We start from the raw sequence: 57,671 nt of genomic DNA, 5'->3' as shown, positions 1-57,671 counted from the left end.
TGTCACCTGACAAAAATCTTATAGTAATTGGCCTACCGGGAGCTTTTTAATTACCGGACTATTATAATTCACTTTCATTACAAAATCGGATGGTATTTCTTTTGTGCAATACTTAATATCCTCCTGTAAAAATTCCGATTTCTCATCATCGTAAAATTTTTTGGCGGCTTCAGACTTTTGAATCCGTTCAATGGTCTCATCCACCGATAAACGCTCAGAGTTTTGGAGAATCCCCGATATATATTGTGCGCATGCCAGATCATCATCTCCTGACGGATGCGAAGCAATTAAATTAATAATTAAATCGTCATCCTTTAACAATTCCCTCTTAATATACTCTGCTGTAGTTCTTGCGTTTGTGAATCCTGTAACAAAAACGTGATCGGCTTTTAATGAGTTTAAAGTTGCTGTAACTCCATTCGTTGTCTTCTGGATCAGATATTTCCCTCGAAGATCTAATTGGTGTAAACGTACAGGTGAATTATCCAATGCAAACCCCGGAATCGGAAGACCTTGTATTTCTCCTGCTAAAATAAATTCAGGATAGATTTTTTTTAAACTAAAGGCCTCCTCCAGGGAGCCTGCCAGAAATATACCCTGGACCCCATTAATAAAAGCGTAGTGCGCGACAGTAAAGGCCCGTATTACATCTATAACAACATTTATATGTGAAGCTTCCAGTGTATGGTGATGTCCTTGAATAATCTGTATCGTCATTCATTATCCCCCTTCATCCATCAATATGGAGCATTTTAGAATACAGTATATTTGCCCAGACTAAAGAAGTGCTCTTTTTTCAAATACAATTGCGGAATTAAATAGTCTCTGTGAGGCAATAATTAGTCTGGCATGGGTTCATCAAGCACATCGCCAACTTTAGTTAAGTTTTAGTCCAAGGAGCTAAATCATGGAAAAGACAAAAAATCAAAAACTGAATATCAGTTTCACTAGCGATATCGACTTTGCAGACTCCACGGACACAAGAGACAAAGAATCTGGGTCAAAGTCAAAACCCGATAACGGATCGAAGGGTCAGGTATGGGAATTTATTGCACTGGCGACGATTCCGATCGTACTCGTATTTGGCAACTCCATGCTGGTCCCCGTGCTTCCTGAAATGCAAAGGGAACTTGGCATAAGCAAATTTCAAAGTAGTTTGATCATCTCCATCTTCTCCTTAGCAGCAGGTTTATTTATTCCGCTCATCGGATATTTGTCGGATCAATTTGGCCGTAAGATCATTATCGTACCGGCTTTGATTATATATGGAGGAGCCGGAATTCTAGCCGGATTTGGTGCTATATGGGACTCTTATGCCGTGATTATCTCCGCCAGGGCGATTCAGGGGGTTGCGGCCGCGGGAACCGCACCGATTGCCATGGCACTGGTAGGCGATTTATATGATGGCGGGACGGAGAGCAAGGCGCTGGGTCTAATTGAAGCTTCCAATGGATCAGGGAAGGTGCTCAGCCCGATCATCGGTTCCCTGCTAATGCTGATTGTATGGTATGCCTCCTTTTTCGCGTTTCCTGTCTTCTGTGCACTTTCGCTGCTCGCCGTTATTTTTCTGATCAAAGAACCGGGGCACAATCAGAAACAAAAACTAAAGAAATATCTCGGGAAAATCAAAGAGATCTTTAAAGAAAAAGGTCGTTGGCTCATTACTGCTTTTTTTGCAGGTTCACTAGGGCTGTTTATTCTGTTTGGTGTACTTTTTTATTTATCCAACATCCTGGAGGACAAGCCTTACGAAATTGACGGGGTTATGAAAGGGTTAATTTTGGCTATTCCTTTACTGGGGATGGTTATTGCTTCCTACACAATCGGTAGCCTGATTAAGAAAAATGGCCTGCTGATACGTTGGCTAATGAATATTGGTTTAATTGTCATGACGGTTTCACTGGCGGCCGCCCTCTTCTTTATTGATAACATTTACGTATTTATTGGATTGCTGGCAGTTAGCAGTATAGGCACCGGCATGCTTCTTCCCTGCCTGAATACGATCATCACTGGCGCAGTTGAAAAAAGTGAACGCGGGATGATTACGTCTCTTTATAATAGCTTGCGATTTTTGGGGGTTGCTATAGGTCCCCCCCTATTCGGATGGATGATGGATAAATCGGATTATGTTGTGTTTATCACGGTTGCTTCTCTCTCTTTGATTACTTTAGGCTTGGTGTTCTTTTTGATTAAACCTCCCCACCAGATTGGGTAACTGGCATCTTATCATGGTTGAAAAATTGGGCACATGCCCTCAGGTGTGCGCATATGATACCGTGTTAGATTAAACAGATAAATCAAAAAGAATTGAGGAGATCGTGATGAACAGTTCCCTGCGTGCAGTTTGGCCTATGGAGTTATTTGATCCAAGCGGGCTGCGCCAAAATCCCGGATATGAAAAAAAAGAGCGCGATACTTATGAGGTCATGAGCCGAGGGGTTACAATGGTTATTGATAAGGGCCTTGGCAGAAACGCCTTTACGGATATGATGGAAACCGCCTCAGATTACATCGATTATGTAAAATTCGGCTTTGGAACGGCTCCGTTATACAAAACGGATATGCTACTTCATAAGATTAATCTGGCCAAACAACATGGAATCATGGTTATGCCCGGCGGGACCCTGCTGGAGATGGCTGTGCAGCAAGATGTCATTCCAGCATTTTTTAATACCGTATCCAATCTTGGATTTAACGCCATAGAAGTATCCGATGGGACGATCGAACTGTCTCGCAAAAAACGAACGGAATTAATTCAGGAAGGTAAACAACGCGGATTTAAGGTTTTTACGGAGTATGGAAAAAAGCTGTGCGGTTCCCTCATCGACGCCGTAACACTTGCGGAAACGATGGAAATGGATTTGGCCGCAGGTGCGGAGCTTATAACGGTTGAAGCTCGCGAGTTAGGAATGGATGTAGGTATTTACGACAAATATGGTGAATGCCGGGAAGAAGTGATTAACGATATTATTAAATTTGTGCCGGATTCAAGAAAGCTAATTTGGGAGGCGCCTCTTAAACACCAGCAAGCTTCGCTTCTGCGAAAATTTGGCTCAAACGTGCATTTGGGGAATATCGGTCCTGCCGACATTCTTGCACTTGAAACACTGCGCCGTGGTCTTCGTCAGGAAACGTTTGAATTTGGGTTGAGAGAGAAAAAAACTGATGAATTTTGTTACATGATTTAACGATTAACATATTCCAACAAAAAATGTAATCAAGATATGGCCTGTTTAGGATTTCACCCGAATCAGCCCATATATATGTTATAGCTGGATAGCCCTGCTCTTTGAATACAGTATCTCGGCATCACCTTCTGGTGACAAGCATACACTAATGAAACAGGATATGCTTGTATCTCAATCCATGAAGGATGGTTCCGAATGAATGTGCAGATCACAACCGGCCGAAGGAATGGATTTTTCTATCGGCGTTTTATAAAGAAACTTTCCCTTATTACTGTCGGCTCTATCATACAGGGCTTCGCTATGGCAGTGTTTTTGTTCCCCCACTCAATTCCATCCGGAGGTGGTGCGGGGATCGCGGTCCTTTTGAACCATGCATTCGATATACCGATAAGCTTGGGGCTTTGGATAGCGAATTTTATTTTTCTAATCTTAACGGTCCAATATCTTAGTGGTATCACTGCGTTCGGGACGGTCCTTGTTATTACGATAACTTCTGTATCCGTTAATTTCTTCGAGGTATTCGTTGAGTCCCCGTTCGTTAACGTATGGATGGATCTTCTACTAGGATCGGTATTTCTCGGGACAGGCGTCGCCATACTGATGAAGCAACGGGTATCCAACGGAGGGATCGGATATGTTGCCCTCGCGATCTACAAATACAAGAGAATTAAACCTGGCACATCACTGTTCTGGATGAACGGATTCATTTTTGCTCTTACCGCATACGTCATTGATTGGAAAATCATCATCATGGCGGTAGTGTCACAATGGTTGTCTACTCGAATTATCAACTGGATCCTCCATTTCCCTAGGACTGTTACGCTAACTTAATCAAGTCAGCTCGAATCGCTTCGTCGATCGCTCTCTCAAAATGTAAGTTCTTGTCTTCACCTCAGGACAAGAACTTACATTAAATAAAAAAACAAAAAAACGATTTACGACACTTCAAAAGGCTAAGGCAAAAAGCTTATACTCCTCTGCGTCCCCAGCCAAACACTTTGACGTGTACGATGGCTTTGGTTACCCAATGCGAGAGCACATACAACACGATAAACAGAATCAACAACGGCCTAAACAATATCATAGCCACAACCCAGGTGAGCAGCACTTGCCAAGGCTTCATTTTCCGCAAAAATTTGAGCGGCCATAAAAATATTTTAAATAGAACTTCGTTATGCTGAAGCGCCTCTAAAAATTCATCCTGGTACTGTTTGTCATCCGGATCTAAGCGAACGGCATTCCGCATATAAGTCTCCTTTAGTTTGTACTCTCCACGCTCGCCAGCCGCCCAGCCGAGATACATAAACACTTGAGATGATTCTGTATTGTATTTGAGGGCGAGTTTTTCCAACCTGGCAGAATCCTCAAAGTTTTTGAGCACGGCTTCTGTAAAGCTTAACACAGCCAAATAAAGGGATGATTCCGGACGCAATTCAAGTGCATGCGAAAGTGCCGTCTTCGCTTTCTTTGGCATGTTCATCTTGTTAAACAAATTGGCTTGAAGATAATAATAATGAGGCTCATAGGGATCTATTCGTAAGGCTTCCTGCAGAGCTTCTTTGCAAGCCCGATGCTTATTCGTATCGTAGTAAACGCAGACCCGCACGAACCAAGCCAGCTCCTGATGCGGCTCCCGGCTAAGCGCCTGGTTCGACCAATGTAGTGCTTTATCATATTCGTTCATTAAAAGATGAATTCGCGAGATCAGCGCAAAGACATCCGGATCTTCTGGTTCTTGGCTCATTAGCTGCTCAGCTTCCTGCAAAGCTTCTTTATACCGCCTCCATTCGATAAGCTGCTGTGCCTTAGCATAAGCGGCGTAATCATGTACGTTCTCCACCTACTCTTTCCCCCCTGATTCTACTATGACTTTACGCCATGCTTCTTAATGTAATCCAACACGATTTGATAATCGCGATTTACATCACTGAATGTCGCGTAATTCTTTGCTGTAGCAAACCAATCCAGTGTCGTTGCCTTCCGGCCTTTTGCCGATCTCTTTAAATCGTCCTGAGTAATAGGCTGGATCTCACCCTTCTCAAAGGTTCGCTCCATCGCTGATTCTACGGCATCCTTGACTAGCTGCTCCAAATCGGCTCCAGAATAAAATTTCGTCTCTGCGGCAATTTTGGACAGGTTCAGCGAACCCAAAGGCTTGCCGGAAAGCTTTAGATCCAGAATGGTTTGCCGCTCAGCCTCTTCTGGCGGCGGTACAAAAACAAGATGGTTAAATCGCCCGGGACGTCTCAAAGCGGAATCAAGGTACCAGGGCGTATTGGTTGCTCCGATGACAAACACGTTATCGTTCTCCGCCTGCAGACCGTCAAGCTCCAACAATAATTGGTTAACAAGCATGCGGTCATGATGCTGGCGCATTTGATGACGGCTTCCTCCAAGCGCGTCGATTTCATCTATGAAAAGAACGCATGGCTTGCTTTCCCGCGCTTTTTTGAATATATCGTGTAAGTTATGCTCGCTCTGGCCAGCATACATGGAAAGAATGGACTGAAGCTCGACATGAAAAAAATTAGCATCGATCTCGCCTGCTACTGCACGCGCCAAAAACGTCTTGCCGCATCCCGGAGGCCCGAACAAGAGCAAGCTTCCTCCCGCTTCTTTGCCGTATGCGGCAAATACCTCCGGCTGCTTCAGCGGCAATATGAAATTCATTCTGATTTTTTTCTTAACCTCTTTCAGGCCTCCGACGTCGGCAAACGTCTCCTTTGGTTTCTCCGACTCAACAAGCGTTTGATCCTCTTTGCTGAATTGAATGAGCTTTAAATTTTTGCGTCTTTGCTCTGCTAGTTCATCATGGTCCGACATCCTGCTCTCTCCTTCTGTAATGTTTTCTAATTAAGTCTATCACATTCCCATAAATTGGGGAGGTGGCTAAGCAAAAAAGACTATTCATAAGAGTAGCTTTTATAAACCTGTCACATCGGTTGTTTTTTGTATAAAAAACTACTCGGTTAACTAACGAATGTGGCCAAAATTATATATGTCTCCACCGCTGCATGGATGATTTTAGGTCGATTTATTCATAGAAGAATGGTACATTATTTTGGAATTGATAGCGCTGAATGTTCGTGTTCGATATGTATTATGCGTTTAGATATCATATTATTTATATTTTGGGGGGATCGATATGGATAAAAATTCTGTTTATAAACCAAACATTATAGGCTCTGGCGAGGTTGGTTGCGCTACCTCAGTTGATATGGACAAGAATTCCATTTATAAAACAAACAGTTTCTATTGGGATACGCAAGGAAATGACTTCTTAGGAGCAATCGTGCTTCCTTTCTATGGAGCGTTTGTCTCAGAAGAAAAATGTCAGCTTTTTGGCGATGTCTCAGGGAAAAAGATGCTGGAGATCGGTTGTGGAAACGGTCAATCCTTGCAATATCAGTGGGAACGCAAAGCATCTGAACTATGGGCTGTGGATATATCGGAAAAGCAAATTGAAAAGGCAGCGCAACATTTGAAGGCATGCGGTATTTCAGCAAAATTGATCTGTTCTCCTATGGAAGAAGAATGTGGCATACCCGTGGATTATTTTGACTTTGTTTATTCAATTTATGCCATAGGTTGGACCACTGACCTTGAGGGTACTTTTTGCCGGATCGCTTCTTACCTTAAAAAAGACGGCGTATTTATTTTCAGTTGGTCTCACCCTATACACAAATGTGTTGTTGCAGAAAATGATAGGCTTGCTTTTGAAAAATGTTATTTCGATGAATCTTGGTATTCGGTATCTCTTGATGAAGGTACGCTAACCTTATCGGATCGTAAACTATCAACCTATGTGAATGCGCTCTCAAAAGCGGGATTTGTAATCGAGCAAATGATTGAGCAATCTGATGATGAAATTTTGCGGGACGATAACAGCGATTTTGCAAAAAAAGCCAAGATGCTTCCTGTAACTTTGGTAGTCAAAGCAAGAAAGCTATAGTATCCACTATGCTTCAGTTGGTTGCGATTGTTATTCACGAAAGAAGATAACGTCTCTCTGACAGCTCGTCCCCTGCGTCAACCGCCCTTCCCTGCTCACCCGCACCAACACCGGGTGTTTCAATGGAAGGATAGAATTCACTGTACTCAGACCGCTTACCTGTGGGCAGTGAATCCGGAAGCGAGCTGATGCGGCCCCGAGTCCGTCAGCGGACGTGACACCGATGACAAAAAGATGCTCTTTTTCGAACAGCCCTTTGTGGTCGTTAACATACTTTCTATTTCACCGAATTTTGAAATTTCGAACCTGAAATATCTGTTGTATGCAAATCAACTATACCTTTCGTCCACTCTGACATATTTACTTCCTCCGCAGAGCCAATCCCTCATCTCTTTAGTAGCAATTGGCTATTTTAGTGAATCGCAAAATCTCGGGTTCTATTCCAATGGACAGGGCTATTTTACTTAAATACTAAAACGGCCAAACGATTGAAATAATACGCTTGGCCGTTTTCATCTCTATGCATTTTGCGTTAGTAGAGAAAGAAAAGCACGTTATTAATAAGATCAATACTACTTTTTTCATTATATACACCTCCCTTCTTGTTATGGAGTGTCAGTTGAGAAAAAATATGTCATGGTCAGATTAAAAAGTAATATTTTAACTACATATCGAAATAAAGATAATATGCGAATATATTAAATTTCTGAATGAAAAAAAGATGACACCATGGTATTGGCTACTTCGCCGTTTCCTCGTTTATTGGCTACCGTTTGCAAAAAGCTTGCCTAACGGTAAACTAGATATTCGTCTGTTCCTTTCTGTTATAGATTTGAATGATAAAATACCAGAAAGCAAAGCGATTACTGCTTTCATTCTACGGAGGTGTAAATGATCATGTCCAGGTATGCCGATTACAGAAATGCCTTTGAAGGGATTCCAAAGCCATTCGCTTTCCTTGATCTTGATTTGCTTGAGCAGAATATTCGGCATGTCTTAACGCTCTCAGGCTCTAAGCAAATTCGAGTTGCAAGCAAATCGATTCGCTCCCGCGAAGTTCTAAGAAGAATATTAGATTTTGATCCCAAATTTATTGGCGTTATGTGTTATACGGCAACTGAGGCGATCTATTTAACTGAAAATGGCTTTCAAGATTTATTACTCGGCTATCCCATATGGGATACTGAAGCAATTACGAATATTGCCCGTAAGGTGGGTGAAGGCAACCCAATTACTTTAATGGTTGATTCCATAGAGCACGTGGATCACATCGAACGAATTGCCAAGCAAGCAGGCTGCAAACTTCCTCTATGTATCGATCTCGATTTATCCATGGATTTTATGGGATTACATTTTGGTGTGTGGCGCTCACCTGTTCGTACAGTTACAGATGGGATACGTCTCGCAGAACGTATAGCCAGTTCGTCACATGTAACACTTGATGGCATTATGGGATATGAAGCTCAAATTGCAGGGGTTGGCGATGCAAATCCCAGTACGAAGCTGCGGAATCAGCTTGTCCGATATCTCAAACGCAAATCAATCAGGCAATTAACTGCGATCCGTGCAGAATTGATACATGCCCTACATGCAAAGGGTATTGTTCCTAGAATCGTAAATGGCGGGGGAAGCGGCAGTCTAAGCTCGACCTGTACAGAAGAAGTTGTAACTGAGGTATCTGTAGGATCGGCCTTTTACTCGCCTTCATTATTTGACTATTATGAAAATTATAGATTCCAGCCTGCAGCAGGCTATGCAATTGAAATTGTTCGTAGGCCGAAAGCAAATATCTATACATGCCTAGGCGGCGGCTATACAGCCTCTGGTTCAATCGCCCTCGATAAGCAGCCAAAACCCTACTTGCCGGAAGGTTCCAAGCTAATGCCGATGGAAGGTGCGGGCGAAGTACAAACACCTATACTCTATCACGGCTCTGAAAAGCTGCAGCACGGAGATCCAATATTCATGCGCCACAGTAAAGCTGGTGAGTTGTGCGAGAGATTTACAGTGCTGCATATCCTTTCACAAGGCAAGGTAATTCAAACGATGTCAACCTATCGTGGGGAAGGGCGATGCTTTCTATGAGACAAGTAAGCGGCAAGGTATGGAGCAATTGGTCAGGCAGTTCAGTCAGCACACCGGAACGAATCGTATATCCAGCTAATATTGATGAAATTTCGAATGTTGTAAGACAGAGCAACAAGCAAGACAGAAAGGTGCGAATCGTTGGATCTGGGCATTCCTTCACAGCGCTCATACCTACAGACAGCACCTTGATTTCACTTGATGACATGCAAGGCATCCAGCATATTGATAAGGACAATTCAATAGCTCACGTATGGGCTGGAACGAAATTAAAGCTGCTTGGAGAATCCTTGCATTCACTTGGATACGCTCAGGAAAACTTGGGTGATATCAATTTCCAATCGATTGCTGGAGCAGCAAGCACAGGTACGCATGGTACAGGCATTAACTTTGGAAGCATCGCTACACAAGTTGCAGGAATCAATGCTGTCGCTGCTGACGGTTCAATTATCGAATGTGATGCAAATCATAATCCTGAATTGTTTAAGGCCATGCAAGTATCGCTCGGTGTACTTGGTGTTATTGCGCAACTGAGACTACGTGTAGTTCCCGCTTGGAACATGCACTTTGTAAGTAAGCGAATGAATTTTGCGGACTGCTTGAACCAATTGGACACCTTATGCCAAAATAACCGCCATTTTGAATTTTATATATTCCCTTATAGCGACCATACACAAATAAAATTAATGAATCAAACAGAAGAGTTGCCTGATAAAAGCAGCTTTTGGAACCATTTTAATAAAATTGTATTAGAGAACGGCGCCTTCAAGTTAATGTCCGAGGTGAGCCGAATAATCCCTAAATTCTCTCGATCTGTCAGCCGGGTATCTGCAAGATTAGCTCCTGTAATGAAGCAAGTAGGTCACAGCCATAGCATGTTCGCAACGCCGAGGCACGTCAGATTCCATGAAATGGAATACAATATTCCCGCTCAGCATATGCAGGCAGCGCTTGAAGAAGTCCGTGCCTGCATTAACAAGAATCAATTTTCAGTTCATTTCCCGCTCGAGTGTCGTTATGTTAAAGGGGATGATATGTGGCTAAGTCCAGCTTATGGTCGTGATTCGGCATACATCGCCGCCCATATGTACAAGGGAATGCCGTATCATGAATACTTTTCCGAATTAGAGAAGATTTTTCTTAAATACGACGGCCGCCCGCACTGGGGCAAGTTACATACCCTCAAAGCAAAACAACTAGCGGAAAGATATCCTAAATGGGAAGACTTCAACAGATTCAGGAAAGAGCTTGATCCCAAAGGCACTTTTCTGAACAAATATTTGGAAGGAATATTTCAATCTTGATCGATATCAATTCGTCTTTCAAAGAGGACAGATACTTCTCCAGTCTCTTTATATGGAATCGATATACCACAGGGATATGGGCAAGCTCATATTTTTCTTTTAGTCGTTTATGCCAAGACAAAAGAGCAAATAAAAACTGTGAGCAACTAATAAAGTAACCGCTTTCCAGTTAATGACTAGATCTGTAGAGTCATATATAATAAATTGGTAGGCATTAAAAATGGAGGAGGAACATCCTTGGACTCTACTTTGCAAATGTTAAAAGCTCTAACCGACGCCAACGGCGTACCCGGTCACGAAGACGAAGTGCGTGACGTTATGCGGGAGCACATTGCTCCTTACGCTGACGAGGTAACGGTTGATCATCTCGGCAGCTTGATCGCCAAAAAAACGGGTACGGCCCCGGACGGACCTAAAATTATGGTAGCCGGACATTTAGATGAAATCGGTTTCATGGTGACGCGGATCGACGACAAAGGCTTCTTATACTTTCAACCGCTCGGCGGCTGGTGGGAGCAAGTAATGCTGGCGCAGCGTGTGACCGTCATGACGCGAAAGGGGAACATTCCCGGCGTGATTGGCTCGAAACCACCGCATATTTTATCGCCCGAAGCTCGCAAAAATCCTGTTGACAAAAAAGAGATGTTTATCGATATTGGCGCAGAAAGCAAAGAGCAAGCTACGGAGTTCGGCGTTCGCCCGGGCGATTCCATCGTACCGGTTTGCGAATTTACCGTGTTGAAAAATGAAAAAATGCTGATGGCCAAAGCATGGGACAACCGCATCGGCTGTGCCATAGCGATCGATGTGCTGAAGCAATTGAAAGACGTCGAGCATCCGAATACCGTTTACGGCGTTGGCACTGTTCAAGAGGAAGTCGGGTTGCGCGGAGCGAAAACGGCCGCAAATGTTATTCAACCGGATATTGGTTTCTCGGTTGACGTAGGAATCGCTGGCGATACGCCGGGTGTAAGCGAGAAAGAAGCCTTGGCCAAAATGGGCAAAGGCCCGCAAATTCTCATTTATGACGGATCCATGATTTCACACCGCCGTCTGCGCAACTTCGTTACTGACACAGCGGATGAGCTCGGCATTCCTTATCAATTCGACTATGTTGCAGGAGGCGGCACCGATGCAGGCGCCATTCACGTGACAGCCGGTGGCGTACCGTCGCTTGCGATCTCGATTGCAACGCGATATATTCACACGCATGCGGCGATTCTCCACCGCGAGGATTTCGAAAATGCCGTGAAGCTGATCACCGAAGTAATCAAACGATTGGATAAAAACAAAGTGAAGGAGCTTACATTCGGCCAAGGGTAAGGTGCGACTGTACGGCGTCTTCCCTGTTTGACGCTACGTGCAATCCAAGAATTGAACTATCGTACTCCTTCGTAATATGAGTTCAGTCAGTTTTTTCCTTGGGTATAAAATATAGGACGCCAGAACATAAGAAACGCATAGTCGCAGACCATGCGTTTTTTGTGTAATCCTAATGAATCTATGCATTGTTTAAAAACCCGCTTTAAAACCCTTCCCGAAGATTGCGTGTATTCCTTATCTTCTTTACCTATGCCTTATCTAACAAACGTGGATTTGATTGCAAGACGTTTAACCTTTTTATTGATTTATAACGATAGTCACGAGGTTTAGGCCCGAACGCAATACCTCCGTGACGCCAGTGCGGCATACGAATTGAACCCGCTCTAGATCTATCAATTTTATTTTGTTTATAAGGTTTTCTATCTCCACCTCTAACTTCGCCACGAGTTAAAGTCGAGTGTGTCCCACTACGCTTGTTCGCAAGATGGTTAACAACAGCTTCATGCAGCACCGATTCGTTGGGTACAATACCGAAGATGGATTCTTCAAGTTCCATTTCACCCGTGATCTTACCCTCCTGATTATCATCATAAATAATTGGATTTTATTATGAAACGTATAAAAGTGAGCAAAAATAATGATAATCAGTTGTTTTATTAGATTTAGAAAATCAACTTTTTCTTTCTACTCACTTATATTGCAATCGAAGTATTTACGATAACATCCATCACTTCGACCCCCTCCTGGTGCAAATTTAAATGGTTTTACCCAATGGTTCCCTTACATCTACACGATAACAGATTGAAAATTCATGATCTATATACAAAACGATGCTGTAGTATTTTATATTAGTTAAACTTAAAACTATTGCTTCATAACATATAAGTGGCTGACCTGAGTTTCGGATTTCTTTTTTGCATAATAAAAATCCCTTCAAGTAATAGTGCTCGATTTTAGCACACTTGAAGGGAAAAGTAGGTTTTTATTTCTGATATATTATTTTTCTGATAGCATAGGTTGATAAAAAGAATGATTCTGAAAGTTCCTCGACTGAAGCGCCAGATAAATATGCGTGCAGAATAGCATCATTTCTTTTGTTAATCTCTTTTCGTGCGCCAGACAGCTCACCCCAGACTTTATATTCATTTTTTTTTGCTGGAATATAGAGGTATTTCCCTTGGACAAATTCCTGCAATTTTTCAACTAGTTCCTCGGGCAAGACGTCAGAAGCATTAATATATCTCACTTCGACTTACTCCTTGAAAATTATTGTTCAAGCAGCAAACCTTATTTTGATCCATATAGTTGACCGCATGCTGCGTTGATGTCCGATCCAAATTGGGTTCTGACGGTGACATGAATTCCCTTAGACTTCAGGATTTTAAGGAACGTATTTATACGGTTCTGGTCCGACTCTACAAAACTTTGGGGTGTGGCATCAGTGGAATTGTAAGGGATAAGATTGACATGATATAGATGTTCCCATGACCCTCTTCCACGCAACAAATTAACAACGGCTTCAGCATGTTTAGTTGAATCGTTTATTCCCCTTAGAAGTATATAAGCAATGTAGACCTTTCGCTTCGTTTGTTTAATATGCTCATCCAATACGCTCAAAACTTCTTCTAATGGAAAATGATTGTTAATTGGCATTAACTCACTTCTTTGATCATTAAATGGTGAATGAAGGGAGAAAGTTAAATTGATCTGTGGAAACTCCTTCGTCAACTTTTTTACTCCAGGTAATAAACCTATTGTAGAAACTGTAATTCTTCGATGACCTAAACCGAAAAGTTTAGGATCCGTCAGCACATGAAATGCATCGAATACATATGGGTTTGCAAGTGCCTCTCCCATCCCCATAAAGGACACACTGTCCAAAGGGTAGTTATTCAAAATAAAGTAAAGAAGTTGATCTGTTATTTCATCCGTTGTGAGATTCCTTTTCAAACCGAGTGTTCCCGTAGCGCAAAATGTACAACCAAATCCGCAACCACACTGCGAAGAGATACAATATGATTCCCACCCAGTTTTATAACTTAACCTTACGGACTCAATGTATTCATCACCAGGGATGGCAAACAGAATTTTGCTAACTTGGTTGGACTTCTGCTCCATTTTTGGTGTGATGCTTAACACATTGTTACCAAGCTCTCTGATTAATTCATTTCGTAATTGCTTAGGCAAGTTGTTCATTGCTTCGAAATTTCCGATCTTGTTCTTGAAGATTGCTTCTGTTATTTGCGAATATCTATAATTAGGTTGTTTTAAAGCCGATAAGATCTTACGAATTTTCTCATACTTAGATAAATGCTTCATATCTATCTCCCTTTAAACGGAGAAAACGCAAAAAAACACCAGTTTACCGGTGCTTTTTTGCGTACATTAACCTAACTATACCTATACAAAAATAAGAAACTAACTATAAATAAGTCACGAATTGTATATATGCATAGAAGGATAAAGTTCCGGTATCTGAATTGTTTATTTTGTGAACCTTGTCAAACTTCGCTTTACATGACAGGTTCACGTTTACATCTACAATTTCAGAAGTAGTCATTACTTTATCCCTCCCATAAATTAATCATAGCTATTATATGAAAGAATCTAACACAATATATATATTACGGTCAAGGAGAGTTATACAGGTATCACATTAATATGGATGAGGAAGTAACCAAATATACAAAAGCTTCGCCTACAAATTTAATTAACACTTCCGTGCCGTCTTGCGTATGGACATCAACCAGAACCGATTATTTATTGAAAGTGACCTTCTCCGAACCGCCATCAAGAACGATGGATGTGTCCCGCGGCTTCGTTTCCGCGATTTTGCGGCCGCCTCTGAACGAATAAAGCACTCCGGCTTGTTTGCGAATGGCTTCATATTCATTCTCTGCTTCTAGAACGATGAAGTTGGCAGGCTTACCTTCTTCAATACCGTACACATCCTCGATATGTAACGTTCTTGCGCTATTGATCGTAATGAGATCGATCGAATTCACGATTTGATCGTATCCGAGCAACTGCGAAGCATGGATACCCATGTGCAGCACCTGAAGCATGTTGCCCGTGCCTAGCGGATACCATGGATCAAAGATGTCATCGTGACCCAAGCACACATTAAGACCGGCTTCCTGGAGCTCCTTGACGCGAGTCAGCCCTCTTCTTTTTGGATACGTGTCGAAACGTCCCTGCAGGTGAATGTTGACCAGCGGATTGGAGACGAAATTTAGGTCAGCCATCTTCAGCAATCTAAACAACTTGTACGTATATGCATCATTGTATGACCCCATCGCCGTCGTGTGGCTTGCTGTCGTGCGGGAGCCAAGCCCGCGTTCGTAGGCTTCTTTGGCGACGACTTCTACGAATCGGGATTGCTCGTCATCGATTTCATCGCAATGAATGTCGATGAGACGATCGTATTTTTCGGCGAAGTCAAACGCGACCTTCATCGAATCGACGCCATATTCCCTCGTGAATTCGAAGTGCGGAATGCCGCCAACCACGTCAACGCCCATCTTCAGCGACTCTTCCAGCAAATCCGCACCGTTCGGGTAAGAGTGAATGCCTTCCTGCGGAAAAGCAACAAGCTGGATATCAATGTATGGCGCCATTTCTTCTTTCACTTCAAGCATCGCTTTAACTGCGGTCAAGCTTGGATCGGTGACGTCCACATGTGTTCGTACATGCTGGATGCCCTGCGCGATCTGCCACTTCAGTGCCGTTTTGGAGCGCGTTTTGACATCTTCATGCGTCAGAAATGCCTTGCGTTCTGACCAACGCTGGATGCCTTCGAACAGCGTTCCGCTCAAATTCCATTCCGGCTCGCCTGCCGTCAACGTGGTATCCAGATGAATATGAGGCTCGATGAACGGTGGCAGTACAAGCGAGCCGCCCACGTCAATGACTTCCTCATTCGAAGCTGCTTCCAGTGACTGCGTGATTAACTCAAACTTCCCGTCTTTCACGACGATGTTCCATAGACCTTCTTTACCCCGCAATTTTGCGTTCTGTATAATCATATATTTTCCCCTTTTCATTGAATTCTTTGGAAGGAACGATCAGCATCAACACGGTGTAGGCCGCCGCGGTACCGATCAGTGCGTTTAATGGTGTTATTCCAGGAGCCAGCTGGGCGAAGGCTACGCCGATGGCCCAAGCCACCAATGCTATCCAGTTTACATTCTTGAAAGTCATTTCGGCAAACGGCTTATAGTTTCTGCGCTTCACAAAGAAGTAGTCTGCGATGATGATAGCCCCGATGGACGGTATCGCCGCGCCCAGCACATTCAGGAAACCGACAAAATTGTTGTATATCCACATGGCAAATGCGGTACCCACGATGCCGTTTACAATGACGAGAAACTTCTTCGGAATTTTTGTAATGTTGGCAAAACCCAGCCCGGAAGCATACAGGGCGTTATCGTTCGTCGTCCAGATATTCAGCCCCAGAACGATGATCGCGGGAATGATCAAACCTTGCAGGAACATGACCTCCGAGATATCGGCCAGGTTATAAGCCATGGCGCCAACTGCGCCGAACAGGAACATAAGTGAGTTCCCCAGGAAGAACGCAATGACCGTTGCGGTTACCGCTTGCCGAGACGTCTGGGAATACCGGGCAAAATCAGGTGTCAGTGTTCCGCCGCTAATAAATGATCCGATACAAATGGTCAATGCTGCTGCCACGGTGAGACTCTGCGACGGTGTGTAATCGAGAAGCCCTTGTAGACCGCCCAGCGTGTCTACTCCTTCAAACATGGAGTAACTGCCGAGAATGGCAATCGCCGGAACTGCAATATAGCCGAGAATGACGAGCGACTTCATGCCGAAGATAGCTGTTGCCGTCATGGCGAGACCAAACAAGAAGATCAACAGGTACACGTTCCAGCCCATCGCTTTGGCAACCGGGATCGCGAACATGGCCACGCCGACGCCGAACCATCCAACCTGCGTGAAGCCGAGCAGGAATGACGGCAGGTAAGATCCTTTCTCACCGAACGCATATTTAGCCAGCAAATGCGTGGAAAGACCGGTTTTGGCAGCGATATGTGCCAGTGCTCCTGTATAGATGCCGAGCACTAAGTTGCCCGCAAGCACGATTCCAATGAACTCCATGAACGTCAAGCTGACTCCGAGTGTCCCCCCTGCCAGCATGCTTGCCGAAAAGAAAGTGAACCCCATCATTACGGATAACGTCTTCCAAAAATGGTTTCTCTGCGTTTTTGGTACTTCCTGCCACGAAAACTCTTGATCTTGTTTACTCATCAGAATACCTCCAGGTTAAAGTGTCCTGATACCAAAAAAGCAGAAAAAAGAGGCTACTCGTCAAGTCTCAAACTGACAAGTAGCCTCTTTCTTGCATCATAACCCGCGCGAAGACGCAGAGCATCCCCTGACGGGATATGCCCTGATTCACGCGTGATTATAAAATCCGCTGCCCTTGCCAGCCTCTCTGGACTGAATTAAAGGTACCAGTATTTAATTACATTCTATTATTTTGAAAAAACTCGCGGTTGTCAATGTTATTATTATCCAATGGTTGATAATCTTCTTTTTCCATGTGTGGATAATCCTAAATTGCGCTCTCGAAATACATTCTTTTCCATAAACTCCACACAAAAAATAAATTTTGAACCAGCAAGCAACCTTTTCTATTGTGGAACGTCTAATTCAATGCAGGATATAACGTTGCAGGAATATGTAATTGATCTTCTTTATTACTATAGTTTATCTTGTCGATTTCAAACGTATCCTTTAAAGAGGTGATTGGTTTATGAGTCATATTACGATGGCGGAAGCTTTGGCTGTACGCGCAGCCATGAATCGTCTGATTAATCAATTGATGCAAGAACGATTAAATAACAGCAGTACCATCATTGAAAAAGGAGAAACGGCCGAGGTTCCTGTACGCAGTGTCGATGTCATTACGGAAGAAATCGATGCGATTTCAACCGATTTCAGAAAGCTAGATCTGTTAATGGCGATCTCGAATACAACCGAGACAATCTCTTGGAACGGAGCCAACATTACTGTCATGGAAGCGATTGAATTGGCCAAACAAATGCGTAATGAAATCGGGCAGCTTGCACATCTCGGCTCCCGCAAGAAGCTTGAGCGCCAGAACAGCCGTGGTCTCGAAGGATCTGTTACGCTGTTTAATGTGGCATTATATGATCCGGAAGCGTATCAGGCAGCCGCTCGCAAAAAGGAACGTGAGGTAACGAAACTGTCCTCTTTGATTGAGCATGCTAATCACCATTCGAAGATTTCTTTTGACGCAACGAAGTATATGGAATAACGACAGTCGCCGGCTTCAAGCCTACAACAAGAACCGCTTGCAGGTTTGGAGCCGGCGTTTGCCGGCCGGCGGGAAAGTGCGGGCAACCGCTTATTGTTTGTCGGATACAAACAAATGAAAAAACAAAATCGAATTCCTAGTACAAACGGATGACGGTTAACGGATTACGCCTACCACTCTATTACGATTGACGGACTTTACAAAGATCTTAAAAAATTAAATCGCCCCGTTTCCTGCCGCCAACTATAAGATGACTAAACTGCAAATAAAGGCAGCCGATCAACTTGATCGGCTGCCTCTGCTTTTTAAAAGGATGAAGCTTATTCCTTACTAAAAAAATAGCTCCGGAAATTCTTGATATGTCCGTAGTTATACCTAGCAATTCTTAGGGTTCGTTTTAGGTTTAAGTCCTCTTTATACCAAAGTGATCTGAGCACTTTTTTTTGCTTATACAGTTCATTTATTTCTTTAGATAAATTTGGATCAGTGACATACTTTTGTAATACGACTTTCGGAACATTTGTCCAAAGACCTGTCTTCTCTCCGTATACACAATCTTCGTCTTTGCCATAGACAACGTTGTCTATTAGTGCCTTTATCATGTTAAGACCTGCTGCCCTGACAAATAGACTGCTTCTACCTGGTCGCGGATTAATTTCAAACATCATATACTTACCTGTTCTGCTGTCATATTTCATGTCTATATTGGAAAAGCCAACATAACCGATATTTTCAAGAAAAGTCTTAACCTGCTGATATAGCTCCATATCGGAACGAGAAATAATCGCAGCGTAGTTTCCAAGTGTCTTCGGTGCATATTCCTCAAGAACGGGCTGTCCTAAACACATCATTTTAACTTTTCCATTCTCATCCGAATAGCTATTGATGACTCGCATCGAATTGTCTCCACCAGGTATAAACTCTTGAATGATCAATTTTCCGTTATAATCGGACTTATTCATGCTTTTAACCATCTTTAAGTATTCGTCCTTACAATTGAAGAAAAACACCTTCTTCTTACCCTCAAAATCACTATGCAAATATTCATAAGCATTGCTGTTTTCCGGCTTTACAACAATAGGAAAGTCAAAGTCCATTTCATCAAGCGCGCTTTCACGCTCATGCGGCTCGCATACAATCGTTTTCGGATAATTCAGCCCATGACTTTCACACAGTTTATAAAACTTATCCTTGGTATCAAACGTATCAAGCAATTCCTCGGAAACAAAGTGATTAGCAATCAGTCCTTTGAACTTGGAATAATGCCTCGACAACAAGCCAGCATAGTAATCCGAACAAGGTATTACGACAATTTTTTTATTCGGAGCAGCGTGTTTCTCCAATATGGATAGTAGCGCTCCGGGAAAAACTTCATCATGGTCAAATCGGTCGATTTGAATGAGATGAAACAAATTACTGTTCATGGTTGGTATTAACGGCCTTGTGCACAACAGAAGCGGCTTCATTTGATAAGTCTCATGTATGAGTCTAGCGTTACCATATGCGTTTTCATCGCTTCCAAGTATGATTGGTAGAAAATCTAATTGTCCCATATCTGCTCCTTACTAAAACATCTTCTTTTTATATCTTTCAACTATTGTTGATATCATATATTATATACCTATATTAAGGCCATAGGGTAATGAGCTCAAAAAAGAACGCAGTTACTCTCTCTTTATTGATCGTATTCTCTTGTAATCTTGAAAGAAGGGGCTCCTGCACCCAATACTCCAAAATCAATAAGCGCACACAGTATACCATTTTAACATTCCACCGAAAAAAGTCTCCCACTTTTCCTTCCCTCAGCATTTCAAGGCGTTACCTCCTCCTCTATTAGCAAAACCTCTCTTACTACTTCTATGAAAGATAACATGATGGGTGAAAGCCATTTGTCTTTATGTCATAACATCTGTGTATATACGTGCAAGTCTGGAATTTGCCATGGAAGAGTACCGAGCTCGCCTCGTTCAACTTGGACATGAATTAAAAAGCGTTTACCCTCGCTTGTGAAAACGAGCTGCTTGCCCATTTGAATTCTGTTTACTTTTATGAGAGTATCACGGATTTATACTAACAACAAGAAACAGATTCTAGATGTTTGTTTTCATTTTAAAGGGAGCGACAATACGATGGAAACAGCTTTATGAAGATGAGCCCGCACAATGTTCTGCCATGGTATGGACGGGACAAAATGGAGATATTAGTGCAAACTCCTCCTATAACGGAGATTTCGATAAGGCACTCCAAAGCATTAAAACGCTTGCCTGTAGCACCTGCCAGTATGTAGGAAACTTCTCATTAAGCCCCCGACATCCGTTCCATTTCGTTCACTGCCAACGTACTTGCCGCCCGGAAGATACCGACTTCTCTCAAAAAAATCCCGCTTCCTGGAATTCCTGATTCCAAAAAGCGGGATTCGTTATAGAGCACGCGTACCCTCAATGGACCAATTACTGCCTTTGATCACCAAAATCAGCCGCAACGAAAAGATCGAGACCTACAGTGCGTTGATGCCGGTGATCGAGCTTATGAGAGACAGGCTGATCATAGAGCGTTACGTGTGGCGATATACTCCGGCCTAGGCTTCTGTCCTGAATACGGCTGAATGACCTTGTTCTCCACACTGTTATAAACTATGAAGATATTACTGCGCGGCATCGGCGTTATGTTGCTGTTCGAGCCGTGCATAATGTTGCAATCGAATAGAATGACAGAGCCTGCTTTTCCGACAGGAGTATCAATTCCGCTTTTTTCTACCATCCTCGTCAGACTGTCATGATCCGGCACCCCGTATTCCTGCTTCCGCAGCGAATCCTTGAAGTGATTGTCCGGTGTCTTTCCAATACAGGACACGAACTCTTTATGGGAGCCCGGAACGACCATGAGCGGACCGTTGAAGTGATAGTTATCCTCCAGGGCAATGGAACAGCTGAGTGCTCTCATTCGCGGCATGCCGTCTTCGACATGCCAAGTTTCGAAATCCGAGTGCCAGTAAAACTCCTTCCCGGTAAACCCCGGTTTATAGTTAATTCGGGACTGGTGGATATAGGTCTGACCTCCCAGCAAATACTCCACGATCGCCAGCAATCGCGGATGTCGGGACAGATTCTGGAATACCGGATTGCTCTTGTGAACAGCAAAGATAGAGCGAACCTCGCTTCCGCTGGGTTCCCGAATCACCTCTTCGTCCTCGGAAGACCTCGCTGTTACTTGCAATTCCCGGGCTTCTTTCTGATAATGGCTCAGTTCCTGTCCATCGAAGAACCCTTCTATGAATAAATAGCCGTTACGCTCATAGAAATCGGACTGTTCTTTCGACAGGACGGCATCAGGCGTCCACTCCGAATGCACAACGGGGTCCTGTCTCTTTATGATTCTAGGCTCCATATGCTGCCTCGAAGGGTACAGATCCATCTCCTTATCCTGCAAGGTTGACCCTTGGCTATTACTCATCACATATCATCTCCTTAGTCTGTATTTGAGGATAAAAGCGGGTAAGTTCCTTCTTCATCATGCACTTCAGCACCGGTGAGCGGCGGGTTGAATACACACACCATTCGCATCTGGGAACGGGCTCTGAGATAATGTTTTTCATGTCCGTCCAGAGCGTACATCATCCCGGGCCTAATCGGATAGGTTTCTCCCCCGACTACTTCAATCTCTCCCTCGCCTTCAATGCAATACACAGCTTCAACATGATTTTTATACCAGATCAGCGTCTGCGTCCCGGCTTTGATCAGCGTATCATGCAGTGAGAAGCCCATCCCATCCTTAGCTAGCAAAAGCCTTCTAGAATTCCATGTCTTAGTATCGATATCGTCCTTCGTATCTATAATGTCTTCCAAATGCTTCACGATCATCATTAGCCCTCCTCTATAGCCAAGCGCTGAATACTGTTCTCTAAAATTTCCAACCCCTCGTTTAATGTGCCTATCTCGATCGTCAGCGGTGGCATCAGCTTTGCCACTTCACCATGCGGACCGGATGTCTCCATGATCAAGCCTTTCTCAAAGGCGATTTCCGACAACCTGCCTGCAAGCTCCGGTCTATCAAAGGCTATCCCTTGAATCATTCCCCGTCCGCGGATTTCACCGCCTAGCGCTGGGCATTCCTTTGTCACGCCCTCTAGCGTCTTCCGGATCAGACTTTCCCGAATGCTGATATCCTTCTCAAACTCCTTCGTTGCCCAATAATCGAGCGCCTCCGTGGCGGCAATAAAAGCAAGGTTGTTGCCCCGGAAAGTGCCGTTATGCTCGCCCGGCTGCCAGATGTCGATCTCGGGCTTCATCAGCGTGATTGCCATCGGTAAGCCGAAGCCGCCAATTGATTTGGACAGGCAGATAATGTCTGGCTCGATGCCCGCATCGTCGAAGCTGAAGAACGTTCCGGTTCTTCCGCAGCCCATCTGGATATCATCGAGGATAAGCAGTATGCCCTTGTCCTTGCACAGATTTGAAAGACGCTGCAGCCATTCTCTACTGGCGGCATTCAGCCCGCCTTCCCCCTGAACCGCCTCGACGATGACCGCAGCCGGGAGCGGCACGCCGCTTCCGGGATCATCCAACAGCTTTTCCATATATGCCATCGTATCCACGTCCTCGCCAAAGTACCCGTCATATGGCATAAATACCGAGTGGCTCAGATCCACTCCCGCCCCTTGGCGTTTGAAGGTATTTCCCGTTACGGCGAGTGAGCCCAATGACATGCCGTGGAAGGCGTTCGTGAAGCAAAGTACCGTGGAGCGTCCCGTCACTTTACGCGCGATCTTCAGCGCGGCTTCCACCGCATTGGTGCCTGTAGGCCCGGGAAACATCACTTTATGGTTCCAGCCTCTCGGCTTTAGGATAACTTCCTCAAATCGAATCAGAAAACGTTCCTTTGCCCTTGTAGCCATGTCCAGGCTGTGCGTAACTCCATCCTGCATCATGTAGTCCACCAGCTTCCGGCGTATCTTCTCGTTGTTATGGCCATAATTCAGCGCGCCGGCTCCAGCGAAGAAATCAATATATTCATTGCCCTGGGTATCCCACAGCTTAGCGTTTTTGGCCTTGTCAAAAACGGTCTGAAAACTGCGGCAATAACTTCTTACTTCCGACTCCAGCTTGTCAAACACCGTAAGTTTCGGCATCTCCATGACTTGGTTGTTCATATTTACCTCCATTTATTTAAATGTCATTGAAAAAAGGGCCAATCACAAATAACGGCTCATCTTCATGGCTTGTTCCATCCGGGAACGTATCAGCCCCGTAACCAACGGTTACCGTGCTTGGGATCGATTTCTCTTCCGCATAGCTGAGAAACAACCGGCGGGAGGCAATGTTGCTGGGCGAAACCGTCGCCTCAATAAAACGGACGCCTCGGCAAGCCGATCGGTTCAGAATGCCCTCCAACATCGTCCGGGCGATTCCCTGCCTACGATGCGAGCCTGCCACCGCCACCTGCCATACAAACAGCGTCTCCGGATTTCGCGGCGAACGAAATGCGGAGATAAAACCGACGATGTCCCCCTCATGCTCAGCGATCATGCAGGTATCTTTGAAATAATCGCCCAGCATGATATAGCAATACGGGGAGTTCAGGTCGAGCGAACCCGTGTCCCGGATAAGCCCCCAGATCCTGGTACCGTCCTGCGCCTCGGGTTTTCGGTATATGATTTCAGTTCTCGTTTCAACTGCCATAGTGTCATTCCCCCTTCTTGTTTCATGGGCGTCTAATTGCCACCGGACCGGAAGCGCTGAAGAAAGCTGCGCAGCCGCTCACTTTTGGGATGATCGAAAATCTCCTCCGGCGTTCCCTGCTCGACAATCCGACCATCGGCACTGAAGATCACCCGGTCGGCAATCTCTTTGGCGAAATCCATCTCATGCGTGATCAATAACATTGCCATCTCACCTTCCTCGGCGATTTCCCGAATCACCGCAAGCACCTCGCCCACAAGCTCAGGGTCGAGCGCGGACGTTACTTCGTCGAACACCATTACCTTCGGCCTCATAACAAGCGCTCTCGCAATGGCAACACGCTGCTTCTGCCCCCCGGACAGATTCGCCGGATACATTTTCAGCTTATCGGCAAGGCCTACCTTGCCCAACATGGAAACCGCCCGTTCCTCTGCCTCTTCCTTGGACAAGCCGAGCACTTTGCGCGGAGCTTCGGCAACGTTCCGCAGCACATTCATGTGCGGGAACAGATTGAAATGCTGGAATACCATTCCGACATTGCACCGCATCCGATGCAAATGTTTCTCGTCCGCCCGAACGAGCTTCTCCTTATTTTGCATATGCCAGAGCAGCTCGCCGTCGACCTCAATCGTCCCTTCGGTCGGCTCCTCCAGTGTCATCAACATTCGACCCATCGTTGTTTTCCCTGAACCACTCGGGCCGATAACGGCCACCTTCTCTCCGGTCTGAATCTCCAAATCGATACCTTTAAGCACCTGCAGCTCGCCGAAGGATTTGGTAATCCCCTTATACCTCACGATCGGCTGCGTCTTTGTTGACGGTTCTCCCTCTGACCTTGACGGCAAGGCTTCCTGTTGATCGATTATCACAGTATTCATCGATTTCCCTCCTCATTGTCCCCGCTGCAAATTCATACGCTTCTCCAACCTCTGAACGAGCAGCGACGCGATATAACTAATGATCAGGAACAACACTCCGACCAGCGTGTACGGCTCGAAAGCCCGAAAGGACTGGGACACAATATTTTTGGCCGTCATCATCATTTCCACCAACGTAATCGCACACAGAATCGGCGTTTCTTTAAACATTACAATCAAATAGTTACCCAGGACCGGAATGATCGGCGGCACTGCCTGAGGCAAAATAATGCTGCGCCACGTCTGGGCCTTTGTATAATTCAGAGCCGTCGCTGCTTCCCACTGCCCCTTCGGGACGGCTTCAATGCCCGAGCGATACACTTCGGACAAGTATGTGCTGTAATGCAGACCAAGTCCGATCACGCCCGCATAGAAGGCGGGGATCGAGACGCCTATCAAGAGCGGCAGGCTGTAATACAGAAAGAAGACCTGTACAAGAAGTGGCGTATTTCGAATAAACTCAATGATTCCTTTGGTAATCAGGGACAATGGCTTAAATCGGCTGCGCGCCGCAAAGGCGAGCAGCAGTCCGACGATAAGCGCCACCACGAATGCGCATAATGTCACCCATACAGTCATTTGGAGCCCACGCAGCAGCTCCGGCAAAATATCCAATGCGTAATTCCAATCCCACATACGCTACAGCCTCCCCACTGTCAATTTCCGCTCAAGCAGCCGGACCGCGACCGAAATGAGCGTCGCTATGACAAAATACATCAGGAGCAGTAGCACAAGGATTTCGGTCGTCCAAGCGATGTAGTTGTTGCGTAACACCATCGCCTGATAAGTCAGATCTGCCATCGTAATGAAATATACGAGTGATGTCGACTTAATCAGTTCGACCAGCTGGTTCCCGAACGGCGGCAGCATCCTTAGCGTCGCTTGAGGTAGAATCACGGTAAACATCCGCTGCCAAGGTTTCATATTGAGTGCAACCGAAGCCTCCCATTGCCCTTTCGGAACTGCGAGCACTGCACTCCGGACGATCTCCGAGCCATACGCACCGAAGTTGAGTCCGATCGCCGATATAGCGGCCAGCATTTTGGGAAGCTCAATGCCGACGAACGGAAGGGCGAAGTACAGCCAGAACAGCTGAACAAGCAGGGAGGTCCCTCGAAAGACCTCGACGTAAACGGCCGCTAATGTACGAATGATCCATAGCTTGGATAACCGGGCTAGACCTGCCGCAAAGGCTGCGGCAATAGCAAGAATGGCGGAAAAAATTGTGACCAACACCGTGATTTCCGCGCCCTTTAGCAGCGTGGGAAGGAAATCAATCCAGGAATTAGGCATGTTATTTCCCGCAGAGCGCAGCGGCTGTCATGTCACCCGGCAGCTCTTCCTCCGTAAATCCGAACTGCTGTAATATTTCCAGCAGCTCGCCGGATTCTTTCATTTTTTGCAGTTCCGTATTATAAGCCTGTTGAAATTCGGTGTCTGCTTTCCGGAATGCGGTCGCCCCGTAACTGCGCACACTTTCACCGTCAATGACAGGCTGCTCAAAATCGGTTACTCGCTCGATACTCTCGTCGCTTGCGGAATCCAACATTGCCTGCAGCGACGGTCCCGTCATTGTGATTGCCTGCACGCGATCCGCCTGCAGCGCACTAATCGCCGAAGCCTGATCAGGGACCTGGATAATGCGTTCAGAAGGAATACCCGACTTCTCCATATATCCGATCTCGACCGCGCCCGTCATGACCGCGACCTTGGCATTGTCATCATTGGCAACATCCGCATAGCTCCCGAGACCGAGCGGATTCCCCTTCTTTACTGCCAGCGCTTCCCCGATGCTGTACTCCGGATCGGCGAACAAGACTGCCGAGCAGCGTTCCGGATTAATGAACATGCCAGCCGTTATCATGTCGAACCGCTCTGCTTGCAACCCCGCAACAAGCGACCCGAATTCAGTAAGCTCGCCTCTCATCTCCTTGATGCCAAGTCGCTCCAGAATGACGCGGGCGATCTCAACTGCTTCGCCGGTAAGCTCGCCGCTTGCCTCTTTATAGGCATACGGCTTTTCATTTGCAAAGCCGACCGTTACATATCCACGCTCAATCGCTTGCTCCAGCGTGCTTCCTTTATCGCCGCAGGCCGCCAAAGATACTACCATGATGACACACAAAACCAGCACAATCGCTTTCTTCAAAGCCTTTCACAACCTTTCGCTAATCACCTTAAACCCCTTGTAAACTATCGATAATGACCCAAAAAATCTTCGATAAAGCAGTTTGGTCTATATCAAACCACCATAAAAATAACCAAGTATACGCATGATTTAACTAGGGAATATTGATGTTCTGTTCCCCGTACACTTTAGTCAGGTTTCAAGGGACCGAGCTCCTGCATCTCGCTACGGATCTTACTAAAGCGCTTCTCCTCGACCGATTCAGCTGAAGACACATTACAGCTTGTCGTCCTCCCTTCACATCATTAAAAAAGTCCATGCAAAAAAAGACCTCCGGACAGGGGAATTGGACACAGCTCCGCCAGCAGGGGGTCAACATTGAGAAAAAGGCCCCTATAGAGAATAAAGGGCCTTTGTTTATGAATATCGGTTATGTATAAAAGACCCATCCACTGCTGACGAGGTTAGCTGACGGACTCGGGTAAGATGGTACCCTACACTTTGAGAAATCAAGTGACTCGCCCCTGATAAAAACTGGTTCCCCCGCTTTCCGTCATTTGCATGCCGGAAACTAAGCGTGTGTTCATGATAAAAGGAATTCCAGGAAAAGTCAAACCCGTTTATCGTACATCGGCCTCATTTCGAAGGTCATTTCAGTTCCGTCAAAAAGGTGATTTCATGGTCGGATTCAGCGAAGATCCGGGGTCTCTGAGGCTGATTTCACCATGTTGTCAATTACGTATAATCCGCTTAACAGCTAGGGATATCGCGTGTTTCCTTTTAAAGTTCATCCCATTAATCATTCATGTAATGAACTATTGACAAGAAAACCGTTCAAGAAGCCTCCGATTCGCCAATGAAAAAAATTTTTCCCATAAGCTGATTACAGTCCTGATGTTTGTCTTAATTTCAGACCCGTAATGGTATAGAGCGGACTGTAAACTTTATCGAGAAACAGCTGAAATGTTGAAAACCATTACAGACTGTTTACTAAGTGAAGGATAGAGAAAACAAGTGGTCAGGTCCGACTAGAATAATATTCATAGCCTATGACAACATAAATCTCTGCATTCGTTCAAAAACTCTATTTTCGCCCATTACTTTCACCGACTCATTAATTCGCATGCCGCACTTTTCACCAGTACATATAGGCTATACTGTAATACCTGCCAAATTACATGAAAGCTTGTTCACTCCTCAGATGTTTATTCTAAATACTTTGCTCTTGCTCCATTCAGCAACTGAATCAATACTAAAATATCATCCTCTGTTGTATCGTAGTTCGTAATACAGGCCCGAAGAACTGAAACCTTATTTATTTCGTATACTGAAATCCATGCCTGTCCTGAACGCAATACCTCTTGACATATATATGATGTGAAATGCGATTGGCTCTTTGACTGGATATCGGGATCTGTAAAGCATATGACAGGCAATACGGTATCATTGACAACTTTCCAGTTTGAACGACCAAGCTCCCGACGCAATAGATTTCCCATCTCTGTTTGGTGTTGCAATATGCTATGATAACCTTCCCAACCAGCCGTTACAAGCGATAAATATACTTTTAAACCGATAAATCTTCGAGACCATTGAATCGAATGGGTAAATGGATCAATAACATCCAGATCAGCCCCTTCTTTCGGCATGTAGTCTGCCGTGATACTGAATGCTTTATGTAAGATGTCCTTATGTCGTGTGATATATATTCCCGCCCCCATTGGGACTGACATCCACTTATGCGCGTCGAAGGTTATGGAGTCAGCTCGGTCAATACCATGAAGTAGATCTCGTAGTTCTGGTACAAATACGGCTGCTCCACCATACGCGGCATCCACATGTAACCACAGTTGCTCACGTTCAGCCAGATTTGCTATTTCGTTAATAGGATCAATTACTCCGGCACCAGTCGTTCCACCCGTCGCAATGATGAGAAAAGGAGTGTATCCAGCATCACGATCCACTTGAATTTGATGATGAAGCGCACGAACATCAATATGCATTTCAGAATCCGTTCTAATAATACGAAGGGAATCTGTACCTAGTCCGCTGGAACGCGCTGCCTTTACCAGGGAGTGGTGACTTTCAGCAGAGGCGTACATGACGGGATGAACGGGGAGCGACCTTAGCCCCTCTTTAGCATAAGATGGAAAATGATGTGTTAATGCGGTCAATACGGCTGTAAGATTTGCTTCCGCTCCCCCCGTTGTAAATGTCCCATCTGCTGTCTCAGCTGAATAACCGAATTTTGAAGCTATCTCTTTCAATACATAGTTCTCCACTTCGACCGCTATAGGCGCATGGCTCCAGGCTGCAAGCTGCGGATTGAATGCTGCAGTAATCGTGTCTGCCAAAATTCCCATGAAATTGGGCCGCGGATTATACAGTCCAAAATATCGCGGGTGTGGTGTATGCACCTGGTATTGCCTTAATCCTTCCAAGATATGATCAATCGCCTTGCGCGCGTTGACGGGATGCTCAAAAGATAATTTAAGCGCGTGTGCTTTAACTGAATCCACGTTTAGTTCAGGTGAGATAGGAATTTCATGTATGTTCGTCATATAGTCATTGATTTGTTCCAAAAGATAGGTTCCAATGTCTATGCGTTCATCTGAATCAAAATTAAGAATTGAACTATGCTTCATCATGCGAAATTGTATCTCCCTTCATCTTTAAATATTTCATTGCTGATTCAGATTATACACTCGCCGAACTCGAGTATATGCATTTTTGGATTAAAACCGCAATATTCGATACAATCTCTTTTTCTCAGAAAGATGCTTTTTAGGGTCAGCATGACCTTTCCTCCATCGGTTGATATTGTTACGAATGATTCATCTACAGTAGCTATGTTAGTACAGTAAATTTTCTGACCGCTGCTTGTAAATTCATCACGGATATCTGACTCATATTTTCTTATATAAACTTTCCTCGAAGATGATATTGCCTTTACGCTTTGGCTTGAATAACAATAGGGGTATATAATTCTTTGTTGGATTGAATAGGAATACCGCCTAATATGTAGGTGTCATCTAATTACTAACCCTTTGTTAGCGAGAATATTTATGGAGATTACAGCGAGAAAATCAATAAATAATATAAAACGAAAAACGCCAACCTAAATAGTTGGTGTTTTCCTATATACAAAATATTATGGCCTTTTTGAGAATGACCATATAACTCCAAATATCAATACATACGCTAAAATGCTGATTACAATTACAACTGATATCCATCTAATAAAAGTGTTAAGTATATCATTTTTAACAAAAAATGTTGAAATAAATGTAGCTATAAATCCTATAATAAAGCTAATTAGAAGTGCTCGATTATTACTCTCTATGAAGTCAAATGAATAAATAACTAAAATAATCAAGGATATTAAAAACAAAATTCTAGATAGTAATTTCATAACTCCTCCTTAGATTAGATTTCACTCACCCAACAAGTATAACATATATGGATTTTAAGTAAGTATTTGTAATTTACTTCGGCCCATCCCCTGCTTTACGAATTCCCCGTTCTGAGGAGGCCGTAAAGTACGGGCCAAAACCCGTGATTGTTTGTTTGACCTTTCATAATGCTCATCTCCTACGACAAAATTCTGTATTTTATTAGGTCTCCATCTGGCCAAACGCCAAAAATCTGCCGGTGAATACCGACAGGTTTTTAGCCTTACAACTTTCTGCAAGGATGATAAATGATTTTGGAATGCCTTTATCAAAGACATCCGAAGATTGATTAGGCAATTCTTCAAGCAGCCTTATATACAGCCTGTTCCTTGCTATAGACGTAACGATTTCACCGAGGGTCCAATTACGTAAAAGCACTTTTTGTACATTATTATTGCGATCATTCATAAATTTTGAAAAGGAAATTTCTTTTTCCTCTAACGAAGTATTGAAGTAATCACCTGTTATTTTATGCTTTCGAATATTGGCCGTCGTCCCTCTTGATGAGATTAGTTTTGTTGTTACTGGGTGAAAATCTTGTAGGACAAGTACTCCACCTAGCTGAAGAAGAGTTGTCACCACTTGGAACAAAGCGTTTAAATTCAAAAAGTAATGAAGAATTCCGTGTTCCATAAATACAATATCGAAGTCGCCTGTCAATATTTCAACGGGTAGCTGAAGTACATCGGATACAACATACCGTATATGAATTTCAGCAGCATTGGCTAACTCTAAAGCATACTTTTCGTTTTCAGAAGAAAAATCAACGACTGTGACATTTGCACCCATTAGCGCTAAAGCGACAGCTGTATTCCCGTTTGAACCAAGTAGATTCGCGATTTTTTTATCCTTTATATTCCCTCCCATATAGTCAAGGGCTTTACCGATTCTTTTTGCAGGGTCGTGTTTTATTTTAATCGCTGCTTCGGAAGGACTTCCGAACCGATTGATCCATGCTTGGTATACCCCACGATTCCACGATTCCATATTTTGTTGAAAATTTTTCAGGCTATCCACCACCGATGTTTGTCTACATATCCTTTATTCTCCTTACGGCTCAAAATGAAGTATAACATTATATGCAAATACAGTATATTAATAGTTTTGTCAACAAAACGTGGGAATATGGTGTTTTGAACATATGCCTAGTGCAACGTTCCATGGTTCAATACCGGATCATCTGGAAAAAATATGAGATTCCCATATACTTGAGTTACTGTTTGTTGGAAATGACTCTATCCAGAAACTTATCTGCGTCACGATTAAATTTCCAGCAAACCCCAAACTTATCAACGAGTATTCCGAAGCATGAAGACCAAGGAGTATTTGATAACGGCATCAAAACATGGCCATCAACAGACAAATGATTGAAATATTCTTCTAGTTTCTGTTTATCATCAATGACTAGACAAATAAGTATATTGTTTCCTTTCACCAACTCACCTGTCACCATCTTCATTGAAGGCAAAATATCCGACATCATTATTTTCCCGCCTGCGAATTCTATTGAAGATTCCATGATCATATTTAACTCGTTTTCTGGCAGTGGGTAGTTTGGATCTTGCGGGAAATCTTTAAATTTAACTTTTTTTACTTCATTCGCATGTAAAGCCTCCGAATAAAATTCAGTCACTTGTTCTGCAACTCCATCAAAGTTTAAATATGCAATAGCTGTCATACGTAATACCTCCTTCTTCTTATAAATGTAATATAATTTATAAGAGGTGACAGCTGTATGTCATCGTTTATTAAATGAAGTAAAAAAAGAGGTGGAATATGGAAAAGGTTGAGAGACTAATATCTATAATCATGATATTGCTCAAAAAAGATGTTGTTTCAGCAAAAGAATTCGCACAATTATTTCATGTTTCCAAAAGAACAATTCTTCGTGACATGGATACACTGAGTTTATCCAACATCCCAATTTATTCTGTTCATGGAGTTAATGGTGGCTACGGTATTATCGATGAATACAAGTTTGATAAACGTCTTTTAAGCAACTCCGACTTAGAGAATATTTTAACTGCGCTCGGTGGATTGGAACAAATTCTAATTAACGAAGAAGTTGAAGTGACTATTAAAAAAATAGAAGCAATGGTTAGCCCATGGTCTCCGAAAGGTTCAATTCAACTGTCATTTTATGATTGGGAGGGTCGGTCTGAAATACTTGAAACTTTGAAGACATGTCAAGAATCAATACTCAAGAATAGGCTGATTTCATTTGATTATATTGATAAAAATAGTATTAAAACGAATAGAATTGTCGAGCCATATCAGCTCCATTTTAGCGAAACAAGTTGGTATCTGAAAGGATTCTGTTTACATCGTAAGGAATATAGAACATTTAAATTATCTAGGACCGACAATCTTAAAATGGATATAAAAACATTTAGCCCTAGAGATTACTTATTAGAACAAGAATGTGAAGCAAGTTATCAACCGCAGCTAGTCGCTATTAAGGCGTTGATTTCGCCTAGCATAAAAGATCATTTCATTGAAAGGTATGGTCGAAAGAGTATTGAAAACTATAGTTCTGAATATTTATTAGCAACCATTGATGTCCCTCAAAACAGTACGGGGTTTCAATTTTTAGCAAGTTTCGGCATAAATCTAAAAATCGTAGAACCCAAAACATATGTTGAAGACTTTCGTAATTATTTAAATCAAATGATGGAGAGATATTCTTGAAAAGGTCCCGTTTGACGAATCGTCATTCATGTTTTTAAGGGCAGCATAGGTCAGCTTATCCATCATCGCGCCTTTAAAAGAAACTTCGTTTAGCGCCGACTTCTCAAACTTGACGCGAATGGAGGCTGCCCGTCAAAATGCATTCCTCGCAGGTCGCAATATTTGAAATCCACGCCAGTAAAGATCAACGATCAAAAATTGTTATAGAACCCTGTTGGAATACAATTTATATCGGTATCTAAGCTAAAATGAAAAAAAGCCTGATGCATCAGGCCTTTGAGCTGTTTTTAATGTAGACATTTCTGTGTCGTTAGACAGGGTTACAAAATGCTTAATCTGCTTTATAGCGTCAATGTTTAAAATTTTCCAGGGAATTGCTTGACAATGCCTTCTGTCAGGATATCCGCTAAATGAATCATGTGGATCTCGTTTTTGTCGGTTGCTGCAATATCCGCCTTCCAATCTCCTTGGATACAGCTAATGACTATTTCCGTAATCAACTGGAGGTGCACATACAGCATATCTTGAATTACTTTAAACTGCCAGTTCGGATTCGCATCGCTTAAAAATTTGGCGATATCGTCAGCGTTTCTATGCCAATCCGCCTGTAGCTTTTTCACATCTGTCTGATTGCCAGCCTTGGCCGCCTCTACTATTTTCGCTGCGATCAGAATATGCTCTCTTAGCAGATCAGCCAGCTTATTGCCGGCGGCTTCTCCGTAATAAGGTTTGATCACATTGCCTATGTCCTGCTGGTTCCGCAATAGCCGGTCCAATACGTCCTTTTGATCAGGACGATTCGATACGGCACTCACAATATAGCTTCTCGTCCATATCGTATGGTCGATCCAAACCTTCTGCATTTCGGTTTTCAGCTGCACTATTTTGGGACTTATGCAATCCGGATCCTTCTTCTCACTCACCATCGCTTGTACGGGTACTACCGCCTGCGTCATGCTAAATACGAGCGCCAAGGTTAAATGCAGCGCTAGCCACCATTTGTTTTTCACATTCATTTGCTCCTCTATACGTTTGGAATAAAATCGGTTGTATTATTATGGTTAAAGTATCCGGTTTTATGCAGAGGCGGAAGAAGCAAGAGATATTTGTCGGGAACTAGATTACATGTCTCAAGGTTTTAATACAACTTTGATACAATCCTCCTCATGGTCGTTAAAAATGCGGTAAGCATGACTTGCTTGTTCCAAGGGCAATCGATGCGTAATGATCGTTGTCGGATCGAGTTTTCCCTGTACAATCATGTTGTACAACTCGGGCATGTAGTGAATGATAGGTGCTTGTCCCATCTTCAGAGTAATATTTCTTGCAAAAAATGCACCTAGCGGAAAAGCATTGTAGTTTCCACCGTATACGCCAGTAAATTGAACGGTTCCACATTTTCGGACAGCTTTCGTAGATATTTGGATAGCACCAAGTGTTCCACCTTGCAGTTTAAGTTTTTGTTCAATATATTCTAAGGGGGATTTCTTCCCATCCATGCCAACAGAGTCAATAACCACATCGGCTCCCCCATGCGTTATTTCCTTTAGGTGCTCTCCCATGTCGGGATGATCCGTGAAATTGAATGTTTCTACGTGGTTAACCTGCTTCGCCCGTTCCAGGCGATAAGTGAGATGATCGACGGCGATAACGCGTTTGGCCCCTTTCATCCAAGCAAATTGCTGAGTCATCAGACCAACCGGCCCACTGCCGAGAATAATGACCGTATCACCTGGCTTTACGCCTGCATGATCAACACTCCAATAAGCAGTAGGAAGCACATCGGACAAAAACATAACGGATTCATCATCCAACTCACATGAACGGGGTATCACAAACGGAGTGAAATTACCAAATGGAACTCGTAAATATTCTGCCTGCCCCCCAGGATAGTTGCCAAACTTCTCGGAATATCCGAAGTATCCACCTGAGTCATAATGAGGATTACTATTATCACACTGGCTTTCTAAATTACGCGCACAATAACTGCACTGGCCGCATGCAACGTTGAAAGGAATAACCACTCGATCTCCCTTCTTCACTTGTGTTACCTCTGGCCCTACCTCTTCTACAATGCCCATGGGCTCATGGCCAATGATATATCCCTCTGGCAATGGAAAATTACCCTGATAAAGATGTAAATCCGATCCACATATAGATGTACTAGTGATTCGAACAATAATATCATCTTTTTTCTCAAGCGCTGCATCTTGAACATCTTTGACCTCAATTGATTTTGCTCCTTGATAAGTTACAGCTTTCATGTCACACCTCACTTTAGATTTCTTTAAAATCGATCGGAAAAAATGCATCATCAATATTATGAATCTAACGGTGAAAGTTATGCGCTTTAGATAAACATGCTTACCATAAATGAAAAAGCCGCTTTACAGCGGCATGTTATCCATACATTCATTTAATTACTAGCTTAAGTTGAGTGTTTTGTCCCTTACTCTATTCTCCAAATGTTACGTTTGGAACAACGGTGTAGCGCTCAAGGTACTTTGTGGACTTTGGGACAATTTTTGCGGATTTAATCCGATCTGTAACAACAAACTCCCACTTTTCTTGTTTAATGTTATATTCTTCCCCATATGGGCGCATCACAATTTGAACCGTGAATTTAGCTGTACCTTTATGATCAATGACTTGATAATCAACGAATTTATGATCAATAATACTATTCATTTCTTGGGCTCCGCCTGTAGGAAACTCCTTATAGATATCTGTTTTAAAATCTTTGGTAACCCACTTTAATGCATCTTCACTATTTCTTTCATCATAGCCCATAATGAACTTGGTAATCATATTTTTTTGTACAACCCATGTTGTCTTATTGACTGTTTCATCTTTAAAATCAGGATCAGAATTTACGTAAACGGTTTTACTTTTGTTATCCCATGTTATCTCAGTACCAAAACCTTCGGATATGGAACGAATAGGTACATATACAGAACCATTAATGATTTTAGGCTGCGCACTATTTTTGATTTCATTGCTGTTTAATATTATCTTTGGAGTTTTTGAAGCAGCGTATCCTACCGCACTAAATGTCATGGCCAATAATGTAATACTAATCAGTCCAACTTTACTAAAACGTTTCACAATATCCCTCCATGATTTGATACCTTATAAACGTTTTAACTCATCAAAATGTTTCTTTATTGACAAATTATGATAAAGAACCATTACAATATCTCGATATATCCTTCGGTTCCATGCACCCGAATTCGTTGCCCATCTTTTATCAGTTTGGTAGCATTCTCCACGCCGACAACTGCTGGCAGGCCATATTCACGTGCGATAACGGCGCCGTGGGTCATTAGTCCACCAACTTCGGTGACGAGGCCTTTTATGGATACAAACAATGGTGTCCAGCTAGGGTCCGTAAAGGAGGTGACTAATACATCTCCTTCTTCTAGATCAGCTTCTTCCATCTTTAAAATGACACGTGCTCGTCCTTCTATAACTCCGGAGGAAACAGGTAAACCTGCAATAGCTTCGGGTGGGAGATGTTCTCGTTTGTATTTACCTGCAATGATTTCACCATCAGACGTAATAACACGTGGTGGTGTTAGTTTTTTAAAGAAATAATACTCATCTTTTCGCTTGCTAATGATCTGGTAATCCAGCGTATTTGTGCGTACGACTTCGTGAAGCTCTTCAAAAGTGAGATAGTATATATCTTCTTTTTTAGGAATAACGCCCGCTTGTACGAGTTGTTCGGCTTCTTTCAATAAAGCCTGCTTATAAACGAAGTAGCGATTAACCATACCGTATTTTGGATATTCCCTAAATCCGCTGAAATTCCGGATTAGGTCGATCATGCGTTTAGTTTCTTTTGCTTTTTGTTCACCATCCGGTAATTGTCTCAATCGCTCTAATAACTCTTCTTCTTTTTTCAAAGCTTCGTGGCGCCCTTGCTCAAATATCCGTTTGCTTGCATTTGGCTCAAAGTTTTTGATGTTACTAAGAATCATGGGGACAAGTGTGGTTGGTTTTTCGCTCCAACGGGTTCTAGTCATATCGATTTCTCCGGCACATCGCATACCGTATTGGTCGAGATAAGAATAGATCGCGTCTTGGGTTTCCTGTCCTCCATCCAATTTAACCAGCTCATCCCACAAGTCATCTTCTTTGACATGTTGCAAGTATTCAATGACTTTCGGATAAGGTCGAATGACATCTGCGACATTGAGTAGCGCGAGTCCCATTTCCGACGTAATATTGCCTGGTACAGATTGAGAAAGTGTATCTGCTGCGTTTTTTTCACCTAACCATTTGTTCATGTTTTCATTGATCCATGTTGAAGCATCCATTGCAGCCATAATCACGGCCGAACTTTGCGGGTCAAATAAAATTTTCTTTAATTGCTGAATATCTTCCAGTATAAAATCAAATAAAGCGGGTCCTGATTTCGCTTGGATGTTTTGTTTTAACTCTTCGATCGAGATTTGAGTACGTTTAATCAAATCAGAAACGATGGATGGATTGTTATCAATTTGAGCCAGAATATCCGTATTGCTTCTGCTAGGAATTGGTGCAGTGTTATCATCCGGTAACGTCTTTAAAAAATCTCCTCGCTCTATGACGGTCATAAGGGCGTCTTTAATAAGCGGATCGGATTCACCCAAGGTATTTAATATATTGTCTCTGCTGACAGGTGAAGCCAACATAGGTGTAACATCAACAAACAACCTTCCGCCAGCTTTACGCATGGGTGCTGGAGTCGTTAACAGGTAAAAAGATAATCCCAGTGGTTTCATAGGATCAGTCATCATTTGTTGATGACCGACGGATACATAGACGTGATTTTCTTGATCATTTGCTTCAGGGATCGGGTATAAAGTCGTGATTGGACGACTCTGGACGATATAAAATGTATCATCAACCAAACACCATTCGATATCTTGCGGCTGGCCAAAATAATCTTCAATCTGTCTTCCTATGCGTGCCAGTTGTAAAATTTGTTGTTCAGTAAGTGTTGAAGTCTTTTGCTGATCAGAATCGATCTGTTTTGATTCAGTTCCGCCTTCTTTCCGTCCATAGATAGCTAATTTTTTGGTTGCTATCCTCTTATCGACGATTTTCCCGTCCTGTACTTTATAACAATCGGCAGATACCAAGCCAGATACCAGTGCTTCTCCAAGGCCAAAACTGGCATCGATGGATAGCAGCTTTCGGTTGGAAGTCATGGGATCAGCGGTAAATAAAATCCCTGAAGCCTGTGGAAAAACCATCCTTTGGACGATAACGGATAAGTACACTTGACGGTGTTCAAATCCATTTTTCATCCGGTAGATTACCGCGCGATCCGTAAACAAAGAAGCCCAGCATTTGCTGATATGCTCCAAGATAGCATCGACGCCGATAATATTTAAATAGGTATCTTGTTGACCTGCAAAAGAGGCATGTGGTAAATCTTCAGCAGTCGCACTAGAACGCACAGCATAAGCATGTTCATCACCAAACTGGGAGAGATAATGAGTTACTGCTTCTACAACAGCAGAAGGAATTTCTGCTTCCATAATGATTTGCCGAATCTGCCTGCTGATTTCGCTAATTTGATCTTGATCGTCGACCTTTAGCATGTGAAGTCGATTCAACAAAGCGTGATACGTTTCGTTTTGTTCGATCGCTTTTTGATATCCTACAGTTGTAACACAAAATCCTTCTGGTACTTGTAATCCTTCAATTTTCGATAACTCTCCTAAATTTAACCCTTTTCCACCTACGAGCAAAAGTTGCGTGTTGTCCATTTCCTGAAAATCGAGAACCAAAGAACTCATTAATATCTCTCCTAACCATTAAACTGAGAAAAAAACATTTGACAAGAGGTTTACCGGCATGGTAAACTAAAAATGTAAGATGCGATTATTATGTTCTTTTCTATATAATATAATCGCAATCTGATTATAACATGCGTCTATTTATATGCAATACAGAAGGAGCTGGATATTATTTCCGGGTCCTTTTTTTGATTGCTATTATTTTTAGGACTTAATCAAAAAAATTATCAAATACTTTGACAGGTACCATTCTTTTTTATTATTAGTCTATTCCACTCTCTGATTATTTTAGCAACAAAAAATAGTGTTATAGTTTTTTTGCTACTTTTGCCTAAAAAATATTCCTAAATTAAATTTAACACATGTAATATTTCTTTCTATTTTACCAGAGTAGATATTAATTGAGAAATTTAAAAATCAATTTGGTAATTTGATATTGGAAGTAGAAGATCCTAACGTGGTACAAGATGAATGGGTAACACGAACTCGAAGGATACGATTGGTATGAGAGGACGGCGGGTTACCGCCCCCTCCTACTAATTCACCAAGTAGACTACAGGCCCTTAGTTCATTTCTTTGTTCTCGTCCAGCGTTTATCAGCAAATTGGATAGGCCTGATCACTCTACACGGATTTCCTGCAGCAATGACATTAGGGGGAATATCTTTGGTTACTACGCTGCCTGCGCCAATAATACTATTCTCACCGATGGTCACGCCCTGCGTAATCTTAACATCGCCACCTAGCCAGACTCGGTCCTCTAGAGTTATTGGGCCAGAATAAACTCCTTTGTCTGCGCGCTCAAAAGGATCCTCTGCATGATTCGCCGCATACAGTCCCGCCCTCGGTCCGATATATACGTCGTTACCAATTTTCACTTCGTTACAATCAAGAATAATCATGTCATGATTAATGTATACATCATTTCCAATGGAAATATTAAAACCGAATTCACACCGGAAGTTGGACTCGATATATACATTCTCCCCTACTTGTGAGAATAACTCTTTGAGGATGGACATGTCATATTCATCATTTGTATTAACCTTAAGATTATATTTACGACACATGGCTAACGCATGTGCTCTAACCTTTGCTATCTCTTCAGCGGCATCATCATACATTTTTCCACTGTTCGTAATCTGCTTAATTTTCTCGATATTCATAGAATTCTCCGTCTCCAATAAAATGATTGTAAGCTACTATTGATTCTTAATTTGTCTCTTTATTGCGATAATCGCCGCCATATGGAGTCCTTCATGGAAAATTGTTCTGACGAGCACCTGCTCTATGGTATGCATTCCCATATCAATTGGAGCAAACTCCTCTTCCATCCGTCCTCGATACCTTTCTTCTATAATACGGGGCTGCTCCCGAAGCAATGAGATCAGCTCGGAAAATGAAGGCGTTTCGTCCGTAAAATGAGATGGGTTGGTTCCGTAACCGAACCATTGGTTATAAGCCATGGGGATCGGGGGATCGTCTTTCGTAAGAACCCGTATCCACAAATATTGATCGAGGATCACGTGCCCCAAATTCCATCGAATGTTATTGTTAAAACCTTTTGGAGTGATTTCCGCCTCTTCCTCAGATATATCATCTACAAGTTCCAACAGCTCACTCCGATATGTATTTAACTGCTTAAACAACACTTCGTGCCTTTTTTCCATCAAGGTGCCTCCTCGCTTTTTGGTATAAACCAATGCATTTGAACGAAGCTTATTGGAACGACTTTCATAGAAAATGGAACTACCAAGAACCTTATGGGTGGGTTTTTGATGGAGAAGATGCCTATTCCTTGCGAAACTCGGCAAAACCATTCGTTTCCATTTCCGAAATGAAAACGAATGTTGGCTGAGCTGGCTGCTTATAACACAGCCCCTATAATCATGCATTTAAATCAGATATCGCAGGTATATTTATTTCTTTTACGCATGAAACAGGCGATAAATGAATAACACATTGAACAATGGCTACAATGTCTTGTACCGGTATACGTGTACCTTGATACAACTTAATCACCTTTTCTGCACCTTCTTCATAAGGTACTTCAGCGGCAATCTCTCCTGGATTAATACACGTTACAGTGATCTTATCTTTTCGCAAATGCTCACGCAAAGCATGTGTAATACCACGAAGGCCGAACTTTGATGTGACAAACGATACTTGTGCATTATTCGTATGATCTAATCCTGCTGTTGAACCAATCAAAATAACTTTTCCGTGTTTCGCCTGTCTTAAATTAGGTAAGAGCGCCTGAATATAAGTAATAGTGGAAGTTAAATTAATATTGATTAAGTTCGATATATCTCCAGCCTCATCTTGATCAAACGTATAGTCATCCTCAAAGCCGCGCTTTTCCCACACTCCGACATTATAAATGAGTACATCAATAGCAATGTCTTTTAAAGTTTCTTTTAAAGAAGGAATTTGCTGTTGACTCGATAAATCAATGGCCAGCCATTTACGATTTACACCATCATTGATATCTAAACTACCTGGTCGTGTGCGAGACACTACCCATACTGTATCTCCTTTTGTTATTTTTGGAAATTGTAACGCTGATGCTAGTATAAATGATAAATTCATTCCTTGTCATTAGTGTCATTAATCTGCCCACACCGTTCCATTTAAAGGCGGCCATAATTAATACAGTGCAAGGCTGGACTTTAGTCGAGGTTCCACGACCTACCGGGGTCCGTTACGAATCCTGGAGATTTTCGCTACAATAATAGCCGAGTCTAGTGAAGGAGTGATTGATCATGAATTACGAACATAAAGTACAGAGGGAAATTTCAGACTGGGAACAGAAAATGTTCAAACCGCCGGGATGGCTCGAGAAAACATCGAAATCCGTCAGCAGCCGAATCAATCATTGGATTCCTCCGAAGGTGCACACCATGATTACGACCACCATTCGATCGATCGTACGCACGGCTCTCTTTGGTGCAGAATATACGCCGAGCCGGTCCGTGCAGCATGACCTGAAGTTGGAGTCTGCCGATCAAGAGGCCAGAGAGTTGTTCGCTCTATATCAGAAAATTGCGGTTGCCGAAGGCGCTGGAACGGGAGCTGGCGGCATTATGTTTAGCATGGTGGACTTTCCGGCTTTAATCGCGATCAAGATGAAATATTTGTTTGAGCTGGCGCATGTTTACGGTTATGACACCAAACATTTCTCCGAGCGGGTATTCATACTCAAGGTTTTTCAAATGACCTTTTCCGGACCAGAAAATCGTGCCAGGTTATTGAATTCCATCAAGCATTGGCATATGGAGAAGGAGCAATGGCTCTCCGATGCCGAATACGCCAAGAATATGGACTGGGAGACCTTTCAGATCGAGTACCGCGACGCCATGGATTTCCGAAAAATGCTGCAGATGATGCCTGGGATTGGCGCTTTTGCTGGGGCTTGGGCCAATTACACCATTCTTGAGGAGCTGCGCGTATACGCCATGAATGCATATCGCCTCCGCAGATTGCATGATGATCTCGGGACTTCTGCTATAAAAAAATCTTGATTAGTAAAGTTTCCCCGATTTTAACAACTTCGCTATAATTCAAAGCATCTCTCCTTTTAGTTACATCATTTGTTTTCAGTTCCTTACTGCTGCTAATGAAAAATACATAATTTTATCTAAATAAACAAACCCTATCGGCAGCGAAAACAAATCTGATTAACAGGAGGCCTATTTGCGATGCGGTTTGGTTTGATTGTCCTATCTATTTTGGTTCTTTGTATAAGCTCCGCTTGTACACAAAATAACACGCAGAATGCCCAGAATGTCACGCAGAAGAATACCCAGAATTCACAAAAAGCCCAGCCCAAAGTCAAAACCCAACAAACAAAGACACTTTCCAACAACCAAACTCCCAATCTGGAAAGCGGAAAGGAAAAAGATGTCCGCAACCCACAGCCTCTTTCCTTGGCGGACTTGCATAAGAAGTATCCGAGCACCTTCTTGTTGAATGGGCCGTCGGATACAAACGAGGTTGCTTTGACATTCGACGACGCACCGGATGATGTTTTTACTCCCAAGATTCTGGATGTTTTGAAGCAGGAAGGAGTAAAAGCCACGTTTTTTTTGGTAGGGAATCGAATTGAAGCTCATCCCGATGTCATGAAACGCATCGTTCAGGAAGGTCATGCAGTCGGTAACCATTCTTACAGCCATGCGGATCTGATAAAACTAAATGACGCCGAGTTCCGGGATCAAATTCAAAAAACGGATAATCTGATTCGTCAGTATACGGGTTATACACCGAATATGGTTCGGCCGCCTTATGGGGATGTAAACGAAGAACAAATCAAGTGGATTGCAAGTCAAGATAAAAAAGTGATCAACTGGAATGTCGATTCCCTGGATTGGAAAGGATTAAGTGCTGAAGAAGTTCAGACAAACATTCTGTCTGATGTCCGTCCCGGTTCCATCATTTTGCAGCATTCCGGCGGCGGAGAGGGCGAAGATTTGACAGGAACGGTAGAGGCCTTGCCTAAAATCATTAATGCTTTTCGTAAAGAGGGGCTCAAGCCTGTAACGGTTTTGGAACTGCTTGATTTAACGAAGCCGACGAAATAAATACAGGCTGTCAATAATGTATACTAGGATATATGTTCTTATCTTGTGATTTGGACAAGGACATATATCCTTAAACAAAAAATGCTTTGCTTCACGATCTCTAACGATACGATTCCCCGCTATTTTCTTAATACAAGCTGAATGACATGGCTTAACCCAGAATGTGCCTTTCCTGCCACACGCTCTTGTTCGCCATAGAAGAAATGGATTACCTCATGACCTTCGCACCAAGCAAGAATATCTTTAGGTTCATACAGCATTTCAAGTTGCGCAGGCCCCCCCGTACCATACTTCAATTGGTCCTTGGAGAAAACCTCAATCATGAGAATTCCTTCTGGCTTTATCGCCTTTTTCATTTTATTAAGAACCATGGTTTGAGCGTCCTTATGGAAATGTCCAAATACCATGATGGCAGCGTCATATTCCTCGCTTGGTACATCATCCTCCAAAAGGTCGATTTGTTGGGTATGTACGTCAACGGAATGCTTACGTGCTAGTTTTTTCGTTTTTTGCAAACCACTTTCCGCATAGTCAATGGCTGTTACTTCGTGATTTCTTTTTGCTAGAAAAACAGCATTTCGGCCTTCACCCTCTGCAAACGCAATCACTTTTTTACATTGTTCTAACCGAAAAGCTTGTTGTTGAATAAACAGGTTCGCTTCTTCTCCATAATAATACTCTTCCGAACCAAAACGCTCATCCCAAATATTCTCCATGCTCACCGACCTCCTGTGATTAATGTATAGTCAAGTGCAATGATGATTCAACTTCTTTTTATTTCAGCGATGAATCCAATGCCATTGTAGAGCTTCTTTTTCTATTTTTTTGACAAAATCATTCTTACCGTCGATATAGCTATTAATGTCAGTTGGATATTCGTCAGCTAATCTACTCTTTAATTCTCCGTATTCTTTACATATTTCTGGGTTTTGACGAAGGTAATCTCTGAACGATAGGTGTCTTTCAATTTCTTGAATATGATCATACTGGAAAGCATGAATATGATGAGTACGATTGTCCCCACCCTTACGAAAGTATCGCCTTCCTTTTATTCCGAATTCCCCCATAACTTCATAGCCAAGATTTTCAAACTGTACAGAGTATGCATCTAATTCATTGATATCCTTAACGACTAACAGAATATCAATGATAGGCTTTGCTTTTAAATTTGGAATAGAAGTGCTTCCAATATGAAAACTATTTATTAGTTTATCTTGCAGAATTCCTTTAATTTTGAATTCTTCTTTTAGATACTTATTCCTCCAATTTGGATCATATTCTACAACGGTAATTTTCATTTCTTTCCCCCTAATGATCTGTGTCATGCAGAGTGACGCCCGCTTCGATCATTATAACAACTTTTTGTAAAAATTAGCGAAGTAACATCCCCAAAATAATAAAGTCGCCATTCTATTCCTATGTATTTTCAAAGCCATAAAAAACCTCGAAATCCTTCAGTATAGGAAATCGAGGTTTGAATTTACATCGCCATTAGATATTTTCGTTCTTCAATGTTTCAACAATGCTTTGTCCTTTTTGTTTTTTAGTCGCATAAAGGATGGTCATCCCCACAATGAAAAACACACCCACTACTGCTATAATGATGTCCACCCAAGGCAGCGTAAAATCAAATGAGAAATTCCGGCTAAGGATTTTATAGATTAAAAAGATTACACCTAAACTAATAGGCAGCCCGTAAAGCAGCGACTTTATTCCATAAAATAATCCTTCAAAACGTATCATTCGTTTCATGGTCTTTGGAGTCATACCCATCGAAGCTAACATCGCAAACTCACGTTTTCTTAAAGCCATGCCTGTTGAGATAGTGTTAATAATGGTTGCCGTACATATCAGCCCTAAGAGGACGACAAAGCCATATAGGAACACGGATGTGACTGTAGCCCGATTCAACTCCGATTGTCGGATCTCAATTAAATTGGTCGTATAGGCGTTTACACTTGGATAACTGTTTAGAATAGGCACGATTTCATTCTCCAATGCAACAGACTGTTCTGTTGTAAATTGAACCTCGCTGCCAATATAGCTGAATAGCTGATCGTTACCCAGTTCTTGAAACAGGCTGTCAAAATCCTTCTCTGAAACAACAAAAGTTACGATGGAAGGGTCCTCCTGGTAGCGATCCATAAAAGGTGGATGTTTATCTGTGATGGATGCGATTCGAATGCTCCCCTCTATCTTAGATCCATCAAACAAATCGATATTGAATGGTAGATCTGTTCCTTCAGTGACTGTCAACTGGGTGATCTCTGTGAAAATTCGTTTTTCTTTCAAGGTGAATCGGTTTACAAGTACCGCCGGAACTTTGTCGCCCTCGAGTTTCTTTTTATCTATACCTGCAGTTTGCAAATATTTTGTAAAAGATGCGTCATCAAGTGAAACAATGTTGGCATTCATAAGGTAAGCACCTTCATATGGTGTTAACCGATTAGCAATGTCCACAGTGACTTGGTTTTCTTTAAGATCCAGTGCTGCAGTAAGATATTGGGTCTTCACTTTGCTTGTTGCATTTTCCACAGACATTAATTCATTCGTTAATGGCTTTATTTCTTCCAGATCGTTACCATTTACGGAGACGACTACATCGTATGGGACCGGTTCTTGTGCCATGTTGTAAGATTTTTCTAAATATAATGAAAAAGAAGAGGCGGCCAAAAATAAGATTACACTGATGGCAAGAGAAAATACGGTTGTTCGATAGTGATGTTTATTTCTCTTTAGATTTTTTAACCCAAGTTCCGCTTCAAATCCAAACAACTTGCGAGTCACTTTTGATGTGCGAACATCTTTACTTTGAATTTCAATCTCCTTGTTCTGTCTGATAGCACTTATCGTAGTAATCCTGGATGCTCTCAAGGCAGGTAACCATGCTGAAATCAAAAGTGTTAAAATAGAAATCAATATGACAACAACAATGTTAAACGGTTCTATTACGAAACGAATGGGTTCACTCACTGAAAACATTTTTTGGATAAAAGGACTGAGCAGCTCAAAGGTAATACCAATACCCAGCGACCCCAAAATCAATCCAACGGGTATAGCGAATAGCCCGATGACGGCGGCTTCAAAAAATACAGAAGCCCTCTTCTGCTGTTTGGTTGCCCCTACACTGGATAGCATTCCTAAAGCTCGACTTCGATCTGCCAGGGAGATCGCGAACGCGTTATAAATGAGTGATATCGATCCGATCATAATAATGGTACCAATCGTAATAACAGCCAAATACATAGTCGTGACAAATCTGGAGTCATTCGAAATTCCGGAATAAAGCAGAAGGTTCCGATTATATCCGATTTTAGCTTCGTTTGGTTTTCCTTGATCACTTACTCGATGTACTTTGCTGGCGATCTCGTCACTAAGATCATATATGCCGGTCCCTAATTTTTTGTAATCCTTATATTCAACGCTTACGGTGTAAGGGGAACCTGTCTTCAATTTGGTCTCAGAAAGACCGCTGAACGCACGATAAGCAGCAGGTACATTATTCTCTCTTGCAGGTGCTTGAACAATTCCTGTTATAGTGTAGGTTTTACGGTTCGCAGGTGTAAAGATTTCCTCTGAATAGTAAGGAACATCGCTGCCTAATGATATTTTCATGTCTTCTTCTGTTTCGCTGCGCTCACCAAATTCCAATGTAATGACATCACCGACCTTCCATTGAACACCGGAGGTCTGCAATAATTGCGATGTAATTACCAGTTCATCTTCAGTCTCAGGCAAGCGCCCTTCGATTGCATTCACTGCTAATAGATCGTGATTACTGTGCTGCGTAACATACAAGTAGGGCTTTTTACTATTTTTAGAGTTTGTAAGCCGTGCAAAACCGAGTTCGTTTTCGATATCGTATCCTTCAATATATTCATTTTTCGTGATACTTTCCACATCTTCCCCAGTAACATCAAGAAAAGAAGCATGCCATGTACCATTGTAGGCAATAGCATCTCTTTGCATCATATCCATGAAAGAAGCCTTGATCGAAAAAACAGCTGTTAGCATGGCGACCGAAATAATAGCCCCGATGATGGTAACAATAGTGCGACTTTTATTATGTTTCATATAACGCAAGGTGAGCTTGTTGATGATATTCATCGCCGGATCACCTCATCCTTTGATATCATGCCATCTTGGATGGAAATAATCCGATCTGCTTGCAATGCTATGTTTTCGTCATGTGTAATGACAATCAGCGTTTGATTCCGGGCTTTGTGTAATTGTTTCAAAAGGTTTATAACCTCAGCACTGTTTTTGCTATCCAGATTCCCGGTTGGCTCATCAGCAAGTACGATAGCGGGACTGTTAATCAGGGCGCGACCGATGGAAACACGCTGCTGCTGTCCACCAGACAGCTGGTTTGGCAGATGATTTAATCGCTGTTGAAGACCTAAAATATCTACAATATTGGATAGGATATCTTGATTTACTTCTCTGCCGTCCAAAAGCAAGGGCAAGGTAATATTTTCCTCCACATTAAGAACAGGAATCAGATTAAAAAATTGATAGATCAGACCGATTTGCCTGCGTCTAAAAATGGCCAGGGCCGTTTCATCCATCGCGTATATATCTGTGTTATCAACAATTACCTTTCCGGATGTTGGAGTATCTACGCCGCCTAGTATATGCAAAAGTGTTGACTTGCCTGAACCAGATGGGCCAATAATCGCTACAAACTCTCCTTTTTGTACCGAAAAAGAAATATTGTTTAGTGCGGTAACTGCTGTTTCACCATCACCGTACGTTTTCGACAAATTTTCTACTCGTAAAATCTCCATCTTGAACCTCCTAGATTGATTGTTACGTTTAATTTACTCGGTTAAGATGTCTTATCGGTGACATGCTTTCTTACTATTTTGTCACTAAACAATTTGTTTGAAAAATTTGATGGTAAACGTTGTTCCTACACCAAACTCACTTTCCATAAATATATCGGCACTTTGACTTTGCAAAATCGTTTTAGACATCGCTAAGCCTATTCCAACACTATCAGGCCCGGCATTTCTCCCTTTATAAAATCGTTCGAAAATGTATGGGGAATCTTCTGGACCAATCCCCTTACCGCTATCGGTAATGATTATTTGCGTATACAAAGGTGTCTCTTCACAAGTAATCGTAATCCTTCCTCCGACCGGCGTATGCTCGATCCCATTTTTAATGACGTTTAGAATCGCTTCAACCGTCCAGTTTTCATCTACAGTCACCATTAGATTTTCATTACAGGATATAGAAAGCAGTTGATCTTTTAACTCTATTGGAATAAGGAGCGGCTCTAAAGCCTTATCTATTAACTTCTTGACAGATACAAGTTCCTTTTTGAAAGTAACACTTTGAACATCAATTTTGGATAGCTTAAGTAATGAGGTTACAAGCCACTCAATGCGCTTCAATTGATTGATGATATTACCTAGGAACTCTTCCCTTTTCTCTGGAGGTAGATTAGGATTGTTCAACAAATCTGCCATGACAAACATGGAGGTAAGAGGTGTTTTAAGTTGATGTGAAATGTTAGAGAGTGTCTCGGCCAAATAGAGTTTATCTTTTTTGAGATACATAGACTGCTCATATAAAGTTAAAGTGACTTTGTAAATATCATTTTTCAATATGCTTAATTCGCCTTCCTTGTTATCCCGTATATCCAAAGTAGGTTGACCAGAATAAACAGAAGCCAAATAGTCTGAAAGCTTTTTGATGTCTCGATAACGTTTAAGCGTAAACAGAAAAAAACATAGAAAGAGCAGGGATACTGTAGTAATGGCTACAATTCCTGCTTTCCAGTCCATCTTCCATATAATTGATGTGCCGATCATCGATATAATTATACTATAGGTAAATAATGCCCAAATACTCTTATTTTTAATCATGACTTCCACCCATACGATAGCCAAGCCCGCGCACGGTTTCTATGACTTTAGCATTCTGACTGTCATCCTCTAGCTTGTCTCGCAGTCGTTTGATGTAAACAGAAAGCGTATTATCATTTATAAAGCTGCTATCTAGATCCCAAATGCCTTCTAATAGCTGATTTCTAGATAATACTTGTCCCTTATGATTTAAAAATGTCAACAGCAAGCGATATTCTAAAGCGGTTAACGCTACTTCTTCTGTTCCTTTGTACACTTTAGCCTGTTTTGTATTTACAACGATATTTCCAACCTTCACTACATCATTTGAAACGTATGCTTTTTTATAATACCTAAGAGATGATTTCATTCGACTAATCAGCTCACGAATACGAAACGGTTTGGTGATATAATCGTCCGCTCCCATATCTAATCCTCGAACGACGTTGATCTCATCGTCACATGCCGTCAAAAAAAGTACAGGAGCTTCCTGATTTTCTTTAACATATTCGCAAACCTCATAGCCGCTGCCATCCGGCAAGGTTAAATCAAGTAAATAAATATCAAATTGCTGTTGTTTGATTGTATCCAATGCCATTTGCTTATTTTCACAAATAAATACTTCATAACCTTCACTGGAAAGCGAATAATGCAATCCATCCGCAATCGTTTTGTCATCTTCTACGACTAGTACTTTCAATTATGTTTCCTCCAAACTGCATATATAAAGAGAATATGTTATATAGTTTAAGCTAACGGCTTCCAAATGCGAGTTTTAATCGGGAGCTGACTTCAAAACTAGTATTACTGTTAATTAGTAAAAGGGTTACAATTTCGGAAATTCCGCTTGCAACCCTTTAATAAACAGCCCGCCATGGTCAAAAAGTCGGTTCTGGTTAGCTTACCTGCTCTTCCGGTAACGCACTCCTGGTTTCATGTTCATCCTATCGTAGATATCACATTTCCGTCCTGATCCTTAATGTATGTTTTCACGACTTGAATAATCAGCTCTTTATAAGCGGACAGCTTGATTATGTCTTCCTTAGGCTGCATGATTTGCGAAAGCTCGGTGATGACCGCTGCATCCAGCGTCAACCGGACTTCATTCTCTTCTACCACATAACGGGTTTCCTCTCCCGGCTCCATCACGACCCGCCAGTCTTGACTTGCAAGTGTAAGATTATTCCCTTTCAAAAGACGACCGCAAAGCAGTTTGCCAACCGTACCGGCCTGTCTGGCCCCCAAGGTGAGCACTGCCGGTTTCTTGCTAAGCAGACGGTGCTTTTCAGGCTCCCATGATAATTGATCGACGTATAAAAATCCGGTATTGGAGCCGTCACGCTCTATGCCTTTCTGGACAGCTTCAGCAATAGCTGGAATTTGCAGCACAGAGTCGCGTGATACATCGGTAATGTAACCTGGCAGTATCTCTTGACAGGCTTCCAGCATTCGTATTGTGCTCCATGTTTTTATAGCTTCCAGTTCATCCTCAGTAATGCCGACCATTTGAAGAAATTCAACCCGTCCATTCGTTGTAAATACGGCAGGAAGCTCTGGATCTTCGACAAAGGCAAGAGCAGTCAATTTCGTTTCGGACCCGAGACAGATGGGGCCGTTAGCATCTAAATAATCACCGGAAGCAAAAACATTTCCGCTATTGAATACATACCTTCCCATATTCTGAAGCAAGTTCAGCGCCCAAGCCGGCGGCTCCTCCTCGTCTTCCTCACGTGCGAGCCGAAACGTAAGTTCGAATCCGAAACCGCTATAATCCGTATTATCCGATTCTTTTTCATAAAGCTCCGAAAATCCAAAAGTGACGAAATGCCAGTGAGGTATAGGCTTTTCCGCCTTATAGGCGCTAATGCCATCCAACGGATCATTGCCCCCCAGCATATATGGGATCATCGTCCCGTAATGTTTCGGCTCCTGTGCCGCATAGATCTTACCCATTTGCTCTTCAATGGCATCCCATCCGATTGTAACCACTTCCTCATTCATCCATTACCCTCCAATGATTCATCTCTTCGATTTATTAAGTCGCTTGATTGTTTGCCTATCTTTCATGATACACTTGAAATGCTTGGAAACGACAGGTACCAATTACACAAAAATAGGAAGCTAATTCGTAGAACTATGAACCGGACCAGGCAATAAACGAAAAGAGTCAACCCCAGACTAGGAGGAGTTTGCTCAGCCAATAGCGGTCCTCTGCATTCTCATTCTTTTGCCTAAATGCGCAACTTTGTCCGCCTAAGATCGTATATCCAGTATCTTCTATTTTTATTACTCTAAACGAGGTGAAAACATGACGCTTGTAGACATTGTGCCTTACCATCCCGATTATGCGGAAAGCGTAGCTGAAATGTGGAACCGTAGCAACGATGAATGGGGCGGAGGTTCTTCCGTCCGTTCAGCCGAACAAGTCCGGCAAAGTGAAGAAAACTCGGATGCCTTTGCGGTGTTTCTTGCCATATGCAATCATGAGGTTGTCGGATACTGCAGCCTAGGTGAATATCGAGAGGATACCGGCGCGCTGTATATTCAGCTGTTGAATGTTCGGCCGGATTTTCACGGCCATAAGATTGGTAAACGGCTCGTGCTTCGGGCGGTCGAAGAAACGATCCGCCTGGGCTGGCCACGCGTTGACCTTTATACTTGGGAAGCGAATATGAAAGCGGTGCCCCTGTACAAAAGATGTGGGTTCTTCTGGGAAGACCGTGAAGATGCAGTGCATTTTATGAATTTTATCCCCCAGGTGGCCGCCTGTGAAGCGCTTGCCCCTTATTTTCAGGAATTCGACTGGTATGCTGACCTGAAACGGACGATTGAAATCAAACCGGACGGGCAGAAGGATAACGGCTTCGAGACGTACACTTACGCTTGGGCCAATGATAACGGTCGGTCGCTACGCGTCGATATTGAACGCAGAAGCCGCGGTATCTGTCTCATCGAGACGGAAGATTTTTTGCTATCCGCCACGGCTGAGCAAGCTGAGCCGGTATTTGGCAAAGATTATAAAGTCGAATACCGCATTGTCAACAAATCAAGCGCGCCGCTCCAAATTGAGCTTCAGGGCGAATCGGACCACAACATCGTTTTCGATTGGCAGGAGGAATTTTTAGTGGAAGAGGAGCGTCAGATCTCTGCAAGCTTTTTCGTTGGAGCGATCGAGGAGCCGCAGAGCGAATGGCGCACTTGCCCGGCTGTACAGACCCGGGTTCGCATTAATGGTTCTGAAGCGCTGCTGAAGGTCGGCATCGTCCCGAAGTTTCCGGCCAGCATCCAAATGAACGTTCCCGCAGTAAGACATGCAATAGGCGGCAAGTATACGTTGTATCTGGATATACAAAATCATTTTGCTCAGCCGGCCACGTTTGCCTTCACCCTGCCTGGAACCGATTGGCTTGCTCTCGAACAGCAAACGTTCGAAATAAAGCTGCGAGCGAAAGAACGGGTCTCGCTGGCCGTTCCTTATCGCTTGCTGGATTACGGCTTCTACCATGCAAGGCCGCAAATTCGGGCCGTTCCGGACCATGGGCCTGAGGTGTTGTTTACCCTAACCATCGGCAACGCTTTTGGCGGGCCCGGCGCGATGGTTGCAGGAGAAGCGGATAAAAGCTGGCTAGCCTGGAACGGCGGGTACAATCTCCATTGCGACAAGGACCATAACAGAATGTCGCTTCGGACCGTGAGCCGGAAAGACGAAGAAATTATGCTGTTGCCGCCGTCCATCGGCAAGCCATATTCGAGTGAATTTTCACGCAAGAAGCCGCTCCGAGTTGAAATTTGCGAAGAACGCGGTGCGATTGGATTCCGACATACATACCAATCGGATGCTTTTCCCGAGCTTCTACTGCATCTGTGCACCTTACTTTACGCCGACGGAACGATGAAACTGTGGCATGAGCTGGAAAACAGCTCCGGAACGCCAGTCACCCGCGAGATCTGGGTTTCCCAACGTATTCGTTCGGACTTATACCGAATGGTCTTGCCTTACGATGGCCGCATCATCGAAATGACCGATTCCCATGGGGACGATCACGAATATTGGGACGGTGCCAAGTTCAGCGAACCGTGGCTCTTTGTCCGCAGCGACCAAACCGCGTACGGCATTTGTTGGTCCCAAAGCCACCGAATGCGTTTCGGAGAATGGTTTATGGAGCTGGAAAGTGTCGTCGGATCGTTGGAACCTGGAGAAACGAAAGCTTCGGAAACGATTTTCATGTCCGTGGGCGGTTTTCATGATTGGAACGAATTCCGGACGTTTGCTTTGAAACGGGCCGATCTGGAAACGTCCCCATCGTCAGTCCGCCATATGGAGTTGATGGCCAATGAAGGAAACCCGTTCGTCTCATCGGATGTGAAGGAAGTGACAGCTCTCCTGCATGATGTCAAACAGAACGTATGGGAAGGCGAGTTGTCCGTTTCTTATGCAGGCGAAGCTCGTCCGGCAGCCCAAAGGGTACTTTCAGCGGATGAAGAAGCCGCAGAAGCCTCTTTTGTTTTGCCGTCTCCATCGTCTCCTTGCAGCCTTATCCAGCTGGATGCACAGCTTGGCTCCCAGCTAGAGACGTACTACAGCGCCTTGTTCCCGGTGTCGTCCGTTCCCGTTCGCTGCAGTACCTACACGGAGGCAGAATACTCAGTATATGAGGCTGATAACGGGATAATCCGGATCTTCACTGCGCCGGAATATTACCCCGCTCTCCAATCACTTGCAGTTCAAGGACAGGAATGGCTCGCCTCTGGTTTTCCGGAATACGGGATCAGATCCTGGTGGAATCCCTGGATCGGCGGTATAACGGATGAGTTTGACGATATGAACCCGGCGTCTGTGCGAAAGGAAGAACACGCCGCCAGCTTTGTTCGCGTTGCCGATAACAAAGGCAACGTTTGGTCTGGCATCCGAATACGACAGTCTATTCAACAGCACGACATCTACAAAGGAACGATCATAGACAGTTACTACTTACTGCTCCCTGGAGCGCCAGTACTCGCTTATATGACCGATGTCCGTCAAAACACAGGAACTTATCTGGAAAAATCCCTACTCAGCGAGATGTTCCTCCGTTCTAACGAAGTAGGATCGTCCAGCGAGAATGGTGAATCTGAAGCGCCTGGGCAGTCCGGCAATTCCGAAGCGTTCGGCGAGTCTCGCGAGACGGGCACCGGCTGGCTGCGAACGTTCGCACCTGACGGCAAAACGCTGCGTTACGCCATTGGCAAAGACGAACTAAGCGTGCGCGAAACGAAAGACTACGGTTTCGGCTTTGACGGTCGTACCGGAGTGATGCAAATGGTAACTGATGAAACTGTCAACCGCCCTTCTCTCTATACAAACACGGACATTTGCTGCCTGTCGCTCACGCGGGATGTTCACTTGCCACACGGAAATGAGTACCGCTCGGCTCCAATTTTCTTCGTCTTTTCGGAGGCACTGCTTCCGATCGAGGGACTAGAAGCTTTGCGCCGGATCTCCTTTCCTCTTACGCATAAATCTAACGATATGGAAGGAGCGCAGACCGAATGAAGGTAATTGATGCGCATATGCATTTGTCTCATATTACTTCCTTTAAGGAAACGGCGGTCACCCGTTCATTCGTCGATTATTCCGTTGACGGATTACTTTCCGAGTACGCTACGCAAGGCGTCGTGCTGGGCATCGGGATGGGACTGACGGAATCCGTCCCTCAAGGCTTCCCGGATCGGGAAGCCTCAACCCCGATGGGGCTTGATATGATAACAGAAGCATTCCCTAAGCAAGTCGTCTACTGTCCTGGAGTTAACCCCTTCAAACTGGACAACGCTGGATTGGACGAGCTGGAACGGGCTTTGCAGCGGCCAGAAGCGGTGGGGATCAAAATCTATCTCGGTTATTATCCGTTTTACGCCTATGACAGCGTCTATCAACCGGTATACGAGTTGGCGAAACAATATCAGATGCCGGTCGTATTTCATACGGGCGACACGTACTCGGAACGCGGCTTGTTGAAATATGCGCACCCGCTGGCGGTAGATGAAGTGGCCGTCGATCATCGCGAAGTCAATTTCATGATGGCCCATTTGGGCGATCCTTGGGTGCTCGACGGAGCGGAAATCGTATATAAAAATCGCAACGTCTTCGCCGACCTGTCCGGTCTGATCGTCGGCGATGCTGCCGAATGCACGCGGCTAAAGGATTCTCCGCTCGTCTTTGCTCATTTGCGCCAAGCGCTGGCATACAGCGGTCAATATGAGAAAATGCTGTTCGGCACCGACTGGCCGCTCGCCCCAGTAGAACCTTATTTGCAGTTCGTGCAGGAACTGATTCCCGAATCTTATCACGAGGATGTTTTTTATCGTACTGCCTTGCGGGTGTTTCCCAAAATCGCCCCGTTGGTCGGGTAGTAACGCCTTATATGATGAAAGACCTTTATGCCCTGTTCAATAAAGAATATTGTTACCAGAAAAAAAACTGTCGGTAAATTTACCGACAGTTTTTCCCTATTCCAATACGAACGGGCTGCGTTGACGTTTATGGTGTCGTTTATCGATTATTCGTTCTTTTGTTTAGCTATGATTACTTCATCTATTTTGGATGCAATTAAGCCTGCACCCTCATCGACATTTGCTAAAACATGAACTTCCGCTTTAGATTCTGGATAATATGAAGATTGCATCACAACCCCAGGATCACTTCCCATGACAAAATATTTGAAAATCTCATTATTCCTTATCTCAATCCATACTCCATATCCATAATGAATAAACTCGCTGTCTTTTATATGAGGATGAAGCATTTTTTCGGTTAATTGTTTCGATAATAATCGATATCCCATCAAAGCATCCCAGAATTTCACGAAATCATGCACCGTCGTATAAGCCCCTCCATCAGGTCCGCCTACAATTGGTAATGAATATATATTGGTTTTCCAATGATCATCATTGCCCACATAACCAATTGCAGTCCGTTCAGGAAGCTGATCCATTCGAAAATATCCAGAATCATTCATTCCACAAACTTGGAAGATATGTTCTTGAACATAATCGTTAAAACTCAATCCAGTTAATTTTTCCACGATTAATCCAAGCACAATGAAGCCTGCGTTATTGTAAGAAAATTGGGTGCCTGGATCAAATTTCATGGGTCTATCCTGAAACATGGGGAGAAAACACTTTGGTGAAGTTATACTGTACATGGGCACTGTTTCCCAAAGACTTTCAAAGTCTGTCATGAATTCTTCATCGAAGTAATCGGGAATGCCTGAAGTGTGAGTGAGTAAATGATGCACAGTGATTCTCGGATCAAATTTATTTATATTCATTCCTAAGTCGCTTAATAAAGTGCTGAATTCTAAAAGCCCTTTATCAACTAGCTGACATATAGCGATTGCGGTAAATATCTTGCAGCCTGATGCTATACCAAATCTTGTATTCGTTGTATTTTTGATCTTATCACTACGATTTGCAAACCCATAGCTTTGTTCGAATTTTATTTCACTCTCAGTCCCAAATAAAATAGCACCAGAAAATTGAATTCGACCATGTTCTTCTTGGTTATGTTTCTTAACGATTTCATCAATTTTCATTTTTAATCACCTCTAATATTCTAATTTCAAGTGGTTGTGCTCGATCCGATTTCTATATAAGTTCAAGATTCGGACTTGTTCCTCGCTCAGATCTCTCGAATTCCAATACATATGCATCAAATTATATTCAAACATTTCTTTTAACTTCATAAACCGGGGTAATTTCATAAGCATCTCAGAAGAAAGGTCATTCTCCTCTTTATATCCATCTATTAACGCCTATGTAATGGATCGTTCATAATCTCTTATGTTCTCTCCCCCTGAGAACGAAAACTCCAGTGCAGAATAGATGGGAACGGCTAAATCGTATACATAAAAGTGTTTTTCACAATCTTGAAAATCAATCATTGTTAGTTTAGAGTTACTGTCTACGAGGACGTTTTCGAGCCACAGATCTCCGTGTATTAATCCATAATTTGAATTGTCCTGTGGTAGTTCCTTTATATCGTTTAAAACAACTTGTGCAATTTCCCGTATGGTTTTCTCTTTTGCTGGAATGTATTTGAGAAAATCATATTCTTCGGACTCGTACCAATGTTTGATTCCAGATTTCATATATTCTTTACTCACTCGATGCATTCTGCCTATTTGTTGTCCAAGATTTCTAAATACAGTTTTGTTCCATTTGGACCGTGGCAGATGGATTCCTGATGCAGCCTGAAATAAAACGACCCTCTTCTCTTCATCTAACATTATTTTTTCAATTAATGAATCATTTTTAGAGGCTACGATCATGGGTACGTTTATGCCTTGGCTATAAAGATAATTAGTCCAATTCACTTCTTCTAATTGTTCTTGATAAGTCTTATAATTCGTTATTCGAACAAAAAAGAGACCACTTATTGATTGACAACGGTACAT

The 57,671-nt window shown here is 43.1% G+C and carries 49 protein-coding genes, 2 pseudogenes and 1 riboswitch (1 of these 52 only partly in view); of the genes and pseudogenes, 13 read left to right on the top strand and 38 right to left on the bottom strand.

Translation table 11 applies throughout. The annotated features are described in order from the left end of the window. Positions 1-18: 18 nt before the first annotated feature. Complete coding sequence (locus C8268_RS10405; RefSeq protein ID WP_106767594.1) at positions 19-717, bottom strand: 2-phosphosulfolactate phosphatase; 699 nt, start codon at positions 715-717, stop codon at positions 19-21. Between the two features lie 190 nt (positions 718-907). Between C8268_RS10405 and C8268_RS10400 the strand changes: the two genes are divergently transcribed. The 3 genes from C8268_RS10400 to C8268_RS10390 all read left to right on the top strand — a co-directional run bounded on the left by C8268_RS10400 (position 908) and on the right by C8268_RS10390 (position 4,019). After that, complete coding sequence (locus C8268_RS10400; protein WP_106767593.1) at positions 908-2,215, top strand: MFS transporter; 1,308 nt, start codon at positions 908-910, stop codon at positions 2,213-2,215. A gap of 106 nt (positions 2,216-2,321) precedes the next feature. Continuing rightward, a complete protein-coding gene (gene comA / locus C8268_RS10395) occupies positions 2,322-3,188 on the top strand; it encodes a phosphosulfolactate synthase (protein WP_106767592.1) in 867 nt (288 codons plus the stop codon). A 195-nt stretch (positions 3,189-3,383) separates the two neighbouring features. Continuing rightward, positions 3,384-4,019 (top strand): YitT family protein, encoded by a 636-nt coding sequence (locus C8268_RS10390; RefSeq protein ID WP_106767591.1) that lies wholly within the window; start codon positions 3,384-3,386, stop codon positions 4,017-4,019. A gap of 136 nt (positions 4,020-4,155) precedes the next feature. Here C8268_RS10390 and C8268_RS10385 read toward each other — a convergent pair whose 3' ends face one another. Both C8268_RS10385 and C8268_RS10380 read right to left on the bottom strand, forming a co-directional pair. After that, positions 4,156-5,028 (bottom strand): tetratricopeptide repeat protein, encoded by an 873-nt coding sequence (locus C8268_RS10385; protein WP_106767590.1) that lies wholly within the window; start codon positions 5,026-5,028, stop codon positions 4,156-4,158. Between the two features lie 23 nt (positions 5,029-5,051). Then, positions 5,052-6,011, bottom strand: coding sequence for an ATP-binding protein (locus C8268_RS10380; protein ID WP_106767589.1), 960 nt, complete (start codon positions 6,009-6,011; stop codon positions 5,052-5,054). 322 nt (positions 6,012-6,333) lie between these two features. Here C8268_RS10380 and C8268_RS10375 point away from each other — a divergent pair, with 322 nt between their 5' ends. The 4 genes from C8268_RS10375 to C8268_RS10360 all read left to right on the top strand — a co-directional run bounded on the left by C8268_RS10375 (position 6,334) and on the right by C8268_RS10360 (position 11,852). Then, positions 6,334-7,140 carry a class I SAM-dependent methyltransferase gene (locus C8268_RS10375; protein ID WP_106767588.1) on the top strand — a complete coding sequence of 269 codons (807 nt, stop codon included), beginning with the start codon at positions 6,334-6,336 and terminating at the stop codon, positions 7,138-7,140. A gap of 897 nt (positions 7,141-8,037) precedes the next feature. After that, the gene (locus tag C8268_RS10370) at positions 8,038-9,225 is read left to right on the top strand and encodes an amino acid deaminase/aldolase (protein WP_106769909.1); all 1,188 of its coding nucleotides are present in this window, start codon (positions 8,038-8,040) and stop codon (positions 9,223-9,225) included. After that, positions 9,222-10,529 carry a D-arabinono-1,4-lactone oxidase gene (locus tag C8268_RS10365; RefSeq protein ID WP_106769908.1) on the top strand — a complete coding sequence of 436 codons (1,308 nt, stop codon included), beginning with the start codon at positions 9,222-9,224 and terminating at the stop codon, positions 10,527-10,529. Before C8268_RS10370 ends, C8268_RS10365 begins: the two co-directional genes overlap by 4 nt. 255 nt (positions 10,530-10,784) lie before the next feature. Next, positions 10,785-11,852 carry a M42 family metallopeptidase gene (locus C8268_RS10360; RefSeq protein ID WP_106769907.1) on the top strand — a complete coding sequence of 356 codons (1,068 nt, stop codon included), beginning with the start codon at positions 10,785-10,787 and terminating at the stop codon, positions 11,850-11,852. A 247-nt stretch (positions 11,853-12,099) separates the two neighbouring features. On the opposite strand, the gene rplD is transcribed toward C8268_RS10360, so the two are convergent. The 6 genes from rplD to codB all read right to left on the bottom strand — a co-directional run bounded on the left by rplD (position 12,100) and on the right by codB (position 17,123). Next, positions 12,100-12,408: a 50S ribosomal protein L4 gene (rplD, locus tag C8268_RS10355; protein ID WP_420094242.1), complete on the bottom strand. Its 309-nt coding sequence runs from the start codon at positions 12,406-12,408 to the stop codon at positions 12,100-12,102. A gap of 426 nt (positions 12,409-12,834) precedes the next feature. Next, on the bottom strand, positions 12,835-13,098 hold the full coding sequence (locus C8268_RS10350) for a CD3324 family protein (protein WP_106767587.1): 264 nt from the start codon (positions 13,096-13,098) through the stop codon (positions 12,835-12,837). A 41-nt stretch (positions 13,099-13,139) separates the two neighbouring features. Next, positions 13,140-14,171 carry a Cfr family 23S rRNA (adenine(2503)-C(8))-methyltransferase gene (locus tag C8268_RS10345; protein WP_106767586.1) on the bottom strand — a complete coding sequence of 344 codons (1,032 nt, stop codon included), beginning with the start codon at positions 14,169-14,171 and terminating at the stop codon, positions 13,140-13,142. Positions 14,172-14,274: 103 nt separating this feature from the next. After that, a complete protein-coding gene (locus tag C8268_RS22685) occupies positions 14,275-14,412 on the bottom strand; it encodes a hypothetical protein (RefSeq protein WP_158702714.1) in 138 nt (45 codons plus the stop codon). Positions 14,413-14,608: 196 nt separating this feature from the next. Further along, on the bottom strand, positions 14,609-15,877 hold the full coding sequence (locus C8268_RS10340; RefSeq protein ID WP_106767585.1) for a cytosine deaminase: 1,269 nt from the start codon (positions 15,875-15,877) through the stop codon (positions 14,609-14,611). After that, the gene (gene codB / locus C8268_RS10335; RefSeq protein WP_106767584.1) at positions 15,846-17,123 is read right to left on the bottom strand and encodes a cytosine permease; all 1,278 of its coding nucleotides are present in this window, start codon (positions 17,121-17,123) and stop codon (positions 15,846-15,848) included. Before codB ends, C8268_RS10340 begins: the two co-directional genes overlap by 32 nt. A gap of 508 nt (positions 17,124-17,631) precedes the next feature. Between codB and C8268_RS10330 the strand changes: the two genes are divergently transcribed. After that, positions 17,632-18,156 (top strand): hypothetical protein, encoded by a 525-nt coding sequence (locus C8268_RS10330; protein ID WP_106767583.1) that lies wholly within the window; start codon positions 17,632-17,634, stop codon positions 18,154-18,156. A gap of 320 nt (positions 18,157-18,476) precedes the next feature. Here the strand turns inward: C8268_RS10330 and C8268_RS10325 are convergent, their stop codons facing one another. The 13 genes and pseudogenes from C8268_RS10325 to C8268_RS10255 form a co-directional block, all read right to left on the bottom strand. After that, positions 18,477-19,709, bottom strand: coding sequence for a carboxylate--amine ligase (locus C8268_RS10325; protein ID WP_106767582.1), 1,233 nt, complete (start codon positions 19,707-19,709; stop codon positions 18,477-18,479). A gap of 257 nt (positions 19,710-19,966) precedes the next feature. Then, positions 19,967-20,131 (bottom strand): annotated as a pseudogene (locus C8268_RS23145) (LysR family transcriptional regulator); the annotation flags it as partial. Positions 20,132-20,700: 569 nt separating this feature from the next. Further along, positions 20,701-21,609, bottom strand: coding sequence for an ectoine hydroxylase (gene thpD, locus C8268_RS10310; RefSeq protein WP_106767580.1), 909 nt, complete (start codon positions 21,607-21,609; stop codon positions 20,701-20,703). 14 nt (positions 21,610-21,623) lie between these two features. Next, positions 21,624-22,016 carry an ectoine synthase gene (locus tag C8268_RS10305; RefSeq protein ID WP_106767579.1) on the bottom strand — a complete coding sequence of 131 codons (393 nt, stop codon included), beginning with the start codon at positions 22,014-22,016 and terminating at the stop codon, positions 21,624-21,626. 2 nt (positions 22,017-22,018) lie between these two features. Further along, positions 22,019-23,305, bottom strand: a complete 1,287-nt coding sequence (ectB, locus tag C8268_RS10300; RefSeq protein WP_106767578.1) for a diaminobutyrate--2-oxoglutarate transaminase — start codon at positions 23,303-23,305, stop codon at positions 22,019-22,021. 16 nt (positions 23,306-23,321) lie between these two features. Then, the gene (ectA, locus tag C8268_RS10295; protein ID WP_106767577.1) at positions 23,322-23,834 is read right to left on the bottom strand and encodes a diaminobutyrate acetyltransferase; all 513 of its coding nucleotides are present in this window, start codon (positions 23,832-23,834) and stop codon (positions 23,322-23,324) included. 32 nt (positions 23,835-23,866) lie between these two features. Next, the gene (gene ehuA, locus C8268_RS10290) at positions 23,867-24,712 is read right to left on the bottom strand and encodes an ectoine/hydroxyectoine ABC transporter ATP-binding protein EhuA (protein ID WP_106767576.1); all 846 of its coding nucleotides are present in this window, start codon (positions 24,710-24,712) and stop codon (positions 23,867-23,869) included. Positions 24,713-24,724: 12 nt separating this feature from the next. Continuing rightward, on the bottom strand, positions 24,725-25,387 hold the full coding sequence (ehuD, locus tag C8268_RS10285; protein ID WP_106767575.1) for an ectoine/hydroxyectoine ABC transporter permease subunit EhuD: 663 nt from the start codon (positions 25,385-25,387) through the stop codon (positions 24,725-24,727). Between the two features lie 3 nt (positions 25,388-25,390). Beyond that, positions 25,391-26,044: an ectoine/hydroxyectoine ABC transporter permease subunit EhuC gene (gene ehuC, locus C8268_RS10280; protein ID WP_106767574.1), complete on the bottom strand. Its 654-nt coding sequence runs from the start codon at positions 26,042-26,044 to the stop codon at positions 25,391-25,393. Between the two features lies 1 nt (position 26,045). Next, positions 26,046-26,900, bottom strand: coding sequence for an ectoine/hydroxyectoine ABC transporter substrate-binding protein EhuB (ehuB, locus tag C8268_RS10275; RefSeq protein WP_106767573.1), 855 nt, complete (start codon positions 26,898-26,900; stop codon positions 26,046-26,048). A 417-nt stretch (positions 26,901-27,317) separates the two neighbouring features. Next, positions 27,318-27,467, bottom strand: a riboswitch (cyclic di-AMP (ydaO/yuaA leader). A 617-nt stretch (positions 27,468-28,084) separates the two neighbouring features. Next, positions 28,085-29,527, bottom strand: a complete 1,443-nt coding sequence (locus C8268_RS10270; RefSeq protein WP_106767572.1) for a pyridoxal phosphate-dependent decarboxylase family protein — start codon at positions 29,525-29,527, stop codon at positions 28,085-28,087. A gap of 966 nt (positions 29,528-30,493) precedes the next feature. Then, positions 30,494-31,318 carry a class I SAM-dependent methyltransferase gene (locus tag C8268_RS10260; protein ID WP_106769906.1) on the bottom strand — a complete coding sequence of 275 codons (825 nt, stop codon included), beginning with the start codon at positions 31,316-31,318 and terminating at the stop codon, positions 30,494-30,496. Positions 31,319-31,544: 226 nt separating this feature from the next. After that, positions 31,545-32,009 carry a VOC family protein gene (locus C8268_RS10255; protein ID WP_106767570.1) on the bottom strand — a complete coding sequence of 155 codons (465 nt, stop codon included), beginning with the start codon at positions 32,007-32,009 and terminating at the stop codon, positions 31,545-31,547. Positions 32,010-32,107: 98 nt separating this feature from the next. Between C8268_RS10255 and C8268_RS10250 the strand changes: the two genes are divergently transcribed. Then, entirely contained in the window at positions 32,108-33,019 is a 912-nt protein-coding gene (locus tag C8268_RS10250; RefSeq protein WP_106767569.1) for a helix-turn-helix transcriptional regulator, read from the top strand. 356 nt (positions 33,020-33,375) lie between these two features. Here C8268_RS10250 and C8268_RS10240 read toward each other — a convergent pair whose 3' ends face one another. The 7 genes from C8268_RS10240 to C8268_RS10210 all read right to left on the bottom strand — a co-directional run bounded on the left by C8268_RS10240 (position 33,376) and on the right by C8268_RS10210 (position 41,396). Continuing rightward, complete coding sequence (locus C8268_RS10240) at positions 33,376-34,029, bottom strand: glycosyltransferase (RefSeq protein ID WP_199794836.1); 654 nt, start codon at positions 34,027-34,029, stop codon at positions 33,376-33,378. Positions 34,030-34,149: 120 nt separating this feature from the next. Further along, the gene (locus C8268_RS10235) at positions 34,150-35,283 is read right to left on the bottom strand and encodes a zinc-dependent alcohol dehydrogenase (protein ID WP_106767567.1); all 1,134 of its coding nucleotides are present in this window, start codon (positions 35,281-35,283) and stop codon (positions 34,150-34,152) included. A gap of 190 nt (positions 35,284-35,473) precedes the next feature. Continuing rightward, a complete protein-coding gene (locus C8268_RS10230; RefSeq protein WP_106767566.1) occupies positions 35,474-36,124 on the bottom strand; it encodes a copper amine oxidase N-terminal domain-containing protein in 651 nt (216 codons plus the stop codon). Positions 36,125-36,207: 83 nt separating this feature from the next. After that, on the bottom strand, positions 36,208-38,808 hold the full coding sequence (ppsA, locus tag C8268_RS10225) for a phosphoenolpyruvate synthase (protein ID WP_106767565.1): 2,601 nt from the start codon (positions 38,806-38,808) through the stop codon (positions 36,208-36,210). 568 nt (positions 38,809-39,376) lie between these two features. Continuing rightward, positions 39,377-39,973 carry a sugar O-acetyltransferase gene (locus tag C8268_RS23325; RefSeq protein ID WP_272939327.1) on the bottom strand — a complete coding sequence of 199 codons (597 nt, stop codon included), beginning with the start codon at positions 39,971-39,973 and terminating at the stop codon, positions 39,377-39,379. A 36-nt stretch (positions 39,974-40,009) separates the two neighbouring features. Then, positions 40,010-40,477, bottom strand: a complete 468-nt coding sequence (locus tag C8268_RS10215; RefSeq protein ID WP_106767564.1) for a DinB family protein — start codon at positions 40,475-40,477, stop codon at positions 40,010-40,012. Positions 40,478-40,694: 217 nt separating this feature from the next. Beyond that, positions 40,695-41,396 carry an SDR family oxidoreductase gene (locus C8268_RS10210; protein WP_106767563.1) on the bottom strand — a complete coding sequence of 234 codons (702 nt, stop codon included), beginning with the start codon at positions 41,394-41,396 and terminating at the stop codon, positions 40,695-40,697. Positions 41,397-41,569: 173 nt separating this feature from the next. On the opposite strand from C8268_RS10210, the gene C8268_RS10205 reads away from it, so the two are divergent. Together C8268_RS10205 and C8268_RS10200 are read left to right on the top strand one after the other, a co-directional pair. Next, entirely contained in the window at positions 41,570-42,328 is a 759-nt protein-coding gene (locus tag C8268_RS10205) for an EcsC family protein (RefSeq protein WP_106767562.1), read from the top strand. A 177-nt stretch (positions 42,329-42,505) separates the two neighbouring features. Further along, positions 42,506-43,387, top strand: a complete 882-nt coding sequence (locus tag C8268_RS10200; RefSeq protein ID WP_106767561.1) for a polysaccharide deacetylase family protein — start codon at positions 42,506-42,508, stop codon at positions 43,385-43,387. A gap of 119 nt (positions 43,388-43,506) precedes the next feature. On the opposite strand, the gene C8268_RS10195 is transcribed toward C8268_RS10200, so the two are convergent. From C8268_RS10195 to C8268_RS10165, 7 genes are all read right to left on the bottom strand, one after another. Next, positions 43,507-44,103 carry a class I SAM-dependent methyltransferase gene (locus tag C8268_RS10195; protein ID WP_106767560.1) on the bottom strand — a complete coding sequence of 199 codons (597 nt, stop codon included), beginning with the start codon at positions 44,101-44,103 and terminating at the stop codon, positions 43,507-43,509. 63 nt (positions 44,104-44,166) lie between these two features. After that, the gene (locus C8268_RS10190; protein ID WP_106767559.1) at positions 44,167-44,685 is read right to left on the bottom strand and encodes a GrpB family protein; all 519 of its coding nucleotides are present in this window, start codon (positions 44,683-44,685) and stop codon (positions 44,167-44,169) included. A 193-nt stretch (positions 44,686-44,878) separates the two neighbouring features. Then, on the bottom strand, positions 44,879-47,494 hold the full coding sequence (locus C8268_RS10185; protein ID WP_106767558.1) for an FtsX-like permease family protein: 2,616 nt from the start codon (positions 47,492-47,494) through the stop codon (positions 44,879-44,881). Further along, positions 47,491-48,174 (bottom strand): ABC transporter ATP-binding protein, encoded by a 684-nt coding sequence (locus tag C8268_RS10180; protein ID WP_106767557.1) that lies wholly within the window; start codon positions 48,172-48,174, stop codon positions 47,491-47,493. Before C8268_RS10180 ends, C8268_RS10185 begins: the two co-directional genes overlap by 4 nt. An 84-nt stretch (positions 48,175-48,258) precedes the next feature. Then, positions 48,259-49,260: a sensor histidine kinase gene (locus C8268_RS10175; RefSeq protein ID WP_106767556.1), complete on the bottom strand. Its 1,002-nt coding sequence runs from the start codon at positions 49,258-49,260 to the stop codon at positions 48,259-48,261. Then, complete coding sequence (locus C8268_RS10170; protein ID WP_106767555.1) at positions 49,253-49,939, bottom strand: response regulator transcription factor; 687 nt, start codon at positions 49,937-49,939, stop codon at positions 49,253-49,255. Before C8268_RS10170 ends, C8268_RS10175 begins: the two co-directional genes overlap by 8 nt. Positions 49,940-50,178: 239 nt before the next feature. Next, positions 50,179-51,240 carry a suppressor of fused domain protein gene (locus C8268_RS10165; protein WP_106767554.1) on the bottom strand — a complete coding sequence of 354 codons (1,062 nt, stop codon included), beginning with the start codon at positions 51,238-51,240 and terminating at the stop codon, positions 50,179-50,181. 307 nt (positions 51,241-51,547) lie between these two features. Between C8268_RS10165 and C8268_RS10160 the strand changes: the two genes are divergently transcribed. Then, entirely contained in the window at positions 51,548-54,772 is a 3,225-nt protein-coding gene (locus C8268_RS10160) for a GNAT family N-acetyltransferase (RefSeq protein ID WP_106767553.1), read from the top strand. After that, on the top strand, positions 54,769-55,629 hold the full coding sequence (locus tag C8268_RS10155) for an amidohydrolase family protein (protein WP_106767552.1): 861 nt from the start codon (positions 54,769-54,771) through the stop codon (positions 55,627-55,629). Before C8268_RS10160 ends, C8268_RS10155 begins: the two co-directional genes overlap by 4 nt. Positions 55,630-55,775: 146 nt before the next feature. Here C8268_RS10155 and C8268_RS10150 read toward each other — a convergent pair whose 3' ends face one another. Continuing rightward, a complete protein-coding gene (locus C8268_RS10150; RefSeq protein ID WP_106767551.1) occupies positions 55,776-56,810 on the bottom strand; it encodes a serine hydrolase domain-containing protein in 1,035 nt (344 codons plus the stop codon). 12 nt (positions 56,811-56,822) lie between these two features. Then, positions 56,823-57,671, bottom strand: a pseudogene (locus C8268_RS10145) (phosphotransferase enzyme family protein) (it continues 78 nt past the right edge of the window).

This window comes from Paenibacillus faecalis, from assembly GCF_900289175.1.
Lineage (GTDB): Bacteria > Bacillota > Bacilli > Paenibacillales > Paenibacillaceae > Paenibacillus_AQ > Paenibacillus_AQ faecalis.
The sequence above is the reverse complement of the archived record's forward strand: the minus strand, read 5'-3'. Positions and strand labels throughout refer to the sequence as shown.

Excerpts from the sequence above, each read along its gene's own strand:
- ppsA (WP_106767565.1), bottom strand. The coding sequence starts at position 38,808 with ATGAGTTCTTTGGTTCTCGATTTTCAGGAAATGGACAACACGCAACTT.
- ehuC (WP_106767574.1), bottom strand. The coding sequence starts at position 26,044 with ATGCCTAATTCCTGGATTGATTTCCTTCCCACGCTGCTAAAGGGCGCG.
- C8268_RS10165 (WP_106767554.1), bottom strand. The coding sequence starts at position 51,240 with ATGAATGAGGAAGTGGTTACAATCGGATGGGATGCCATTGAAGAGCAA.
- C8268_RS10160 (WP_106767553.1), top strand. The coding sequence starts at position 51,548 with ATGACGCTTGTAGACATTGTGCCTTACCATCCCGATTATGCGGAAAGC.
- C8268_RS10155 (WP_106767552.1), top strand. The coding sequence starts at position 54,769 with ATGAAGGTAATTGATGCGCATATGCATTTGTCTCATATTACTTCCTTT.
- C8268_RS10180 (WP_106767557.1), bottom strand. The coding sequence starts at position 48,174 with ATGGAGATTTTACGAGTAGAAAATTTGTCGAAAACGTACGGTGATGGT.
- C8268_RS10330 (WP_106767583.1), top strand. The coding sequence starts at position 17,632 with ATGAGTCATATTACGATGGCGGAAGCTTTGGCTGTACGCGCAGCCATG.
- C8268_RS10390 (WP_106767591.1), top strand. The coding sequence starts at position 3,384 with ATGAATGTGCAGATCACAACCGGCCGAAGGAATGGATTTTTCTATCGG.
- C8268_RS10365 (WP_106769908.1), top strand. The coding sequence starts at position 9,222 with ATGAGACAAGTAAGCGGCAAGGTATGGAGCAATTGGTCAGGCAGTTCA.
- codB (WP_106767584.1), bottom strand. The coding sequence starts at position 17,123 with ATGAGTAAACAAGATCAAGAGTTTTCGTGGCAGGAAGTACCAAAAACG.
- C8268_RS10340 (WP_106767585.1), bottom strand. The coding sequence starts at position 15,877 with ATGATTATACAGAACGCAAAATTGCGGGGTAAAGAAGGTCTATGGAAC.
- C8268_RS10175 (WP_106767556.1), bottom strand. The coding sequence starts at position 49,260 with ATGATTAAAAATAAGAGTATTTGGGCATTATTTACCTATAGTATAATT.
- rplD (WP_420094242.1), bottom strand. The coding sequence starts at position 12,408 with ATGGAACTTGAAGAATCCATCTTCGGTATTGTACCCAACGAATCGGTG.
- C8268_RS10205 (WP_106767562.1), top strand. The coding sequence starts at position 41,570 with ATGAATTACGAACATAAAGTACAGAGGGAAATTTCAGACTGGGAACAG.
- C8268_RS10255 (WP_106767570.1), bottom strand. The coding sequence starts at position 32,009 with ATGACAGCTATTGCATATTTAAACTTTGATGGAGTTGCAGAACAAGTG.
- C8268_RS10345 (WP_106767586.1), bottom strand. The coding sequence starts at position 14,171 with ATGAAGCATTTATCTAAGTATGAGAAAATTCGTAAGATCTTATCGGCT.
- C8268_RS10195 (WP_106767560.1), bottom strand. The coding sequence starts at position 44,103 with ATGGAGAATATTTGGGATGAGCGTTTTGGTTCGGAAGAGTATTATTAT.
- C8268_RS10370 (WP_106769909.1), top strand. The coding sequence starts at position 8,038 with ATGTCCAGGTATGCCGATTACAGAAATGCCTTTGAAGGGATTCCAAAG.
- ehuA (WP_106767576.1), bottom strand. The coding sequence starts at position 24,712 with ATGAATACTGTGATAATCGATCAACAGGAAGCCTTGCCGTCAAGGTCA.
- C8268_RS10190 (WP_106767559.1), bottom strand. The coding sequence starts at position 44,685 with ATGAAAATTACCGTTGTAGAATATGATCCAAATTGGAGGAATAAGTAT.
- C8268_RS10375 (WP_106767588.1), top strand. The coding sequence starts at position 6,334 with ATGGATAAAAATTCTGTTTATAAACCAAACATTATAGGCTCTGGCGAG.
- C8268_RS10400 (WP_106767593.1), top strand. The coding sequence starts at position 908 with ATGGAAAAGACAAAAAATCAAAAACTGAATATCAGTTTCACTAGCGAT.
- C8268_RS10270 (WP_106767572.1), bottom strand. The coding sequence starts at position 29,527 with ATGATGAAGCATAGTTCAATTCTTAATTTTGATTCAGATGAACGCATA.
- ectB (WP_106767578.1), bottom strand. The coding sequence starts at position 23,305 with ATGAACAACCAAGTCATGGAGATGCCGAAACTTACGGTGTTTGACAAG.
- C8268_RS10215 (WP_106767564.1), bottom strand. The coding sequence starts at position 40,477 with ATGGAAAAAAGGCACGAAGTGTTGTTTAAGCAGTTAAATACATATCGG.
- C8268_RS10185 (WP_106767558.1), bottom strand. The coding sequence starts at position 47,494 with ATGAATATCATCAACAAGCTCACCTTGCGTTATATGAAACATAATAAA.
- C8268_RS10405 (WP_106767594.1), bottom strand. The coding sequence starts at position 717 with ATGACGATACAGATTATTCAAGGACATCACCATACACTGGAAGCTTCA.
- C8268_RS10250 (WP_106767569.1), top strand. The coding sequence starts at position 32,108 with ATGGAAAAGGTTGAGAGACTAATATCTATAATCATGATATTGCTCAAA.
- C8268_RS10380 (WP_106767589.1), bottom strand. The coding sequence starts at position 6,011 with ATGTCGGACCATGATGAACTAGCAGAGCAAAGACGCAAAAATTTAAAG.
- C8268_RS10235 (WP_106767567.1), bottom strand. The coding sequence starts at position 35,283 with ATGAAAGCTGTAACTTATCAAGGAGCAAAATCAATTGAGGTCAAAGAT.
- ectA (WP_106767577.1), bottom strand. The coding sequence starts at position 23,834 with ATGGCAGTTGAAACGAGAACTGAAATCATATACCGAAAACCCGAGGCG.
- C8268_RS23325 (WP_272939327.1), bottom strand. The coding sequence starts at position 39,973 with ATGAATATCGAGAAAATTAAGCAGATTACGAACAGTGGAAAAATGTAT.
- C8268_RS10150 (WP_106767551.1), bottom strand. The coding sequence starts at position 56,810 with ATGAAAATTGATGAAATCGTTAAGAAACATAACCAAGAAGAACATGGT.
- C8268_RS10260 (WP_106769906.1), bottom strand. The coding sequence starts at position 31,318 with ATGGAATCGTGGAATCGTGGGGTATACCAAGCATGGATCAATCGGTTC.
- ehuD (WP_106767575.1), bottom strand. The coding sequence starts at position 25,387 with ATGTGGGATTGGAATTACGCATTGGATATTTTGCCGGAGCTGCTGCGT.
- thpD (WP_106767580.1), bottom strand. The coding sequence starts at position 21,609 with ATGAGTAATAGCCAAGGGTCAACCTTGCAGGATAAGGAGATGGATCTG.
- C8268_RS10200 (WP_106767561.1), top strand. The coding sequence starts at position 42,506 with ATGCGGTTTGGTTTGATTGTCCTATCTATTTTGGTTCTTTGTATAAGC.
- comA (WP_106767592.1), top strand. The coding sequence starts at position 2,322 with ATGAACAGTTCCCTGCGTGCAGTTTGGCCTATGGAGTTATTTGATCCA.
- C8268_RS22685 (WP_158702714.1), bottom strand. The coding sequence starts at position 14,412 with ATGACTACTTCTGAAATTGTAGATGTAAACGTGAACCTGTCATGTAAA.
- C8268_RS10305 (WP_106767579.1), bottom strand. The coding sequence starts at position 22,016 with ATGATCGTGAAGCATTTGGAAGACATTATAGATACGAAGGACGATATC.
- C8268_RS10360 (WP_106769907.1), top strand. The coding sequence starts at position 10,785 with ATGTTAAAAGCTCTAACCGACGCCAACGGCGTACCCGGTCACGAAGAC.
- C8268_RS10210 (WP_106767563.1), bottom strand. The coding sequence starts at position 41,396 with ATGAATTTATCATTTATACTAGCATCAGCGTTACAATTTCCAAAAATA.
- C8268_RS10325 (WP_106767582.1), bottom strand. The coding sequence starts at position 19,709 with ATGGGACAATTAGATTTTCTACCAATCATACTTGGAAGCGATGAAAAC.